This is a genomic window from Parapedobacter koreensis (assembly GCF_900109365.1).
Lineage (GTDB): Bacteria > Bacteroidota > Bacteroidia > Sphingobacteriales > Sphingobacteriaceae > Parapedobacter > Parapedobacter koreensis.
In genome coordinates this window covers 921,178-964,737 of the sequence record NZ_FNZR01000001.1, presented here as the reverse complement: position 1 = coordinate 964,737, position 43,560 = coordinate 921,178, and the positions used below count along the sequence as shown (strand labels likewise).

The window sequence follows — 43,560 nt, the reverse complement described above, 5'->3', positions numbered from 1 at the left end:
GCGGCTTACTTTGTAAAGGCTATCCTGCATATCCAGGCTGTCCAACATGTCCAGCATGATGTATTTTTTCTCTTGCCCCATGGCACCAGCTGCAGTTCCGCAGCACCAGCCGATAAGCAGCCATTTTAGTATGATATTCATTATCATTCAATTAGTTATCACATAGTTTTCGGCAGTTTATCATTAAGCAGTGGAACCACCATAGAGCTAATCTTTTTCAGATATTATAGTGAAACGTAAATAGCAGCTTCGCATAGGTGATCAGTATGCTATGGTATGGATTTCTTGCGCTGAGCTCTTCAATTACCGTATTCAGCGTCTGGCTGTCCAACCAGGGAAACTTTTGCGGCATGCAGGTTTCGTATACGTTATCGCAAAATTCATTTTCGCCGTTATTTATAAAGATAAGGTCACCATACACATACCGGTCACCAATTTTGGTCAATGACATGCGATATACGGCAAAAAACCCAAAGATACTTATCAGGAAAACATACCGCTCATCGCTTTGTTCACGTTCGACTAGTATACGGAAACATCTGTGTAAATCGGATGCATAAAATTGCGACCAATCGCTTGTTTTCCAGTTAGGATATTGCTGATGGAAGCACGCGATAAATGTGGAAGGAAAATCGGGGTTTTGAGCAAGGAAATCTTCAATTTTCTGAAGGATCAACTCTCTTTTGGGTGATTGTTCTGCATAGATGTAATCCCGGTCAAAATATTCCTCTGTTATCTCTTTTAAGGCATCCATAGTGTTATTGACAGCTCGTCGAGGAAATCGGTGGTTGTTGGTGTAATTCCGCTTGTGTGAAAGTTATGTGTCACAGTCGACCCTGGAATTATCGCTTCTAAATGAATTTTAGCTAACTCGGCAATGTCATGCCGAACATACTGTCATAGTAGCACTTCAGCCCGCCTATTGCCAATGCAATGTTATCTGCCGTTTTTCTTTTATCGCTATTTAATCATTGTTGAAAGTGTCCCGAAAAAATTGCTAAAATTATGTGACAAAATAGCCAATAAAATACTTTTACTTTTAAAAGTTATCCAAGCCCAAATATAGCCTGCAAATCCTGTTTGAAAAAAGTAAATTGGGTCAAAATCTATCGAATAGTTCTTATCCAAAGTTAATGCGTGCATAAATCCAAAAAGAATGGAAGTGATTAAAATACTCGGATTCCCTAAAAATGATATTTTTTCCTTCAATGAGCTTAATAAAAGTCCGAATAAAATTCCTCTGAAAAACATTTCTTCATCAATCCCTGGAAGTGAAATTTGAAAAGCCAACGTTTCGAAATCAAATTTTGAATTACCAAGTAGAAACCAAATAAGGGCCGACAACATAATGATTGAAACGGCTCCAATCAAAGCTCTTTTAAAACCTTTTTTATTTTGTTTGAAAGTAAAAAAGTCGTTTTCTTTAAAGAACTTTCTGAAAATAAAGTAAGCTGTAATTGCCCAAATCATACCAAAAATTTTCCCATCCCAATTCCAGCTGCTTTTTATAAAATCAAATATTGGGTTTATTTTTGGTAAAACGAGTGCGATTTGATAAATGATATAACAAATTGTAAAAACAAAGACTCGCTGAAAATTTAATGCCGATTTTTCTTTTAGTAAAAAAATGATAAAAGGAACTAAAATCAGAACTTGTATAATCGGTTCAAGAAGTAATTTAATCATTGGCTTTTTGGCAAATGTGCTGAAAAAAGTTATTCGATAAAATGCAAAGGGATGTTTGTCAAGAAAATGTGGTGTTTGTCAAACTATGGTTATCAGTTATTTACTATGTTTTTAACTTCTTCCATATACTTGCGGGACACAGACACTTCAACATCAATGTTTTTTAATTTCAGCTTGTAACCTTGTGCATTGCCTTTGATGTTTTTCACCTTTTTCAGATTCACGATAAATGAGCGATGACAACGAAGAATATTCTCGGATTTTATTTGTTCTAAAGTTGATTTTAGTGTAGTTCTAATCAGGATTTTTTTTATTTCTGAATTGTCCTCGTAATAAAAAGTACAATAATTATCGGTTGATTCTATAAAATACAAATCATTTTCATTCACCACAAATTCGTTTATGATGATTTTATTTTCGGAAGTTAATTCATCGGTTACTTTTTTTGACGTTATCTTCTCCGATAGTTCAGAAGCGATTTTTTTATTTTGATTACTTAGATAAATAAACCTTGTAAGCATATAAACGGAACAAATCGGAATCGCTATGCTCAAAGTATAAAGGAACATATATACAAAGTTCAGAAAACTCAAATCGACTTTGCTAATCAATAAAGTATTATATAAATAGCCAAGTACGGAACATAGAAAAATAATACACGTTACTTTAAGTGTTTCCTTTCCTAAATTCCATTCTTTTAATATATTTAGTGAAAAAAGGTTCACCAAATAAAATACAGTAAAGACAATAAAAAAGTAAGGAAATAAAATTTTAAAGAGTTTTAAATTGGGAATTGTATTTGTTCCAAAAGGTTGAAAAACCAATAGGAAAAGATAAACTGAAATGCCAGTAAAAATTGAAGAAATGAATATTTCTTTCTTTGATTCAGATTTTGGATAAGATAAATCAAATATCATTCTTCTTCTTTTGTGGTACGGTTTTCATAAAATGGCATATAACTCCTAAATACACGCAACATCCTACTTCGTTCAACTGTTGAAAACGCGATATAAGACATGCCATAATTTTGGGTGTACCCCTTTTGAAGCAGCAGTTCGTTAATGCGGACTACGATATCCGCATATTGCCGTACGAAAATCCGGGTTTCTTCCGGAGTTTCCGCTAAAATTTCCTGTGCAACTTTGCTTCTCATAACATGGTCGATTTAAACCAAGGGGTAATCTTCGTTAAAATCCCTTGGAAGGAAAATTCCTTTAATGCAATTTGGGTTTCTGACACAGATTTGAATGTGGTCTTTTTCGCGGAAACCAGCATTGGGGTACAATTCCTTCCCTTCCCAAAGACGCCTTTTACACTGTCAAACTGAGGGAATCCACCGTTTTCTCGCGCTTTGTGCAAAGCTTCAATTACAGCGCAATCCAATTCTCGGAGCATCAATGTGCCTCTGGAATACATAGGTGTTTATAATGCTTGGTTCGGTTGCCCTTTTCGGTAATGACACCTAACTCAACCAAAAATTTCTTAGCTGACTCCGGGGTTTTAGAAACCTCTTCCTTGTATTTTTCCAAATAGGCGATAAATTTTTCCGTATCCCTATCCTTAAAAACTTGTGGCTTCTTTGTCATGACCTCTGCGATTTGATATATTGTAAATATAAGTAAAGTGGTGCATAATAGCAATAGCCGCGCCTTACTTCCCAGCCAAACGAAGCACCTTCTTTCCAGCATCCGTGGTGTAGTAGGCTTGGCTTTATCGTGTTTGCTTGAAATATGGAAAACGCTGGAACAGTTACCGATGGTCTTTTCAGCAGATTCAAGAATTTATCCGGGAGAGTGGCAGAAAATAGCCTTTTATGCAGTCGATATTGCGGATGCAGATTTGGATATGGTCTTTTTCGCGGAATCCCGCCGTCGGATAAAGTGGATTCCCCTCCCAAAATACACCACGAACAGAATCGAATTCTTTATTGCCGATATCTTCCATTAGTTCGTGCGTCCATTCTATGACAGCACAATCTAGTTCACGCTGTAGTAGGTCAAGCGTGTTTCCTTTGTTTCGGGGCAAATGCGAATCTGCTACCTTTCCGTTTGCTCAGCTGGGTAGCCCATTCCAATGCCCTGCCGGGACTGTTATCCCAAAAATAGATGCCATGGCCAAGCCAATCGTAACTGTTGTTTTTTGATTTTAGGTCGCTCTTGCCATTCAGGACGTCCTGAACAATGGTTTCATCAGTGCCGGTGGAATCCAAGAACTAACCCTGTTCTTGAGGTATACATAGATGTTTATAAGGTTTGGTCAAATTACCCTTTTTGGTAAAAATGCCAGCCCTGACCAGAAAATCTTTGGATTTTTCCTTGTCTTTGAAAAGCTCTTTTGTATAAGCTTTCATTTCTTTTATTAACCGATCCACTTCCTTATCTGTCATGGCTAATGCGATTTGGTATGTTACAATTATAAGCAAAGTGGTGCATAATAGCAATAACGATTCCTATCACTTCCCTTGCTTGTTCCCCGCATCCCGATTGGCTTTGGCTACGGCAATAAATCCGGCCTTGTCACCAAAGGTTCGTTTGCCGCTAGCACGTTCTTTCCGGCTTCCGTTGTGTACCTCCTCGCATTTATATCTATGCAGGCGGCAAAAACCCAAATCAAAATTCATTGCATGAGGCCAGGTTGTGCTGGTTAAGGTAAAAGATTGCTGGCTAATTTCCAAATGATTATGAAAATCGCAACAAAGGTCTTGCTTATGAGATTTATCCGGTTTTTAAATATCAACCCATTGCCAAATTTTTTTCGCAATTAAATGCGTTCTCTCATGTAACTGTTGAAAGCCTCCTTAACAACATCCCTATTCCTTCTTCAACCAATAACAGAAGCTCCGAATACCGGTACAATTCCATCAGGGTGCTTTTTGATTAATTTATCGTATACGTTCAATTGTTTAGAGGTAATACCTGCACTCATTTCTGCAAGACCATTTCCATCCACTTCTTTTAAGAATAATTCATGTATAGGCAACGTCCCCCACATTGTTGTCCGGTACTCATCGGTGTAGAATAAGGGGGCTGGAGATCCGTTCCGTTTCATTTCTTTTAAGGCTTTTGGGATACCCGTACACTTGCCTTCCGTTAATTTCAGTTCCTTTAAAATATTGTCGATCTGCCGTTTTCGGTACCTGCGGATGTTGGTCCGGCCTACTTGCATATTTTCGATCTTAATGGCGTCTGGGCCTCTGGGCCGGGGTGATTAATCATTCAACCTCCCAATACCCGCCGGTCCTGGGCGCTCCCCGGAACTCAATCTTTTTTTCCTTTCTCAAGATTTCCAACCATCTTTGTACGGATCTCGTGGGTGCGTTCATCTTGTCTACAAAGAATGGCACTCTATTGCCGGGGTGTTCGGATATCAGACGTAATAAATCATTTACTACGCCACTTACTACGCCACTTACTACGCCACTTACTACGTCCGCCATGTCTCCTACAAATTCTGGATGAATCCTCAATATCACTTGGAAGTAACTCCGGTCTTCATCCGTCTCAAATTCTGCTTCCGGAGAGCTATTGTTTCCCTAATTTGATATGATAACAATATTTCCAATTCATGAAAAATGGTCTTGATTAATTCGGCTTGTGTTGTTCTATAAGATAGTTCGCTATTTGTATTGCCTTGTCCACATACAGTATTCTGTTTGGTTAAAACTGTTAAAGTCATCAATATTTTTGGTGTTGAATGAATGAGTGACAGATGCGAGGAATAATGAAATTAGGATGATGTTGAAGTTTATTTGCTTTTATCCTAACATCGTTATATCTTTGTTGTGTAATTAAGCAAAACGAGATGGCACAACAATCAACAATAGAGGAACTTGAAAAACTGAAAGCGGAGCTTCTTTCAAAGGTTCATAATATCGATCAGACCATCCAGCTCTTAAAAGTCATGTCAAATGATACAAACGACAAACTAATAAACAGGTCAAATGTAGTGCAGCTACAAGACGATTCAATTAATAGCAAGGACAAAGAATTGATCAGCCGCTATAAAGATTATGATAAAAACGCTACGGTAAAAATGAAAGTTGTGACAGTTTTAAAAACTGAGAACAGATTTCTGCATTTACGTCAAATTGCTAAAATCCTTCATTTATTGGAGCCAGATACATCCGAAAAGGATTTTGTGACCAAACTATATACAGCGGTTTCTAAGTTAAAGTCGTCTGGAGCTATTGTAAAATACGCTATTGGAGCTTCGAATGTGAACACATTTTGGGGGAGTAAAAATTGGCTAGATGATAAAGGAGAGCCAAAATCTGAGCATAAATACGATGAGGACGCAGTTACTAAGTTTAACCCAGAAGTGATAGAGATATAAAAAAAACCAGATACCGCAGGTATCTGGTAATGAACTTTTCCAGAAGGAAATAGTGAGGCAATCGTATACCTCACGAACCTCACAATGCCGCCATCTCATTAATGGTTTCTCATTAGACGTAAGGGTGTTGTGAGGATTTCCTATTACAAATGTAGGGATTTAATCAGGATATGCAAGCGGACACATCGATTATTTCACTAGCAGCTGACCAAAGTCGAACGTTTGCTTACTCCTCTACAAATACAAACCGTACAATACATGCTTATCGGTTTAGGTGAATTACTCTAAGCAATACATAAGCCACAAAATCACCCTGTCGCTTGCTTTGTTTGGCTATGGCGTTCTTTATTTCGGTTATCTCAAGGCGTGTGTCCGTTGTGGGCACAGGTTAGTGTTACATTTGGTAGGTGATTCAGCCAGCTTATTCTATCAATTTATTCCGTTCCATCCGATCCCTCGCTTCCACGAGGATGTTATGAATCTTCTCTTCCAGTTGTTTTTTCGGCGGTAATTCCGTCCAGTACTCTGCTACCATGATACCGTCTTTGTGCATCTCCAATAGTTCCGCCTGTTCTCGGCTACTTTCGGCGCAAAGAATCAAGCCCACTGGCGCGAACTCCCCCTCTTTCCGTTCATAACGATCAAGCCATTTTAAATACAATTCCATTTGGCCTTTATGCTTTGCTTCAAATTTGCCGAGCTTCAATTCTATAGCGACAATCGCTTTAGATTGCGGTGGTAAAAAAGCAAGTCCAAATAGAAATCCTCCCCATCGATTATCATCCGCTTTTGTCGTTCAACAAATGCAAAGCCTTTCCCCAATTCCAGTATAAAGGCTTCTAATTCGCGCAGGATGGCATTTTCCAAATCCTTTTCCAGATAGGTGTTTTGTAAACCCAAAAAATCCAAGAAATAGGGGTCTTTGAAGTTGTTGTGGATGGCCGGATGCTTACTTGTGTTTTGGAGATTCGCTATCGAGGTGCGCTCAAACTCCTTAGCAGCAATCCGTTTGCGCAAATCTCGTACACCTAATGTTTGGGACGCGGCAACTTGCGCATAAAAGAGTTTGGCATCAGGGTTCTTGAGTGGCAATAACGCGATAAAATGTGACCAACTTAATTGTCGTGACAGCGTAACGACAATTTGCCCGCCGTATTTTGCTCTTTTGTTATTTAAGGTGCTATTGTTGATGTGTTTGCCAATTCGCCAAAACAGCAATGTAAACGTACTGTTAGCTGTGAGAACAAGGTTGCTGTTTACTTTCTTCAATCAGCTTGGTTACATCAGCAAAAAGCTGCCTTTCAAATTTGGCCGATGGTTCATGACGAAGAGGTGTAACGCGTAAATACTATTGGCTAATTACTCCTCGCTTTCACCTGTGCTTGCAGCCTTGCAGCGTGTGACTTACTCTTGTCCAATTGCTCTTCCAAGTTTTTGTAATGGTAGGTTCGTGATCACAAGTCATACAGGTTAACAACCTCCAAACCCTTAATTTTCTTAAAATCCCCGACGTTGCGAGTTATTAAGGAGCGACCACGCGATAGGGCCGTGGATGCAATAATGGCATCGGGCAATTTAATCGACCTTGATTTCCTAAGCGCAATACAGGTATCGATAATATCCTTATCGATTTCAATCACGCTGGCCAATGCCATAAACTCTTCGGTTGTTTTCGGGACGCTTTTGTATCCGAGAAATTCGATATAGGTTACGAAAGACACCGTGAAATCGTTATCGATGATCTCGGCCAAAAACTGGCTACCCTTTGGAGGTAGTCGATTCATCTGGGCATCAATCAGCACATTGGTATCAATCAGATATCCCGCTGCCATTCCTCACGGCTTTTGTTCACGTAGGCATGCAGTTTCTTTCCTTCTTTTTCGCTGATGGATCCGAAAAAGTCGGACGGTTTCTTTTTGACATCCACGAGCTTTTCTTGACTGATCTCATAGGGCGTATTCAGCCGTTTGGCGAGGTATTCGAAAAGTGTAACTTCTTCCTTATTCTTGGGATGTATGGTGATAACAGCCATAATGTTTTCTCCTGTTGCTAATACGCAAATTTACAAAATATTCCTCACCTATTTGCCGCGTTTGTTTTTAAGCTGTTTGAGTAGTTACATCTTCTCAACAATTCCCTAAGAAACCCGATTTCTTTAGCCTCTCGGCTATTTGTTGTTTTTTTGTATTTTTCGAGCAAAGAATAATATTTTTCACGCCATTTGACTAGTTCTGTTTCTAACGCGGCACAGCTTGGCCATCATCTGCCATTTTCCAGCACCTTGTTATATTTTTCTAACAAGGTGTAATATTTTTCCTTCCAATAATTAATCCTTTTCTTTTTCGAGTTCCAAATAACCAGGTTTATTAGGGCTGCCAAGATTTAATCCGTTTTTTACGATCCACGTCTTAAACTCGGGAATCTCTTTTCAATTCCAAATATCCAATGGCAAGTTAATAATCCTCCTTAGCATTTGTAACATCCCATTCACTTTCTGGACGTAGTTCAATGCCATCGCATAGATATTCCATTAATTTTTCATAAGTACCATCAACCGCTAGGCCGATTAAATATACTTCTTCTATTGTAGGTTTAGATTTTATATTATTACATAGATTCCCTACACGATCTTTTGTAATGCCGGTCATCCTGCCCAACTTTGATTTGCTGACGGGTTTCTTAGCTAAATAATACCCCAAGGGTGTTAAAGTTTCCTGTTTCAAAGCCATCTGCCGATAATCGCAGCCGTAAAAATAGCTCTTGAAAAAAATAATTATCAATTCTCTTGCATTTAGTGTACTTATTAATATATTTGTTGTAATTTATACAACAAAATGAAATTCTATTTTAGATAAAAGTTTTGAAGAGCCTCAAATACCGAAACTAGCACTTTTGTATTAGCGCGAGGCGATAGATCAAAACCCATGTCTAAATGATATTGCGTATTTTTGCGCAGTCATTAGGCGTGGGTTCTATCGAATGGCGTGCAACGGTATGTGCTAGTACCGGGTATTTGACAGAGATAGGCCCCGCCTAATGTATTTTTCTCCTGTGAGGCTCGTTATCAATTAAGCGATAATGAGCGAGACACAAAAGACACAAAAAATCCCTGTCAACTTGCCAAACAGCAAGCGGCAGGGTTTTTTTTGTTTTTTCTCGCTTCCCATTCGGCCATTTTCAGCCAAAAGCCTTTACAGGAATCTCATTAAGTCACCTGTGTAACATAGCTTCATTCACATAGGAGTACTCACAATAATCTAAAACTATTAATCAATGAACAGTGAAGCAAATTTTACGTATAGGGGAATACTATGCCCTTACACACCGGTTGTCCGCTTATTGGCGCAACCAACAATCGGAAATATTCCGAAAACAAAAACGAAAAATATCCAGCCGGAGGCAACCCCGCCGCAAACTACGGGGCGGCAGGCCGTCACCGGCTACCCATAAAGAGAAACTATGTGTGCAGACCCATGCGAAGGCACCGGCCCTCCCCGGGCCGGGCCTCGCAATTGGGGTATTGGCGCTTTTGCTATTGGCGATAAATATCAGTGTATGCGCCAAGCATGAAGCGCACAAAGACACCATCACCCCCCTGCAAATCGGCGACACCATCCCCGAATCCCTGTGGCACCTGCCCTTGCAGGTAGTCAATCATCCCGAAGGGAAGGACACGATAACGCTTAGCGATTACAGGGATCAAAAGCTGCTGATACTGGAGTTCTGGGGGTTATCATGCAGCGGTTGTATCCAGTCCATCAACAAACTGGATACCATCAAGGATGCCTTCGATGACGGGCAACTGGCCCTCCTGCCCATCCATGTACTGCCCTATCCGTTTGACGAAGCCAAGATGCTGGATTACGTGGGCAGGGCGGCCGAACGTAACCGCTGGTCCGTGCCGAGCGTGGTGAAGGATACCACACTCTATGGATTGTTCTCCCGATACCTGCCCGACTGGGGCGATGTGTGGATAATGGACGGCCGCCTGCTGGCCGTGCCCACGCACGGTTACATCAGCCGTGAAACCATCGCGGCGGTGCTTGGGGGCCGCTTCGTCAATTTCCGGAACCGGAGGAATGCGCCGGCCATAGACCCCTACCGTCCGCTCCTTGCCAACGGCAACGGGGAAGGGAAGGTATTGTACCGTTCGGGGCATGGTACCGTGACGGGCTACATCCCGCACCACTATCCCATGTATCTTACGCTTGAATACCGGGCTGATTCCACATACCTCTATACATGGAACCGTACCCTGCCCGACCTGCTGTACGAAGCCTACAGCCCCGCCATCATGCAGCACCTCACTGCGCAAACCGGTATCATCTGGGCAACCACTGCCATGGAAGGCCGTCTCAACTACGAAGAGGACACAACGGTAGCGACCTTCGAGCGCGTGGCCACCCGCGAAGCGTGGAATACCGCCAACCTGTACGGCTACCAGCTGCGGGTACCGGGAAGGCTGACCGAAGAAGAGGCCCGCGGGATGATGCGGCGGGATATGGAGGCTTTTGCAGAAGCCCATCCGGGTATACGCCTTTCCGTGGAAGCCGCCGCACCGCATACCTACGCGGTATTGCGTAAACTGGGGGGCGGCCAAATGACCGGACAGGTATTGGAAACCACGGCAGACACAACGTATACCGACCATGATGCGGAAATGTACCGTTTTATCGGGTATCCCAAGGAAACGCTTATCCACAACATCAGCGGTGCTTTGCGGCAGAATCCCGGCATCAACCTTACCATTACACAGGTAGTCGATAGTACCGGCATTCCGGATAATTCCAGATGCCGTTTTGAATTCCCCAAATCATTCCGCGACGGAACCGCTGATTTGGCAGCCATCCGGAACACCTTGGAACGCCATGGCCTCTACCTGACTATCGAACGTGCAAATGTACCGGTGCTGGTCGTACGCAGTACAGACCGACGGGACACCATTCACAGTATTCATTAATCCATTAACCAAATCCCTTAACACCAACAATGAAACACATCCTTTTCCTATGGTGCGGCCTGCTGGCCGCCAACCTGTCCCATGCCCAGGGACGGCTCACCGGCACGGTATCCGACGGCACGGGCAACCCGCTGGCCGGTGCCAGCGTACGCTACCTGTCCACCGGCCGCATGGCGGCTACCGGTGCTGATGGTTCCTTCTTCCTGCCCCTGCCCTTGCGGGCCGATACGCTGCTCATCTCTTTTGTGGGCTACCTCAGCCAGCGCCTGCCCGTGGCGGCCGCCGAATCCGGCCCGCTGCAAATTGCATTGGAGGCCGACCCCAACGCGCTCGACGAAGTGGTGGTAAGCACGGGATATTACCAAATACCCAAAGAGCGGGCCACCGGCTCCTTCGAGCACGTGGACAACGCGCTCTTCAACCGCTCGGTAAGCACCAACATCCTCCAGCGGCTGGAAGGCGTGGTCCCCGGCGTGCAGTTCGTAGAGCCGCAGGCCGGTGATGCCTCGGGCATCCGCGTACGTGGCCTGAGCACCATCGAGGCCGATACCCGCCCGCTCATCGTGGTGGATAACTTTCCCTACGAGGGGGACATCAACACCATCAACCCCAACGACGTGGAGAGCATCACCGTACTGAAGGACGCCGCGGCCGCCTCCATCTGGGGGGCAAGGGCGGGCAACGGTGTCATCGTCATCAATACGAAGCAAGGTGCCTACAACCAGCCCGCGTGGATATCGGTAAACAGCAACGTAACCGTGGGCGAGCGGCCCGACCTGTTCTACAGCCAGAACTACCTGCCCTCGGCGACCGTGATGGAGATACAGCAAGAACTTTTTGAGCGCGGGACGTACAGCGAGGCAAACCAGACCTACATCCCCAGCTACGTGGAGTTGCTCATCAAGCAGCGCGACGGCCTCATCAGCGACGGGGAGTTTGCCCGGCAAGAAGCCTTTATGCAGCAGACGGACCTGCGCCGCGACGTGATGGAATACCTCTACCAGCCCCCGGTAAACCAGCAGTACAGCCTGGGCGTGCGGGGCGGGGGCGACAGCTACCACTATGCGCTGTCCGCCGGGTATGACCGCAACCGCTCGCACGTAACGGGCAATGACAGCGAACGGCTCAATCTCAGCCTGCAGAATACCTTCCGCGTACGGCCCAACCTGGAACTCACCGGCACGGTATGGTATACGCAGCAGCGGGCGGCAAATAACGGCATCACGCACGGCGACCTCGGCCTGTTCGGGACAATGGGAAACCGTTCGTTTATCTACGACGCGCTGGTGGATGCGGAGGGCAACCCCGGTATCACATTCAGCCAATACCGGCAGGCCTACCGCGAACAGGCGGAATCGCTGGGGTTGCTCGACTGGATGTACCGCCCGCTGGACGAGCAACGGATACTGGACAACACCAACGGCAGCAAAGAACTCCGCCTGAACGCCGGTGTCCGCTACAGCTTCCTACAAAGTTTCAATCTGGACGCCTCTTACCAGTATACCAATGGTGATGGATGGGGCAGGCAATACCACACGCCGGAGAGCTACTACGTACGCAACCTGGTCAACCGCTTCACGCAGGCCGACGGAAGTACGCCCATCCCGCATGGGGGTATCCTGGAACTGGGTGCACCGCCTGCCCACCAAACGCATTCCGGCCGTGCAATGCTCAACTTCGACCGGGATTTCGGCGCGGACCACCGGGTGGCGGTACTCCTTGGGGGTGAAGTACGCCAGCGGATACTGGAAACGCTCCCGGCCGCCCGCTACTATGCGTATGACCCGGCGCTGGGCACGGGCCGCGCGGACCTGGACTACCGTACTTCCTATCCGGTAAGGCCGCAGTTTACCGCGCGCATACCGCCCACGACCACCGTCGGTGTACTGGCACCCAGCCAGCTTACCGACCGCTTCCTGTCTTACTTCGGCAATGCGTCTTACACCGTTAAAAATCGCTATATACTGAGCGGAAGCGCCCGCTGGGACGGCAGCAACCTGCTGGGGGTGAAAACCAACCAGCGTGGTACAGCCCTCTGGTCCGTGGGTGGCAGCTGGGACATCACTAAAGAGCCCTTCTACCGCATGAAGTGGCTCCCCTACTTGCGCCTGCGCACGACATACGGCAGCGCAGGCAACATTGACAAAAGCCAGAGCCACTACCCGACCATCTACATCGGTACGGACCCGGCAACGGGCCTCCCCCAGTCATCCTTAGACCATCCGGGCAACCCGTCCCTGCGCTGGGAACAGGTCAATACCTTCAACGCGGGGGTAGACTGGCGGTTATCCGGCAATCGCATCAACGGCAGCGTGGAGTATTACAACAAGCATGCTAGGCACCTGCTCGGCGATAACCTGATGGATCCGACCACCGGCGTGGGCGGCAACTACAAGATGAACTATGCGGGCCTGCGCACGCAGGGATGGGACGTGACGGTGGAGAGCAGGAACCTGACGGGGGAATTTGGCTGGAGTACAATGCTATTGTTGAGCACGACCAACAACCGGATAACGTCTTACAACGCACCTTTGCCGCCATCCGCAAGTTATTATTTATCGTCACAGATACGGGAGGCAGGTGAATCTGCCGATATCGTATATAGTTTTCCCTGGCATGGATTGAGCCCGGAAAACGGGATGCCAATCATTTTTGTGGATGGGCAACCTTCCACCGACCCGGCGCAGTACGCATCATACTACCTGAATTTCCCGCCGGAAGAACTAATCCGTGCAGGCAATTCTGTGCCAACGGCGTTCGGCTCCATAAGAAATGTGTTTTCATGGAAAAATATTGAAATCGGTGCATTGTTTTCGTGGAAAGCAGGTTATGTATTCCGGCGGTCTTCAATCGGGCCGGGGCAGGAGTATTTAGCTTCCCCTTTCTACCATACGGATTACTTTGACCGCTGGCAGAATCCCGGGGATGAATCGCGGACGGATGTGCCCGCATGGGCGGAAACCGCTGCACCAAACCAGCGCTGGGGCGTATACCGGGATTCCGAAGCCCTGATCACTAACGGAGCCCATATCCGGCTGCAGGACATCAGTGCCAGCTATAGCCTTCCGAAGACGCTGCTGCCACGCATGCCCGTGAGCACATTGCGTCTATATGCCTATGCCCGCAACCTCGGCATCCTCTGGAAAGCCAACGACAATGGCATCGACCCGGATTACGTCAATGCGGACTATGTAGCGCCTAAGACATTTGCCTTGGGGCTGCAAATCGAGTTTTAAACCACAAAAAACGAATATAAGATGAAACGACTGATAAACGTATGTGTGCTGGTTTCGCTGATGGCTTGCGGTGAAACCTTTCTGGACAGGAAACCGGCATTGAACCAACGCGTGCCGGGCACGGTATCGGATTACCTGGGTTTGATGGACGCCAAAGATATGATGAATGCCAACAGCAGCCATATCCTTGGCTTTATCGGCAGTGATGAATATTACATGGCTGATGCTGAGTACGACGTATTTCCCGTGGGTGGGGACCATGACTACCAGCGGAACGCGTATACGTGGGAGCGCATGGTATACCAGGGTACTGAATTGCCGCAGGCGATTGACTGGGACCGCGGCTATTCGCGTATCCTCTGGGCCAACCTCGTGCTGGAGGGGCTTGACGGGATAACGCCCACGCAGACGGAAATGCCGGATTGGAGGCTGGCAAGGGGGATGGCCCTTTTCTTCCGGGCGCTGAACCATTTTACGCTTGCCCAGCTCTATGCACCGGTATACGGGGAAAATGCAGATGCCTTGCCCGGCATTCCGCTGCGTCGGGAAACGGATGTGAAAGAGCAGCTGTCTCGTGCCACACTGGCCGACACGTATGCTTTTATCCTTGATGACCTGGCCGCCGCCGGGGAATTGCTCCCCGACCTGCCGCTGGTACCGTACAAATACCGGCCAAGCAGGTGGGCCGTCCATGCCCTGCGGATCCGGATATACATGCAGCTGGGGGACTACAGTGAGGCCAATGCAGCCGCTGAACGGTGCCTGGCGATAAAAAGCGACCTTATTGATTTCAACACGCTCGACCTTACACAGACAAATCCGTTCCCCATTTACAGCGAAGACAATCCGGAGGTCATCCTCAATACCACACTGGACAACGGTGTAACGCTTACCAGGCTGTATTACCACCCGGACACGGTGCTGCTGGATTCGTACGAGGAGGGCGATTTGCGAAGGCAGGCGTATTTCGATGGTACGGGCGATATGTTTTCGGGCAGCTATGATGGCAGCGCGTTGTATTTTACCGGGCTCGCCACCGATGAGGTCTACCTGAACAAAGCGGAATGCGAAGCCCGGCTGGGAAACGCGGCAACAGCCGTGGACTTGCTGAATGAATTAAGAAAGCGTCGTTTCCAAACGGGAAAATACACACCGTACGGCACGGACAACCCGGCACAGGCATTGCATTTGGTACTGGAAGAGCGCCGGAAGGAACTGGTCATGCGCGGGATACGGTGGGGAGACCTGAAACGGCTGAATAAGGAGGAAGAACACGCGACGACATTGCGCCGCAGGCTGGGGGACAGGGAGTACACCTTGCCGCCGAATGATGCAAGGTATGTCTGGCCAATCCCCCCAGCGGCTGTCCAGCAGGGTGGCTACGGGCAAAACGAACGGTAAAACAAAGGCCGGTGCAGTGGATTTGCACCGGCCTTTGTTTTACCGTGGACGAACCCGGCCCCGCTTAGCTTTGATGGGCATACTGGATGCCGCCCGTCGGTGCGCTGGCACCGTTGCTCAAAGCGTCCGCCACCGTCTGGTTTTCAAAATCCGATGGGTCGGCATCTGCCGGAATGCGCAGCCGTACGGCACAGATGGTGCTTCCTCCGGGGCACGGCGTGCCGATATCCCCGTCATAGGCTGTCTGGATAACTTGCTGGCCTTGATCAGATGGATTCGTTGCTTGGCTGACATCCACCATGAACCACAAATCCTGTGTCTGCATCGCTACCTCTTCCTTCACCACCGGTTCGTCCTCAACCTTGGTGACTTCGCGCTGCGTAGTACCTGGTACATGCAGCACGGCGGCTATCAATAAGCCTGTGATTGTAGAAAAAATGTTCATCTTACGATGTATTTATAGTTGTTTGGTAAGTTTTAAGGATGGCTTACCGCATCCGTTTTTTAGCCTGTTTCGAAGGCATAATGAATCCATTTATCACCATATAGGTAATGCCTTATAAATCATTATGTTATTTTATTTTTTTCTTGTTTATTTGGCTGGTCGTTCTTACCTTTGTTTTACATTGACACTCCGTTAATAACTCCTTTTGTAATCTCCGTTTTATACCCTTAACTGGTTTGGAAGCGCGATTTGTACCATCGCGATTTTAAACTTTTTTGTAATTAACTGTAAAACAAAGAGATAAATTCCGATGCAGCGGAGCGCTAAAGACCATAATACCGATCTTTTCCGGGAACTCCGAATTCCGGGGCAGGCCATGGAGGCCTGGGGCGCTATCTATACGCTGTATTGGGATACACTGGTGCGGTACATCTCAACTAAGTTTAACACGATAGATCCGCATGCCGCGGAAGACATTGCCGAAGGTGTGCTCCTCAAACTGTGGGAGAAACGCCAGCGTGTCGCGGCGATGGATATCCCGAAATACTGGCTGTTCAAGGCGGCGAAAAATGATGCGCTGGATTTTCTCAAAACGCGGAAGCGGAAAAAGCTGCAACCGATGGAAGACCATTACCTGGAGATACCGGACGAAAGCTACGCGGATGCAGACATGGACCCGGAGGAACGGTGGGAGCGGATAAGGCAGGCCATGGCCCGCCTGCCGCCCGAGACCCGCAAGGTACTGGCGATGAGATACGGTGCCGGAATAGGCAACGGTAAAATTGCGACGGAACTGGGCAAATCACCCCAGACGGTGGGAAACCAGCTGTTGAGGGGTATCCGGAAATTACAAAAATGGCTGAATGTAAAGAAATCTACGTCAAAGACAAATGGTGAGTCAAAAAAATCCGAACGATGATAGCTAACGCAGCATACGTAAAGAGGTTGCTCAAACAGTGGGCCGAAGGCACGCTGTCCGAAGAGGGACAGACGGAATTGCATGTGGCCAGGCACTTTTACAGCGAGGAGGAATGGCTCCGGATGGAAGTGGACGCCTGCTGTGAACTGGAGGATGGACGGCCGGACAGGAGGCCCGTGGATTGGCACCCCGCATTTGAACGGGCCAAAAGGAGGGAACGGAAGAAACAGTCGAAGGCGACAACAGTTAGCAGGCTTGCCACCGCGTTGGGAGCCGCGGCCTTGCTGCTGCTCGTGGTATGGTGGGGTGGGCTGATGTCCCCAGAGCGGCCCCGCCCGATGGACCTGGGCAATAACTGCCCGGTATGGGCGAGCGACGGGGAAATACCGGGTTCGGAATTTGCCTGCACCGTATGGTGGGGCGATTCGACCAGCATCACCGTGGATCGCACCAGCCGCGGCCGCCTCGGCGTGATCCGCAACGTCGAGATCTGGCGGTATGCCGATGGTGCGCTGGCACTATTGCCCGTGGGCTACCCAAGGGAAGCAGACACCACGGAAATACCGGCTATCCGTGTGGCCACGCACCCCTACCAGCAATGCGTAGTGCGGCTACCCGGTGGCTCCGAAGTGCGGCTGAATGCCGGTTCTGTACTGGAATACCCGCTGTCGAACCTTGCCAGGGACACGACGTTCCTGCGCCTGAGCGGGCAGGCGCTGGTGCAGCTGGAGGAAAAGCGAGCAGAAAGGGGGGAGGTGAAACTGATCATCACGACCCCCAATGCCGAGCTGCAAATGGCTGGCGGGGCCTATACCGTACTGGCGGAACGTAACGAAACCCGGGCGGTACTGCTGGAAGGGAAAGCGGTTTTGTTCAGTCGTGGGGGGGTGGAACGGCAGGAGCTGCTATTTCCGGGAGATGTCGTGACGATGGAACAATGCTGTATAGCACCAGACAGCACCATCACCACAAAAGTGGATGTATCCTGCATAGCTGAAAAGGAAGCGCTGGCCTGGACCCGCATGAAAAGAACCTACCGGAACACGCCGGTACGGGAATTTGTAGCCGATATGAGCCGCTGGTACGGATTTAAGGTTGAAAACATGAATTGTGTGCCCGAGGGGCCACGCATCACGGCCACGGTATGTTACCGGGCTCCGGTCGCGGAGGTCTATGCCCAGCTGTATGCTGCGGATGTTTTCATGGTGGAGAAAGATGGGATGGTGAGCTTCTGCGGGCCTCCGGTGGATCCGCTGCAGCCCTCGCTGCCCGTACCGATGCCGGATGAGCATGGGTTGCTGGCCTTGAGGACGGGGGAAAACCATATTTCGTTTTAGGATATTTTTGGTGCTGATTAAGCTGCCCTGAAAACCCTCCGAAGTCACTTTTTAAACCCTCCGAAGCGAGTCCAGAAGCCGACTTCGGAGACTTTCCGGACGCTCCGAAGTCCATTTTCGAAGTGACCAAGGGTCGTTTTTGGGCTTTTTTCAACAAAAAAACCGCCCCGGAACCTATCGGGGCGGCTGGGTAAGCCGGTTTTGTGGAACCGGGTCTACCGGGTTTTCTCAAAAGTTAAACCGTCAATCACGGCCTTGACATGCTTGCCGGGGTAAAACAGCAGGCGCTTGCGGAAGATGTTCGCTGCGGTCACCTCCTCCTCGGTCTCGCTGCCTGCGCTGTTGCTGCCCAGGCGGAATGCGCCGAGGTTGCCCAGGCGGACGATATACCCGTGCGCGATATTGCGCGGGATTTCGCGCACCAGGCTCTGCAGGACGGCGTAGACGTCCGACTCGGTGAGCGATGAGGAATACGAGATGTCCGCCGCCAGGTTTTCGAGCGTAATCTCGCCGGCATGGATAGGCCGTGCATAAAACTTCTTCGGTGCTTCCGGATCCCCCGGTTTGCCGATTTCCAGAATGTTGTACTTAATTGCCATTGTTTAAAAAATTAAAACGTTAAAAAAATAAATAACAAGACAAAGTTCCATAGGATAGCAAGAAGTACTGTCGGAATTGGCGGGTTTGGCGGAATTGACGGAATTGGCGGGTTTGTCGGGTTAATGGATAAAAAAACCGCGGTGGCCAATCGCCGCCGCGGCTATCCCTGAAAATCTATCGCTGCCCCGGCAAACCCTTTGCCGGCTGCTTGGGTCAGGATCGGTGCATGAAACGGGAAATTTCCACTACTGGAATGCCCAGATACTCCGAGGCCTGATAAACCGTCACATGCTGGTGTTTATCCAGCCCAAACACATCCCTGATCTTGTTGAGGAGCCGCTGGCAGGTGCGTTCGCTCTGGCCAGTGATCCGCTGCAAGTCGGCGGGATAGACAGCTAATCTTGGTAATGATATTTCCATATCTGCCAAATAGCATACGCAAATTTACAAAATGCGTAAAGTTTAAGAAAATATTTGCCTGGCTTTCTGTCTTTTAACAGCTATTTTTATGAATTTCATAATTTGCTTCGCATCACGATTTTTATATTTTCAACGCGGGTAGAACGAGGATTATGAAAATGGCAAACGAAAATCCTTATGTTTGCCTACATTCATCGCCCAGCGGGTATGTTGAGAGAGTTAATTGCCATCACAGTTGCCATCGCCTTCCTGTTTCTTGGTGTGGTACATGCGCAGGAAATCCAACGCATCGGATCGCCATTGGTGCAGCAGTATACCAAATCGGAATACAAAGCGGGAAACCAGAACTGGGCTGTCGCCACGGGAAAAAACGGGATCATGTACGTGGCCAATGCCGATGGGCTGCTGGTCTTTGACGGGCAATACTGGACCGTACATCACCTGCCCAACAAAAGCACGATAAGGAGCGTGGCCGTAGATAGCGCGGGCAGGATATATACGGGAGGATTGGCCGAATTTGGATTCTGGGAAGACTCCGGATATGGGCAGATGCAGTATCATTCGGTAAGTGGGCTTTTGGGCAGTGAAAATCAGCTGAGGGATGAAATATGGAAAATTGTCATTGATGGCGATCGGGTGTTCTTCCAGTCGTTTTCTACCTTGTATCGCTACGAAAATAACGACCTCCGTGCCATCAAGGGGAGGGGCGAGCCGTTTCTTTTCTTACATCACGTGCGCGGGCGCACTTTTATCGAACTCATTCCGTCGGGCCTCCACGAGCTCCAGGGTGATACGTTGGTCCCGGTAAGGGGCAAAGACGTATTGGGCGGGGCAAATATCCTGACCATGCTGCCTTTCGGGGAGGATGAGGTGCTTATCGGCACGGCCAAATCGGGATTGTTCCGGATGGATAGCGCATCCACCATCCGCAAATGGCATAATGCAGCGGATGGCCTGTTGCAGACCGCGCAACTGAATAACGGCCTGCGCGTGCTGGGGCATTATTATGCATTTGGCACCATACTCCAGGGGGTGGTGATTGTCAATGAAGCGGGACACATCGTACAGCATCTCCACAAGGGAAACGGCCTGCAAAACAACACGGTGCTGGGGATTCACACCGACCAGCAGCAAAATATCTGGGTAGGTCTTGATAATGGCATCGATCGGATTGAAATCAATGCGCCAATCTACTATTACGCGGATAAGAGCGGAAGTATTGGTACGGTATATACCGCCCGGATATTTGACGGCAACATCTACCTGGGTACCAACCAAGGCTTGTTTTACAGCCGGTGGCCCGCCGGGGAAAGCTACGCGCCGTTTGCCTTTACCTTGGTGGGGGGGTCGCAGGGCCAGGTATGGGATCTGACCGAGGTGGACGGTGAGCTGCTCTGCGGCCACAACGATGGCACCTACAAAGTACTGGGCAACAAACTGGTGCCGCTGTCATCCGTGACCGGCGGCTGGAGCCTACGGCAATTGCCGAATCGGAGCGACCGGATGTTGCAGGGCACGTACACCGGGCTGGCGGTATTCAGCAAGGCCGCATCGGGCTGGCAGTTTTCACACCGCATCAGCGGATACAGTGACCCTTCACAGTTTATCGAACCGGTATCGGCGACCAAAGTATGGGCGAGTGGCTACCAGGGACTGCGGTTGCTTACCCTCGATGATGAGCTCACGCGCGTGCAGCAGGTTCAGGTATATGATTCGGCAAGCGGCCTTCCTCGTAGTACTTTCACCAATGTGTTTGGGTTGGCCGGTAGCCCGGTGTTTGCCACCGATAGCGGATTTTACCGGTATGATGACATCACCGATAGATTTTATGCCTATGACCAGCTGAATGAACAGTTGGGTTCATTCGCTTCTTCAAATAAAGTCATTCATGCTGATTCCAATCGGTATTGGTTTATCAACCACGCCCATATCGCATTGGTGCATTTCGGCCAGAAAGGGCTGGTTCAGGTAGACTCTATGCAATTCGCCACCCTCAATGGCCGCATGATGAATTTCTATGAGAATATCAATCGTGTCAAAGACCAGGTGTACCTGATTAGCCTTGACGATGGTTTTGCAATCTACCAGGCCGTTGATTCGGTGGCAGCCAAACCCCACTTGCCGCTGCCGCTTATTCGCACAGTAAGCAACATTACCGACAGCCTTTCAAGCCGCCGGTATACCGCTGGCGCTGCACCCGAAATCCCCTATCGGCACAATAATATCCGGATAAGCTACGCGCTGCCCTGGTATAGCGCGATCCCGCTGCGGTACCAATTTTACCTGGAAGGTTATTCGCGTACTTGGTCTGAATGGAACGAAGCCGCCCAAAAAGAATTTACCAACCTACGGCAGGGCAACTATGTGTTCAAGGTGAGGGCCATGGCTCCGGATGGCACCCGATCGGGGATTGCCGAATTCAGGTTTACCATTTTGCCTCCCTGGTACTTATCCTGGATAGCGTTGGTGGTGTATGCCGTGTTATTTGTACTGCTCCTGGTGGCCGGGCGAGACTGGTATCGCCGCAAAATCCAGAAACACCGCGAGCTGATACAGGCTAATATGGACAGAAAGCAACGGGAAGCACTGGCCAAAGAAACGGAGGAAAATGAACAGCGGCTCATGAAACTCAAAAATGAACAGCTGGAGCGCGAACTGGCCGGCAAGAACCGCGAATTGGCCAATACGGCGATGAGCATCGTCTACAAAAACGAACTGCTCAATAATGTGCATGATGAGCTGCTGCAACTCCGGGATGGAGAAGGACGCAAATTGTCCAACGACCAGTTGCGCAAAATCAATAAAATCATTGAAGACGCACGCAGCGATGAACGGGATTGGAATGTCTTCGAGGAGAGTTTCAATGAAGCACACGAGAATTTTTTCAAGAAACTCAAAACGGATCATCCGGAATTGGTACCCAATGATTTGAAATTATGTGCCTATCTGCGGATGAACATGAGCAGTAAAGAGATCGCATCGTTACTCAACATCACTACACGCGGCGTGGAAATCCGGCGGTACCGGCTGCGGAAAAAACTCAATATACCTCACGAGAAAAACCTTACGGAGTTTTTGCTGGAACTTTAAATGCCGAATAGCCTACCTTCTTCTACTACATCATTACCTCTCATATCCTATAGTGTAAATTTTACACACTTTAATTTCGAGTGAGCAAGTCAATAAAGTTGTTAATTAGCTGATTGTTAATTTTTTGTTGTGATTTTGTTGCCTGCATGAGAAATTATTTTTTCGGTGATGTAGGGATGTGTAAGTTGTTTTTTTGCTGCGCTGCGTCCTACATCAGACTTTTGCAAAACAATGCCGCTCGCTTAGCTGTATTGTAAAAACCAATTGAGCCCAAAATGCGGCTCAGAAACACACTATATTAAAAACATTAAGTAACCAATTTAATTGAGTAACAACATGAGGAATTTATTTACATGCTGCTTATTGTTGCTGTATCTATTGCCCGCTATCGCGCACGGGCAACAGAGCAGGGTAAGTGGGAAAGTGACGGATGTACTGACGTCAGGGGGAATACCTGGTGTAACCGTCCTGGTAAAAGGAACATCGACAGCTACCCAAACCGATGGGATAGGCAATTACACCATCGAGGCTGCCGCTACGGACACCCTTGTCTTTCGATCGCTGGGTTTTGCCACACAGGAAGTGGCTATAGCCGCCCGCACGGTGGTGGATGTGGTACTGGAAGATGAAGGAACCGAGTTGGATGAGGTAGTGGTCATCGGGTATGGTACCGCACAAAAACGGGATTTGACCGGGTCGATTGCGCAGGTCAAGGGAACTGAAATCGTGGATAGACCAGGAACCAATCCTGTGTCAAATTTGCAAGGTAAAGTATCGGGTCTGCAAGTCACTAATTCGGGTCGGCCTGGACAGGAGCCAGATATCCGGATACGGGGTACAAATTCCATCAACGGTGCAAAACCGCTTTATGTGGTAGATGGATTGCTCAATGACAACATTAACTTTTTGAACCCGGCAGATATTGAAAGCATTGAAGTGCTCAAAGATCCTTCTTCGCTGGCTATCTTTGGTGTCCGGGGCGCAAATGGTGTGATCGCCGTTACGACAAAACGGGCTAGATCCGGACAATTAAATTTTGAATTTAGTTCGCGTGTAGGTTTCAAGGATGTGTCGCACCGGATGCAATTGACAGATGCCGCAGCGTTCAAAACATTGTATGACGAACAATTGGCAAACCAAGGTGCAAATCCTTTCAATTATTCCAATTGGCAGGCCAATACCGATTGGCAAGATGAAATCTTTCAACGGGGGATAATCAATTATAATAATTTGAGTGTTAGTGGTGCTACGGAACGAAATAGTTTCCGGATGGGACTCGGGACGATGCACGAAGAGGGCGTAATCAATCATGAGCGTCACAATCAAATTACCCTCAATATCAGTGATGAGTTGAAAATAACCGACAATTTCCGCACGGGTATTGTTTTTAATGGTTACCGGTCGGAGCTGCCGCAAGAACGCGAGGTATTTGGAGCCATCTTGGCGGCTCCCATTGCTCCTGTATTCAATGACGAGTATGGATTGTATCATACGATGCCTAATTTCCAACGGGCTCAGGTAGGCAATCCCCTGCTGGATATTGAAGAACGTAAGAATACGTACATTGGACGGAATTACCGCGGAGTGGGCAATATTTATGCGGAGGTTGATTTCTTGAAACATTTTACGTTCCGGGGTAATTTTTCAGCCGACTATGGATTCAACCAATTCCGGAGCTATGACGGATTGGTTTCCGTATATAATCCCGAACTACCCGGCGACAACAAGGAGGAGCGTGTGGGCAACCTCCTTACTGCTGTAAACCAAAGCCAAAACATCTATTATAAGTATCAGACAGATTGGTTGTTGACCTATAAAAACAGCTTTGATTTGCATAACATCACTGCTACTGCTGGTTTTACGACCTATAAACAAGGTATGGAAGAGGTGAGCGCCCGGAGAACGCAAGGCGAAGGGTTGCCGATACCGAATGATCCGGACTACTGGTATGTCGGCATCGGTGATGCAAACACGCAAACGAATGGTAGCGATGCTTCTGAATATCGCACACTTTCCTATTTGGGACGGGTACTTTATAATTATGATGGCAGGTATTTAGTCAACGCCTCGTACCGGTTGGATGGAAGTTCTGCTTTTGCGTTGGGCAATCCATGGCAATCTTTTTATGCGGTAGGTGGTGCTTGGGTGATGTCTGAAGAAAGCTTTATGGAAAACCAGTCGTTTATTGATTTCTTAAAAATCAGGGGTTCGTGGGGAAGTTTGGGTAACCAGAATGTCGGAGGCAATCTATATCCGATGTACCCCCAACTGGCTACGGGCAATTCGGCTGTATTCGGTGATCGGCTAATCCCCTCGTATAATCCTTCATACATCCCTGATCCCAATCTGCACTGGGAAGTCGTAAAGTCATGGGAGACTGGATTTGAACTGACAGCCCTTGATAGCCGACTGCGTGTTGAAGCGGTCTATTACAGCAAGAATACCGATGGCGTATTGGTCAGTGTACCGGGTATTTTTGGTAGCCTACCTGGATTGAGCAATTTGGGGAATATCAAAAATAAGGGTTTGGAGCTTTCAACAAGCTGGAACCAACAATTGGGCGACGACTGGACAGTAAATGTTGGAGGCAATATCACGACAGTTGACAACAAGGTCATCTCGCTTTCAACCGATGGCTATGACATCATCAATGGCCCATCACGTACGGTTGCTGGTCAGCCGATAGGTTATTTCTGGGGATTGATTCATGATGGTATCTTCCAAACACAGGAAGAAATTCGCTTGGCACCGACCAATGGCTTGGGAGCTGGCGATTTTATGCCAGGTGACATCCGTTTCAAGGACGTGAATGGAGATGGCGTCATTGATGCCAACGACAGGACGCTTATTGGGAATCCAACTCCTGACTTTTACTATGGCATCTCTTTGGGTACTACTTTCAAGAATTTTGATTTGGGCCTTGAATTTCAAGGGGTGTACGGCAATGAAATATTCAGGACCTGGAATCAAAACCAGTATGCGACATTCAATTTTCTGGAGGATAGGCTCGGACGCTGGAACGGTGTAGGGACAAGCAATTGGGAACCCATTGCACATGAAGGGCGTGCTAACAATCGCCAATATTCGTCTTATTTCATTGAAGATGGAAGCTTCTTCAGGCTACGGGACGTGACTTTAGGCTATCGGTTCAACCAAGACTTGCTGACCCGCATAAAATTGAAAGGACTGCGGGTATACCTCAATGCACAAAACGTATTCACATTATCGAACAATACCGGATTTACACCGGAGATAGGTGGAAGCACAACGTCATTCGGGGTAGACGCGGGAACGTATCCGGTGCCAGCGGTATATACGTTTGGCATCAATCTTAATTTTTAATAGACATTTCATGATGATCATTATGAAAACAAAATTGAATACTAGGCCATCGATGGTTCTATGGGCATCGTTGGTATTAACGCTACTTATTTCCAGTTGTTCGGAAAGCTGGTTGGATATCAAACCGAAAGGCAGGTTTACCGAAGATGATCTCCCTGCCGGTTCGTTGGAAGGGCAAATCTTTGCAGCCTATTCGGGTTTGCAGAGCGAAGCCACAAGTGGGCTCCCTTATGTGGCTGTCCATAATATTCGTTCTGATGATGCCAATTTAGGGAGTAATGCCGGTGACTTTGCTTCCAATGGACCTATTTATGATAATTTTAACTATGCGCTTTCCCATTGGTTGATGGATAGCTATTGGACCGGTCATTATGCACTCATCAATTTGACGAACAATGTAATTACCGCGGCAGATTCCATTGCTAATCCTGACGCAGCGACGTTGGCAAATCTTGGAGAAGCCAAGTTCATGCGCGCATGGGCTTATTTCAACTTGGTACGTGCATTTGGAGAGGTTCCTATCATCGACTTTAGAATTACGGATCAAGCTTCGGCAATCCGCCCCAAATCGACCATTGCTGAAGTTTATCAGCTGATAGACGCCGACTTGACAGAGGCTGTAAGTGTGCTGCCGCTATCTTGGGACGATCCGCTACCCGGAAGGATTACGCAGGGTACAGCCCTTGCGCTGCAAACCAAGACATTCATGGCAAGAAACATGTTTAGCCAGGCGCTGGCATCTGCACAAGCAGTGATGGCTACGGGCTTGTATGATCTGAGTGTTCCTTACAACATGATATTCAGGGAAGAGAGTGAAAATAGCAGGGAATCCATCTTTGAAATACAGGCTTTGTATAATCAAAACCAAACGACGTATGGTATCACATATGCTAGCCGGCAAGGTGTCAGAGGTTCGGGCGATTGGGATTTGGGCTGGGGTTGGAATGTTCCTAATGAGCGATTGCTCGGCGCATTTGAAGAAGGGGATCCGCGAAAAGACGCAACCGTCTTATATTCAGGTCAGGTAAATGCGCCCTATAACGAGTTTGTGCCAGCTGGGTTGGATCAAGATTATTGGAATAAAAAGGTTTACACCAATCCGGCATTACGCAGGCAATATGGCAATCGCCAAGGTGCATGGTTTAATTTCCGCGTCATCCGTTATGCGGATATCGTATTGCTCGCTGCCGAAGCCGCAAATGAAATTGGCGGGGATGCAAATGTTGATTTAGCGCTTGGATACCTGGAGCAAGTACGAGCGCGGGCGCGGGGCGGAAACACTTCTATCCTTCCGGAAGTAACTACTCGCGATCAGGAAGCGCTCCGCCAGGCCATCCGGCACGAACGCCAAGTGGAACTGGGCATGGAAAATGAACGGTTCTTCGATCTGGTGCGTTGGGGCATTGACGTAGAAACCATGCATGACGCTGGCAAGACCAGCTATCAAATCCGCAATCGGTTCTTACCGATTCCACAACCGGAAATCGACCGTTCGGGCGGGGTGTTGATTCAAAATCCAGATTATTAATCGTTAGCCATTTATCAAACTGATGAAAACAACATTATCACAAACCTTGGCTGCCCTGGGATTGGCAGTCTTGATAGCGGCGAGTTCCTGCCAAAAAATGGATCGCCCGCCGATGAACATCATACCGGATGACACGGCCCGTATCAATGGCCCGCTGCAATTTTATGCGCCTTTCGAGGATTCGCCGGATGACAGCGCGCAATACCAAAAAGGATCGGCTACGGCTATCACTTTTGTGGACGGTGTCACGGGCAAGGCTTATAAAGGAGCGTCCAATGGTCAAATCCAATACCCATCGGCGGTAAGGATGGCTAATATGACGAGCTTCACCGTATCCTTCTGGATGAATACGGAGAAACATGATGGTGGTGCGCAAGCGATATTCATGCTGCCCAATACGGAGGATTTTTGGGGTAACTTGTTTGCAACGATTGAGGGCAACAACAATCCTGACGACAATTCAATGCTCCTTAAGTTCAACTTTGCGGGCAATTGGGTAGAATTCAACGGCAATAATGGCTTGGAGCGGCTGCCCGATATGTATGGCAGATGGCGGCACCTGGCATTTACATATGATGAAAGCACCTCGAAGTTTGCTGCTTACCTGGACGGCGAGCCGCTGGCTTTGCCTGCTGCGGTGACCGATCGGGTAAAAGACGGTGCGCCGCTTGGACCGTTGGCATTCAGCAATGTTTCGCGCTTTGTCATCGGAGGCTATCAGCAGCATATCGGCATCCGTACACCTGCAGACGCTTGGATGCTGCATTACACGGGTATGCTCGATCAATTCAGGGTGCATACGCGGGCGCTGAGCGCTACGGAAATTGCGGAACTATACACCACAAGGCAATAAAAAGCAGTAGCCGTGATGTTGAAAAGAGGTTGGTGGATAATCGGGATAATTAGCGTTGGAATTTGCTTCTCCTGCAAGAAAAATAACGAGCAGGAGGAGCAATTCCCTTTTCGCCTGGAAGGGGTATCTGTAAATGGTACTGCCGACGGCTTTGCTTATGCGGATGTAGGGCCGCTTCCGGTCATCCGGCTGAATTTCAGTACGGCGGTGGATCGGGCCAGCGTGAGCCAAGGCATCAGGCTTGTGCATGGCGAAGGGGCACAGGCGGCTATGGAGGTCGACTATGAAGATGGGGATAAAACGGTAAGCATCACTCCACAGGAACGGCTCTCGTCTTTCAGTCAATACGAGTTGCAACTCAGCCAGGCGCTTTCCGCTGCGGAGGGCGGAACCTTGCAAAATCCATTGGCGGTAAAATTGGCAACGGCTATTGATAGCGTTGACAAATTTGATCGCGTCAGCGATGAGGCGCTGCTGACGCTGGTGCAGCGGCAGACATTTGCGTATTTCTGGGATTTCGGCCACCCTGTGAGCGGCATGGCCCGGGAGCGCAATACATCCGGCGATGTGGTGACTACCGGTGGTACCGGATTCGGCGTCATGGCTGTGATAGTGGGTATCGAGCGGGGCTTCATTACACGGCAGGAGGGGTATGACCGTGTGCATAAAATCGTGGACTTCCTCCATACCGCTGATCAGTACCACGGCGCTTTTCCCCATTGGCTCGATGGCAATACCGGACGTACACAACCTTTCAGTGCTAAAGATGACGGCGCCGACCTGCTGGAAACTGCGTTATTGATGCAGGGACTCCTGACAGCGCGGGCGTATTTTGATGCCGCGGGCGAACAGGCCTTGCGTGAAGCCATCACAACCCTTTATGAAGCCGTGGATTGGGATTTTTTCCGGAATGGTGAACAGCGGCTTTATTGGCATTGGAGTCCCAATTTTGCGTGGGAGATGAACTTGCCCATCACCGGGTGGAATGAAGGACTCATCGCATACGTGCTGGCGGCTGCCTCGCCCACGTATTCCATCGCTAAAACGGTCTACGATGAGGGTTGGGCACGGCATGGAGCCATCCGTAATGGAAACAGCTACCAGGGAATACCGCTGCCGCTCGGGCCGGACGGAGGTGGGCCGCTTTTCTTTGCGCACTATTCGTTCCTTGGCATCAATCCGTTTGGTCTGACGGATGCCTATGCAAACTACGAAACCCAAATGAAAGCCCATACCGCAATAAATAGGGCGTATTGCATCGCCAATCCGGGTGGGTTTTATGGGTATAGCGAAGATTGCTGGGGATTGACCGCAAGCGATGACATCAACGGCTACATGGCACATTCGCCCACCAGCGACAATGGCGTGATTACGCCCACGGCAGCACTGGCATCCTTTCCCTACACACCGGAGGAATCCTTGAAAGCACTGCATTTCTTCTACTACAAATTGGGCGATAAGCTTTGGGGCGAATACGGCTTTAAGGATGCCTTTTCGCTTGAAGATGCTTGGTTTGCAGATTCCTACCTGGCCATCGATCAAGGGCCGATTATCGTCATGATTGAAAATTACCGCACGGGATTGCTTTGGGAACTGTTCATGAGTGTACCTGAAATTAAAACCGGTTTGAACAAACTGGATTTTAGCAGCCCGACATTATAAAATAAGATACGAGAACAATCGCATTATGAAGGTCATCACCCATATCATACTCATATTAGCCGTAACGTATTTGACCAGCTGCTCCGGGTCGTCTCAACGGCAGCATACTAATGGGAGTGGCGCGTCGCTGTCAGACGACTCTCTGCTCACCCTTGTACAGCGCCAGACCTTCCAATATTTCTGGGAGGGTGCCGAACCGGTATCAGGGCTAGCCCGCGAACGCATCCACATCGACGGCGAATACCCGCAAAACGACCGGGATGTCGTCACCATTGGGGGTAGCGGCTTTGGCCTGATGGCCTTATTGGTGGGCATCGAACGGCAGTTTATCACACGGCAGGAAGGTATCGAACGTTTTGAACGTGTCATGAGCTTCCTCGAGAAAGTCGACCGCTTCCACGGTGCTTGGCCGCACTGGCTTGACGGCCCCACGGGCAAGACAAAGCCATTCAGCAAAAACGATAACGGCGGAGATTTGGTAGAAACCGCTTTCATGGCGCAGGCACTGATCTGCGTAAGGGAATATTTCCAGCAGGGCGATGAATATGAAAAGCAATTGGCTGCACGCGCCGATGCCCTCTGGAAAACTATTGAATGGGATTGGTACCGCCAAGGCGGCCAAAACGTGCTTTACTGGCACTGGAGTCCCACGGCAGGCTGGGCGGCCAACCATCCCATAAGAGGCTATGATGAATGCCTCATTACGTATATATTGGCTGCTTCATCGCCTACCCATGGTGTGCCTGCCGAGGTATACCACGAGGGGTGGGCTCGTAGCGGTGCCATCAAGTCCGTTGCTGAGCGCTATGGACATCCCCTTATCCTCAAGTATAATGTGCCGGATAGCAATGGCGTGGGGCCGCTATTCTGGTCGCATTATTCCTACCTGGGGCTCAATCCGCAGGGCTTGAAAGACCAATATGCGGACTACTGGGCACTCAATAGCAACCAGGCGCTTATCCACCGCGCTTACGCCATCGAAAACCCAAAGGGCTTCAAAGGCTATGGCGCTCACGCCTGGGGACTCACGGCGAGCTATTCCGTAAAGGGGTACTCGGCGCATAACCCGGACAACGACCTGGGCGTCATCTCGCCCACGGCCGCATTGTCTTCCTTTCCTTATACGCCTGAGTACAGCATGGAGGTAATGCGCTACCTGTATGAACAACTGGGCGATAAGGTATGGGGCAAGTATGGGTTTTATGACGCCTACAGCGAAACGGAGGGCTGGTTCCCGCAGCGATACCTGGCTATCGACCAAGGGCCGATACCGGTGATGATTGAAAACCAGCGGAGTGGATTGCTCTGGAAATTGTTCATGGGTGCACCGGAAATCAAGGAAGGACTGAAAAAGTTGGGGTTTGAAAGCCCGAATATATAGTGTGAGGTGAGACATCGTTGGAAATACGTTTGGTTGGTCATTGCGGCATGGTGGTTATGCGGCGGGTACGGCCGTGCACAGGTGCCGCGTACGTACTGCAACCCCATCAACATCGATTACGGCTATACACCTATTCCCAACTTTTCGGAGTGGGGGCGGCATCGGGCCACGGCCGATCCGGTGATCGTCAACTACCAAGGCGACTACTACCTGTTTAGCACCAATCAGTGGGGCTATTGGTGGAGCAGCGATTTGTCGAAATGGAATTTTGTGGCCAAGAAATTCCTGCGTCCATGGAATGGCGATGTATACGACGAACTCTGTGCTCCGGCTGTGGGCATCGTGGGGGATACGATGCTGGTATTCGGCTCTACGTATACCGACAAGTTTACGCTGTGGATGAGCACCAATCCCAAGGCCAACGAATGGCAGCCGTTGGTGGATTCGTTTTCCATCGGCGGGTGGGATCCTGATTTTTTCACCGACGATGATGGACGCTTTTATATGTATAATGGCAGCAGCAATCGGTATCCGGTGTACGGTATTGAACTCAACCGCCAAACATTCGAGCCCATCGGCGCCCGCAAGGAACTCTACTTCCTGGAGGATTGGCGTTACGGCTGGCAGCGCTTCGGGGAGTACCAGGACAATACTTTTCTCGACCCGTTTATCGAAGGTGCGCATATGACCAAACATGGCGGGAAGTACTACCTGCAATATGCGGCGCCTGGTACCGAATTCAGTGGCTATGCCGATGGGGTGGCCGTGGGCGACAGTCCCCTGGGGCCATTCACGACGCAATCCGACCCCTTGAGCTACAAACCGGGTGGATTCGCACGGGGTGCGGGGCATGGGGCGACATTCCGGGACAATGGGGGCAATTACTGGCACGTGGCTACGGTGGTGTTGGGTGTGAAGAATAATTTCGAGCGGCGGCTGGGCATTTGGCCAGCGGGCTTTGACAATGATGGGGTAATGTATAGCAATACGGCGTTCGGCGACTACCCGCATTACCTGCCCGATGGGCCTGCCGACCATCTGGAAAGCCGCTTCACGGGTTGGATGCTGCTCAACTACAATAAGCCGGTACAGGTATCGTCTACCCTTGGCGCAGCCTATCCGGCAAACCATGCCGTGGACGAAAGCATGAAAACCTACTGGAGCGCCACTACAGGTGATAGCGGCGAATGGATACAGAGCGATTTGGGGGCCGTCAGTACGGTACACGCTGTCCAGATCAATTATGCCGACCAGGATGCGGACAGTGCTTTCCTCGGGAAGATGGAGGGTATCTACCACCGGTATATCCTGTCTTCCTCGGAAGACGGCAAGCGATGGAAGACGCTGGTAGACAAAAGCCAAAACAACACGGATATCCCGCATGAATACGCCGAACTGGACAAACCTGTACAGGCCCGCTACATCCGGCTGGAAAACGTACATATGCCCACGGGAAAATTTGCCATCAGCGGCCTCCGCGTATTCGGTAAGGGACGGGGCAGCAAGCCAGCGCCAGTGAAGGACTTCATCATCATGCGCACGGAAAAGGACAAACGCAGTGCGTGGATCAAGTGGAGTCCCGTGGATGATGCGTATGCATACAACATCTATACCGGGCTGGCACCGGACAAACTGTACAATTGCATCATGGTACATGGTACCAACGACTATTATTACAAGGCTATGGACAGCCAGAGACCCTATTATTTTGCCATCGAGGCGATTAATGAGAATGGGGTATCTGAGCGGAGTGAAGTGAAACGTATCGATTAATTATGAAAACACATACCCAACTGCTGATTTTTGCTTGCGTTACGGCCTTCTGTACGGGCATGACGCCTGTGTTCGCCCAACAAGGTAGTGGCGATATGGATAATTTTATTAAGGAATTGATGGGCAAGATGACGATCGACGAAAAGATCGGCCAGCTCAACTTGGTCACTGCTGGGGAGGCGGTAACGGGGTCTGTAGTCAGTACGGACGTTGAGGCCAAAATCAAGGAAGGAAAAATCGGCGGGATATTCAGCATGACTACCCCGCAGCGTGTCCGAGCTGCACAGGAATTGGCGGTGAACCACTCGCGGCTGAAAATTCCCATTATCTTCGGGATGGACGTCATCCATGGGTATAAAACCATTTTTCCCATCCCGCTGGGGCTGGCCGCTTCCTGGGACATGGGGCTTATCCAGGAAACGGCACGCATCGCCGCTGCGGAAGCGTCAGCGGACGGGCTGAACTGGACATTCTCGCCGATGGTGGACATCTCGCGCGATCCCCGTTGGGGCCGGATATCCGAAGGGAGCGGGGAAGATACGTATCTCGGCTCACGCATTGCCGAAGCGATGGTGCGCGGCTATCAAGGCGATGACCTCGCCGCAGCCCATACGCTGATGGCCTGCGTGAAACATTTTGCCCTGTATGGGGCTGCCGAAGCCGGACGCGACTATAACACCACCGACATGAGCCTGCACCGCATGTACAACGAGTACCTGCCTCCCTACAAAGCGGCGATTGATGCGGGGGCTGGAAGTGTGATGACGTCGTTCAACGACATCAATGGCGTGCCCGCTACGGCCAATAAATGGCTGATGACCGATGTGCTGCGGAAGCAATGGGGATTCGACGGCTTTGTGGTGACCGACTATACGGCTGTAAACGAACTCATCGACCACGGTTTGGGCGATTTGCAGGACGTATCGGCGCTGTCGCTCAAGGCGGGTGTGGAGATGGACATGGTGGGTGAAGGATTCCTCACCACCCTGAAAAAGTCATTGGAGGAAGGCAAGGTGAGTGAGGCGGATATCGACCGTGCTTGCCGCTTGGTATTGGAAGCGAAATATAAATTGGGCTTGTTTGAAGACCCGTTTCGCTATTGCGATGAGGAACGGGCCAAACAGGTCATCCTGAATCCTGCCCACCTGGCCAAAGCCCGGGAAGCGGCCGGCAAGTCGTTTGTATTGCTCAAGAACGATCAACAGCTATTGCCGTTGAAAAAACAGGGCACCGTGGCGCTGATTGGACCATTGGCCAATACGGGTACCAATATGCCCGGCACGTGGAGCGTAAGCGCCGATTTAGCCAACACACCCTCATTGCTGGAAGGTATGCAGGCGGTATTGGGCAACCAAGTAAAGATCATCCACCATTTGGGCTCCAACCTGTTGGATGATACGGCATACCAGGAGCGAGCCACGATGTTCGGGCGGACGATCCCCCGGGATGAGCGCCCTGAAGCGGATATCCTGGCGGAAGCCTTGGAAACTGCGAAGCAGGCCGATGTGATTGTCGCCACGTTGGGCGAAAGCTCCGAGATGAGCGGCGAAAGCTCCAGCCGTACCGATATCGGCATCCCCGCCGTACAACAACGGCTACTGGCTGCGCTGCTGAAAACCGGCAAGCCGGTCGTACTGGTACTGTTTGCCGGGCGGCCGCTCACGCTTACCTGGGAAAATGAACATGTACCGGCTATCCTCAACGTATGGTTCGGCGGTACGGAAACGGGCAAGGCCGTCGCCGATGTGCTCTTCGGGGATGTAAACCCTTCCGGGAAGCTACCAGCCACATTTCCACAGCATGTGGGGCAGGTGCCTTTGTATTATAGCCACAAAAATACCGGACGTCCACTGGCGGAGGGGCAGTGGTTTCAGAAATTCCGTTCCAACTACCTCGATGTGAGCAACGAGCCGCTGTACCCTTTCGGATACGGACTAAGCTATACGACTTTTACTTATGGCGAAGTAACGCTCAATGCGACGGAGCTGCAACGGGGCGGCAAGCTGCAAGTGAGCGTGGGAGTGACTAACACGGGCAATTATGCAGGCGAGGAAGTCGTGCAACTTTATATCCGGGATTTGGTGGGATCGGTGACGCGCCCCGTCAAAGAACTCAAGGGATTTCGGAAATTGCGGCTGGAGCCGGGGCAGTCACAGCAAATCGTCTTCGACTTGACGGAGGAAGACCTTAAATTCTATAATACCGAATTGGAGCATGTGGCCGAGCCGGGCGAGTTTGCCGTATTTGTGGGCACCAATTCCCGCGACGTGCAAGAAAAGCACTTCTCGCTGAGGTAGGGCGGAATGCCGAGGAGATCAGGTGCTTCCATTAGTTTTTGGTTTGTCCAATAAACGATTCCACTCCGGGTGGCGCTTTAAATAAGCTTGCACGTAAGGGCATAGCGGGATCAGTATTTCGCCATTTTGCTCCATGTGGGTAAGCACCTTGCCTACCAGTGCGGCGGCGACTCCCAGGCCTTCCAGGGCCGGGGGTACTTCCGTATGGATGAGGTATACCCGCTTGCCCCCTTGCTTATAGTCAATGAAGGCGACGTGGCCATCTACATCCAGTTGGTATTGGCGCTGGGCTTCATTTTTTAGAATAGGCAATTGCTGCAGTTCCATGGTTGTTAGTTCTCGTAACTAATTTAAAATAAATTCATTGGCCAGCAAAGTTTCATCTGCGCTGATGCTATGCGGCTTGTCGGGATAGATTTCCATTTTGATATTGGCCCCCAGTTCCCGGAGGACGACCACACTTTCGCCTATACGATACAGCGGTACATGCGGATCGTTATCTCCGGCTGTTATGAGGATGGGTGTGTTGGCAAAATTGCCTTGGTAATTGGCGTTGTCCAGTACTTCCCCGATGAGCCCGCCGGTAAACGCTATCACTCCGCCATATCGCTTGGCATGGCGTGCTACGTATTCAAGCATGAGACAAGCCCCTTGCGAAAACCCAACGAAATAGAGTTGGTCAGCAGTAAACCCCTGTTTAGCAGCCTCTGCGACCACGTCATCCAGCAACGCCAATGCTGAATCCAGCGCGGGCTGGTTGTTGGCTACCGGTGCCAGGAAACTGTAGGGATACCACGAGTTGTTGGTGGCTTGGGGTGCCAACAATAATGCGTCACTGATGTGCAGGTGGCGTTGGAGCGAAAGTATGCCTTGTGCGGTGCTGCCCCGTCCATGGAGCAGCACCACAGCTTTTTTGGCGTGTGCAGCCAATTTGCCCGTCTGTATAAGTTGCTTTTCGTGCGTGTACATGATCATTAGTCCAATCGAGGTAAGACATTTTCAATGCGCCTGCGGTACCCTTCGTATTGCGGGGGCAATTTCAGCCCACTGCCAAGTTCAGCTACGGTTTCGTCCGTGGCGAAGCCGGGGTTATCTGTGGCAATCTCAAACAATACACCTCCCGGTTCGCGGAAATAGAGCGAATAGAAATAGTTGCGATCGATCTTTTCCGTGATGTTAAGGCCTTGGGCGATTACTTTTTCCCTGAAATGCATCAACGAGGCTTCATCTTTCACGCGGAAGGCCACGTGGTGTACTGACCCGCCAGCCACTAGCCCTGCAGCCTCGCCAGGTACTTCTACAATATCCACTAAGGATGCGTGTGCTACTGTATCAATAATAAATCGATAACGATTTACTTCCTGTTCGAGGAGGCGATAGCCGAATACATCGGTAAGGATGCGTGCCGTAGCGTCCATTTTGCTGGTGGTGATGGTAATGTGATGGAAGCCACGGGTAGCGTGTTCGGCCTTTACCTCGTCGGTTTCCCAGGGTGTGCGTGTATCTGCTTTTTTCGGGACGGTAAGCTCCAGCTTCAGTCCGTCGGGATCAATGAATGAGAGATACTGCTCGCCAAATTTCTCAGCCACATTGTTATAGATGACGTTGTTGGCATCTAACCGTTGCCGCCAGAATTCAAGGCTGCCTTCGGGCACAGCATAACCAATTTCGGTGACCTGCTGGGTGCCGCGGCGGCCTTGGTGCACGCGGTTGCCCCAAGGGAAAAAAGTAAGGATAGTGCCCGGCGTGCCCACTTCATCTCCGAAGTAGAAGTGATAGGTCTCGGGGTCGTCGAAATTGACGGTTTTCTTGACCATCCGTAAACCCAATACGCGGGTATAAAAGTCGTAGTTGCGTTTGGCATCTCCGGCGATGGCGGTGATGTGGTGTATGCCCAAGATTTTGTAGTCCATGCTATTGTTCCTTTCTTTGTTGATGCAAAAGTAGGCAGGCCACATTCCATGCGCATTAATCTATGACAAGAAATTGCCTGATGAATTTAATACAAATAATGATTATGTTTGATTCAACAAACAATAAACTAAATGATGTTTGCCGTTATCAACGATTATGTAAACCGCTGCGGCAGCTTCACGCCGGAAGACATCGCTATTTTTAATAGCTTGCTAAAGCCAAAATCAGTCAAGCGAAAGCAATTGCTGCTGCGCCAGGGAGAGATCTGTGATTTTGAAGCTTACATCGTGAAAGGGTGTATCCGTAATTACTACATCGACGAAAGTGGCAGTGAAGTGATTTTACAATTTGCCGTGGAAGACTGGTGGGTAAGTGACATCGGAAGCTTTCACGAGCAGAAACCCAGCCAGTTGTATATCGAGGCAATGGAGGATAGTGAATTACTGACGCTCAATCCGGCACGAAAAGAAGAACTCTTGGCAAGGGTGCCGCAATTTGAACGGGTATTCCGGCTGATGGTACAACGCCACCTATCAGCTTTGGAACATCGCCTCATCCACACGATTGCCCAAACGGCTGAAGAACGATACCTGGAATTTATTCGGCAATATCCCAAAATTGCATTGCGCGTGCCACAGCATTATATCGCCTCCTACTTGGGCATGACGCCCGAATTTTTGAGTAAAGTAAGAAAGCGGTTGGCTACACGTAAAGATTAAAAGCGGCATAAAGTTTCCCATTCTTTACACCGCTTTTGTCAAATAAAAATAAACAAATAGGTTTATAATTGGTTAGTGAATTTTAGTTTCCAGTTTTAAGACCTGGAAGTCTATCATCAATTTATGTTTACAATATCGAGTAATTCAAGATTCACTTACTTTTCTTTAATCTTGTCAAAAAGCAACTGAACCAACACCATTTTCCCCTGTCATGGCTACAAACGTATGAATATAAATTATTACTACAAAGGATTTTTTTAAAAATAAGTGAGTAAACACTCACAAGATATTAGCTTTATCCTTTTAGCAGCAGAAATCAACAAAAAACGCGCAGGGATAAAAGCCTGCGGGTTAAAAAGCTCGTTCTTCCAAGTGTTTTTCCATATCAAGCAAATCGATTCCCCGCTCCCACCATTCGGGCGCGGATTTGCCTTTGAGGTAGTGGTCAAAAAATTCGAGCATGCGCACGGCATAATCCTTTTTATTGGGATCCTTTGCGATGCCATGGTTTTCGCCTTTGTACGTAATCATGACGACAGGTTTATTAAGCCTGCGCAGGCCGTTGTAATATTCGATTCCCTGGGTGTAGTCCACGGCGCCGTCCTTGTCATTGTGGAGCAATAGAAGCGGTGTCTGTACTTGTTTGATATGGAAGATGGGGGAATTACGGGTAAAAGCTTCCCAATTGTCCCAATATCCGGGTGTAAGCCTGCCCTGGCTGGCTTCGAATATGGGCTGGTTGGTGCTGCCGCTATTCCAGTAGATCAGGCTATACATACTGATCATATTGGTAAGCGGTGCTCCTGCCGCAGCGGCTTTGAAGATATTGGTCTGCGTGATGAGAAACGATGTCTGGTAACCACCCCATGAATGGCCGTGTATGGCCACATTGTCACCATCTACAATCCCTGTAGCAATGGCCGCCTTGACGGCAGGAACCACGCAAGCCACCGCGGACATGCCCGGATCATTGAGTTTGTATTTGATATCGGGCATTAACACCGCGTAGCCATTACTGGTATATACCGCTCTGTTGAAGCCACCACTCGGATAGGCGGGCATGGCGTAGCCATTGAGGCCTTGGGTAAGCCGCTCATAGATGTAAGTAATGGTGGGATAACTTTTCCCTTCCTCGTATCCAGCGGGCAGGTACAAAGCGGCTTGGAGTGTATCGCCATGATCACTCACGTAGTCAATAAGCCTAACGCCCGGTGACCAGGCGTAATTGTCTTGATCGGGGGTGTTGTCCGTCAACTGCCTGGCGTTGACGAGGTCAGCAGCGGTGCTCACCAACACCTCTTGCGATTTGATGCTGCTTTCTTTCGTAAAGGCAAATACAGGCTTGTCTTCCGCTTTCTGTAAACCTCCGTATCCTTGATCATCCATAAACAATATCCGCAAGCCCGTCTTGCCCGCTTCCAGGAGCGCGATGCCCGTTTGTTTCGTAGCGTCATTGAAAACGGAGAAATATTGTGGTTTTTTCAGATCCAGTGCCTTATCATCCGGATAGATGCGGTAAGCGCCTGCGACTTGCACCTTGGTTTGCTTCCAGTTGTCGGACAGCGATATGGCTTGTTTACCATCGGCCGTTATACGCCAAAGGTCGAAATTGTCGCGGATGAGTACATATTTCGAATCCTCAGACCATCCAAAATGGGGTGTAGCAGGCTTGGTGACGTTGTGATCATCCAATTCGTTTACAAACGAAGCGTCGATTTGCGTGGTCAACGGATAAGTCTGCTGGGTGGTAAGATCAAGTGCATAATAGGCCCCGTCTTGGTAGTAACTCAGCAGCTTGCCATTTGGTGCGAAGGGGATTCCCCGTGCAGCAGACTGGTAGTATTTTTCCAGCAACAGTTTTTTTGTGCCGCTTTTGAGGTCTATCAGGTAAAGATCTACGTAGCTCTGCCCATCCAAGCTGTTGTTCCATTCGTAGGGTGAATAATCGTATCCTATGGCATGCAATTGCTTAGGGCCTACGACCACATTGCGCATGTTGCTGTCAGCCAATTGGACGAAACGTTTTTCGGCTACCTGGTATGCGGCGGCGAAACTGAAATTCTTGTCGCGCTGCTGCTGTACCTGCTGAGCTGATTGCAGGCGTTTGTCTTGCCAGTTCCAGATGATCATGTCCGGTTTTTCAATATCCGCTTTGGCTTTTGGTTTGGCAGCTATCGCTTTTTTGCCGTCTTTACCACCCGTTGTGTCTGCTTTGGCTATTGCCGTTGTGTCCGTCTTTACGCTGTCCTTTTTGTCATCTTTCTTTTCCAGCTTGGCGATGCCAAAGAAAAGGGTGTTCAGATCGTCAGACCAAAAAGTAGCACCATGCTCGCTGATGCCCTGACCCTTTGGAAAGTGCTCATCATCGATGCCGGAGTAAATTACCTTTGCCGTGTTGTCGCCATTTATGTGGCTGATACCGATGACACTATATACGGGTGTTTTATAGGTCTCCTCTTTTTTTGCTTTGAGCAGTGCAAAGGCTGTGCCCTCCTCATTCCACTGGATTCCACTGTAGGACGCCTTGTCGTTGTCGAGGGCTGTGGTAATGCCGGTAGCCATATCGCGCAGGAAAATGCCATTGCCATTCTTTCCATTGGCATCCACTGTATAGGCCAGGTAGCTACCTGTTTTGTTGAAAGCATAAGCGGCCACATTGCCGGTATTAAAGCTTTTTTTGGTTGGCAAATGGTAAAGTAGCAAATCCGTCCCTTTGGGTGCATCATCACCCTTCGGAGCTCCCTCCGGCGCTGCAAAGCTAATGGCTATCCAATCGGGTTGCTCGCCGGAAAAGCTAAAATCCTTGACCTTTTCAAAGGCCACTTTTTGGGTATCCGGAAGCGAGACGACATGTAGCTTATTATATAGCGGTTTCCTTGATTTTTCCGCAGCCTTGGCTTCGGCGTATTTAGGCGACTCGCGGAATGCAACATAGTTCCCATTGTGGCTGAAGACGGCTGTGGTGGTGGCACCGCCTATGGTAAAATCGTATTTTAGCGTATCGGTGGTATGCCGCAACGTGAGTTTTAAATCTCCTTCTGTAGGGCCCACTGTCCATGATAGCCACTGTCCATCCGGGGAAAGCGCCGTATTGTAAGGACGTATAGATTGCCACGAGGCGATATCTTGCCACGCCAGTGGTGGTTTTTCTTGGGCCCGTATTCCGGTGAACGAAGCGGTGCCTATCAAGAGAAAAAGAGAAAGCAGTGTTTTGTTCATTGTGCTATGCTAATTTGGTTGTCTGTAATGTGTTGGCTAAAATATCGCTTTTTGTTAGTTATTTTTCAAGAAAAGCAATTATTCGGCATAGTTTATTTGTGCCTGCTTATTGAATGCCGAGCATTTTATATAAGTTTGCCCTTGAAATGAAGATTTGGCAGAAAAATACGGACGTGGATCGTTTCGTGGAGGCATTCACGGTAGGCAATGATCGTGAGCTCGATTTGCAATTAGCAACCGCCGACGTCTTGGGGTCATTGGCACATACCCGCATGTTGCACAGTATTGGATTATTGGATAGCCGAGATCTGACATCGGTGCAGGAGGGGCTGAAGCAACTGTATAGGGAAGTCATGGCCGGGGAGTTTACCATTGATGAACATGTGGAAGATGTGCATTCGCAGGTAGAACTGTTGCTCACCCAACGCATCGGCGAGGCTGGCAAAAAGATCCATAGCGGCCGTTCGCGGAATGATCAAGTATTGGTCGATCTGAAGCTGTTCTTCCGTACGGAAATAGCACATCTGGTCAAAAACACCGAAGTATTGTTTGACCGGCTCATTACGTTGAGTGACACCTATCGGTCTGTGTTGCTGCCGGGTTATACACACCTGCAGATTGCCATGCCTTCGTCATTCGGTTTGTGGTTTGGTGCTTATGCAGAGAGCTTGGTAGACGATATGGAAGTGATGCTGGCCGCTTGGAAAGTGTGCAATAAAAATCCCTTGGGATCGGCCGCTGGCTATGGATCGTCGTTTCCGCTGAACCGGCGGATGACCACGGAGCTGCTGGGATTCGAAGACCTCAACTATAACGTCGTATATGCGCAGATGGGCCGGGGTAAAACCGAACGCATACTGGCGCAGGCAATGAGCGCCGTAGCGGCTACCTTGGCTAAGTTGGCGATGGATATCTGCTTATATATCAACCAGAATTTCGGGTTTATAGCCTTCCCCGATCAGCTGACCACGGGATCCAGCATCATGCCCCATAAGAAAAATCCCGATGTGTTTGAGTTGGTAAGGGGCCGATGTAATAAGATACAAGCATTACCCAACGAAATTGCCTTGATGACAACGAACCTGCCGTCCGGCTATCACCGTGATCTGCAATTGCTCAAAGAAAATCTTTTTCCCGCTTTCAAATCGCTGAATGAATGCTTGGAGATTACCGCATTTATGCTGGATCATATCCAAATCAAAGAAAATATACTGGCCGATCCCAAGTATGATTACCTATTCAGTGTGGAGGTGGTAAACAACGAGGTGCTCAATGGTGTTCCTTTTCGCGAAGCTTACCGCCATGTTGGCTTGGCCATCGAAGCTGGTACATTCAAGCCCCAGAAAATGGTAAACCACACGCACGAAGGCAGTATCGGCAATCTTTGCAATGCCGAAATCCGACAGGCCTTTGATGCCGTGATTGCTACGTTCGGGTTTGGCCGGGTAGAGGAAGCCCTGCGCAAATTGGTGGAGTGATCATATCCGGCGTTGCGGGTTCAATCCATACTTTTCAAGTACCTGCAATAACTTGTCTACATCGATTGGCTTTGCGATGTAGTCATCGGCTCCTGCTTCCAAGCATTTTTCCCTATCGCCGCGCATTGCCTGTGCGGTGACGGCTATCACGGGCAAATGCGCATATTGGCGATCGCCTTTAATGGCGCTCAGCGTTTGGTACCCGTCCATATCGGGCATCATCATATCCAACAGTACGATACCTATTTGCGGATGGTGTTTTAGTACGGCTAATCCTTCTATTGCGCTGGTGGCCGATAAGCAAGGATAACCTTTCGTTTTCAATGTGAGTGCCAACGCAAAGATGTTCCGGGTGTCGTCATCAATGATGAGGATCTTCTTTTCCATGTCAACCACCTACTTAAGTATTGTTATCGTACAGCCAAACGCGCAACAAAGAAATGAGTTGGTCTATATCCACAGGTTTTGAAATATAGTCAGATGCTCCTGCCGTGATGCACTTTTCGCGGTCGCCAAGCATCGCTTTGGCTGTTACCGCGATGACAGGCAAATCTTTGAATTGTGGGTGCTGCCGTATTTTTGTGGTACTTTCATAACCATCCATATGCGGCATCATCATATCCATCAGTACAATATTCGTCTCTGGATGATTTTCCAGTTCTTTCAACGCTTCTAACCCATCGGTGGCCGTTACCACGACCATCCCCAGTTTTTCCAATGTTTTGGTTAGTGAGAAGATATTGCGCACATCGTCATCGGCTATTAATACCGTTTTTCCATGCAAGATGTCTTTTACGGAAAGCTGTAACCTGCCGGTCTTTGCAATGTTTTCCTTTTGTGACTCCACCAAGTGCAAAAAGATGGCCACCTCGTCGATGATCCGCTGATAAGAATAGGCCGTTTTGACGACGATGGAATCTGCGTATTGTTTAATGCGGAATTCTTCAGCCGACGATAGGTTTTTGCCG

At 49.1% G+C, this 43,560-nt stretch carries 38 protein-coding genes and 1 pseudogene (1 of these 39 only partly in view); 17 read left to right on the top strand and 22 right to left on the bottom strand.

Features of this window, described 5'->3' with window-relative positions:
- Positions 1-217: 217 nt before the first annotated feature.
- From BMW65_RS04005 to BMW65_RS03980, 5 genes are all read right to left on the bottom strand, one after another.
- Complete coding sequence (locus BMW65_RS04005) at positions 218-754, bottom strand: hypothetical protein (RefSeq protein WP_090602906.1); 537 nt, start codon at positions 752-754, stop codon at positions 218-220.
- A 206-nt stretch (positions 755-960) separates the two neighbouring features.
- A complete protein-coding gene (locus tag BMW65_RS04000; protein WP_090602904.1) occupies positions 961-1,686 on the bottom strand; it encodes a CPBP family intramembrane glutamic endopeptidase in 726 nt (241 codons plus the stop codon).
- A 92-nt stretch (positions 1,687-1,778) separates the two neighbouring features.
- Positions 1,779-2,603, bottom strand: a complete 825-nt coding sequence (locus BMW65_RS03995) for a LytR/AlgR family response regulator transcription factor (protein WP_090602902.1) — start codon at positions 2,601-2,603, stop codon at positions 1,779-1,781.
- On the bottom strand, positions 2,600-2,839 hold the full coding sequence (locus BMW65_RS03990) for a hypothetical protein (RefSeq protein ID WP_090602901.1): 240 nt from the start codon (positions 2,837-2,839) through the stop codon (positions 2,600-2,602). The genes BMW65_RS03995 and BMW65_RS03990 overlap by 4 nt, the downstream gene beginning before the upstream one ends.
- A 241-nt stretch (positions 2,840-3,080) precedes the next feature.
- The gene (locus tag BMW65_RS03980) at positions 3,081-3,272 is read right to left on the bottom strand and encodes a hypothetical protein (RefSeq protein WP_090602898.1); all 192 of its coding nucleotides are present in this window, start codon (positions 3,270-3,272) and stop codon (positions 3,081-3,083) included.
- Positions 3,273-3,309: 37 nt separating this feature from the next.
- Between BMW65_RS03980 and BMW65_RS24055 the strand changes: the two genes are divergently transcribed.
- Positions 3,310-3,633, top strand: a complete 324-nt coding sequence (locus BMW65_RS24055; protein ID WP_177180986.1) for a hypothetical protein — start codon at positions 3,310-3,312, stop codon at positions 3,631-3,633.
- A gap of 265 nt (positions 3,634-3,898) precedes the next feature.
- On the opposite strand, the gene BMW65_RS24050 is transcribed toward BMW65_RS24055, so the two are convergent.
- From BMW65_RS24050 to BMW65_RS03965, 4 genes are all read right to left on the bottom strand, one after another.
- Positions 3,899-4,072 (bottom strand): hypothetical protein, encoded by a 174-nt coding sequence (locus BMW65_RS24050; protein ID WP_177180985.1) that lies wholly within the window; start codon positions 4,070-4,072, stop codon positions 3,899-3,901.
- Positions 4,073-4,138: 66 nt separating this feature from the next.
- Positions 4,139-4,306 carry a hypothetical protein gene (locus BMW65_RS24045; protein ID WP_177180984.1) on the bottom strand — a complete coding sequence of 56 codons (168 nt, stop codon included), beginning with the start codon at positions 4,304-4,306 and terminating at the stop codon, positions 4,139-4,141.
- 200 nt (positions 4,307-4,506) lie between these two features.
- Positions 4,507-4,851, bottom strand: coding sequence for a hypothetical protein (locus BMW65_RS03970; RefSeq protein ID WP_090602896.1), 345 nt, complete (start codon positions 4,849-4,851; stop codon positions 4,507-4,509).
- A 46-nt stretch (positions 4,852-4,897) separates the two neighbouring features.
- Positions 4,898-5,122, bottom strand: coding sequence for a hypothetical protein (locus tag BMW65_RS03965; protein ID WP_090602894.1), 225 nt, complete (start codon positions 5,120-5,122; stop codon positions 4,898-4,900).
- A 365-nt stretch (positions 5,123-5,487) separates the two neighbouring features.
- Here BMW65_RS03965 and BMW65_RS03960 point away from each other — a divergent pair, with 365 nt between their 5' ends.
- The gene (locus tag BMW65_RS03960; RefSeq protein ID WP_090602892.1) at positions 5,488-6,018 is read left to right on the top strand and encodes a hypothetical protein; all 531 of its coding nucleotides are present in this window, start codon (positions 5,488-5,490) and stop codon (positions 6,016-6,018) included.
- Between the two features lie 421 nt (positions 6,019-6,439).
- Here BMW65_RS03960 and BMW65_RS24525 read toward each other — a convergent pair.
- The 4 genes and pseudogenes from BMW65_RS24525 to BMW65_RS03940 form a co-directional block, all read right to left on the bottom strand.
- Positions 6,440-7,110: pseudogene (locus BMW65_RS24525) on the bottom strand (PDDEXK nuclease domain-containing protein).
- A gap of 362 nt (positions 7,111-7,472) precedes the next feature.
- Positions 7,473-7,850: a type II toxin-antitoxin system VapC family toxin gene (locus tag BMW65_RS03950; protein WP_090602891.1), complete on the bottom strand. Its 378-nt coding sequence runs from the start codon at positions 7,848-7,850 to the stop codon at positions 7,473-7,475.
- Positions 7,832-8,050 (bottom strand): hypothetical protein, encoded by a 219-nt coding sequence (locus tag BMW65_RS03945; RefSeq protein ID WP_090602889.1) that lies wholly within the window; start codon positions 8,048-8,050, stop codon positions 7,832-7,834. The genes BMW65_RS03950 and BMW65_RS03945 overlap by 19 nt, the downstream gene beginning before the upstream one ends.
- Before the next feature lie 421 nt (positions 8,051-8,471).
- A complete protein-coding gene (locus tag BMW65_RS03940) occupies positions 8,472-8,747 on the bottom strand; it encodes a hypothetical protein (RefSeq protein WP_090602888.1) in 276 nt (91 codons plus the stop codon).
- 551 nt (positions 8,748-9,298) lie between these two features.
- Here BMW65_RS03940 and BMW65_RS03935 point away from each other — a divergent pair.
- The 3 genes from BMW65_RS03935 to BMW65_RS03925 are packed head-to-tail and all read left to right on the top strand — an operon-like array spanning position 9,299 to position 15,615.
- A complete protein-coding gene (locus tag BMW65_RS03935; protein WP_143053785.1) occupies positions 9,299-10,978 on the top strand; it encodes a peroxiredoxin family protein in 1,680 nt (559 codons plus the stop codon).
- Positions 10,979-11,007: 29 nt separating this feature from the next.
- Positions 11,008-14,214 carry a SusC/RagA family TonB-linked outer membrane protein gene (locus BMW65_RS03930; RefSeq protein WP_090602885.1) on the top strand — a complete coding sequence of 1,069 codons (3,207 nt, stop codon included), beginning with the start codon at positions 11,008-11,010 and terminating at the stop codon, positions 14,212-14,214.
- A 21-nt stretch (positions 14,215-14,235) separates the two neighbouring features.
- Positions 14,236-15,615 (top strand): RagB/SusD family nutrient uptake outer membrane protein, encoded by a 1,380-nt coding sequence (locus BMW65_RS03925; RefSeq protein WP_090602884.1) that lies wholly within the window; start codon positions 14,236-14,238, stop codon positions 15,613-15,615.
- A gap of 64 nt (positions 15,616-15,679) precedes the next feature.
- On the opposite strand, the gene BMW65_RS03920 is transcribed toward BMW65_RS03925, so the two are convergent.
- Positions 15,680-16,060, bottom strand: coding sequence for a hypothetical protein (locus BMW65_RS03920; protein WP_090602883.1), 381 nt, complete (start codon positions 16,058-16,060; stop codon positions 15,680-15,682).
- Between the two features lie 310 nt (positions 16,061-16,370).
- On the opposite strand from BMW65_RS03920, the gene BMW65_RS03915 reads away from it, so the two are divergent.
- Positions 16,371-16,979 carry an RNA polymerase sigma factor gene (locus BMW65_RS03915; protein WP_090602881.1) on the top strand — a complete coding sequence of 203 codons (609 nt, stop codon included), beginning with the start codon at positions 16,371-16,373 and terminating at the stop codon, positions 16,977-16,979.
- Positions 16,976-18,316, top strand: a complete 1,341-nt coding sequence (locus BMW65_RS03910; protein WP_090602879.1) for a FecR family protein — start codon at positions 16,976-16,978, stop codon at positions 18,314-18,316. The genes BMW65_RS03915 and BMW65_RS03910 overlap by 4 nt, the downstream gene beginning before the upstream one ends.
- Before the next feature lie 215 nt (positions 18,317-18,531).
- Here the strand turns inward: BMW65_RS03910 and BMW65_RS03905 are convergent, their stop codons facing one another.
- Both BMW65_RS03905 and BMW65_RS03900 read right to left on the bottom strand, forming a co-directional pair.
- Positions 18,532-18,915, bottom strand: a complete 384-nt coding sequence (locus BMW65_RS03905; protein ID WP_090602877.1) for an HU family DNA-binding protein — start codon at positions 18,913-18,915, stop codon at positions 18,532-18,534.
- Between the two features lie 214 nt (positions 18,916-19,129).
- A complete protein-coding gene (locus BMW65_RS03900) occupies positions 19,130-19,336 on the bottom strand; it encodes a hypothetical protein (RefSeq protein WP_090602876.1) in 207 nt (68 codons plus the stop codon).
- Between the two features lie 177 nt (positions 19,337-19,513).
- Here BMW65_RS03900 and BMW65_RS03895 point away from each other — a divergent pair, with 177 nt between their 5' ends.
- The 8 genes from BMW65_RS03895 (at position 19,514) to bglX (ending at position 35,262) form a co-directional block, all read left to right on the top strand.
- The gene (locus BMW65_RS03895) at positions 19,514-22,426 is read left to right on the top strand and encodes a triple tyrosine motif-containing protein (protein WP_245747488.1); all 2,913 of its coding nucleotides are present in this window, start codon (positions 19,514-19,516) and stop codon (positions 22,424-22,426) included.
- A gap of 336 nt (positions 22,427-22,762) precedes the next feature.
- A complete protein-coding gene (locus BMW65_RS03890; protein WP_090602872.1) occupies positions 22,763-25,768 on the top strand; it encodes a SusC/RagA family TonB-linked outer membrane protein in 3,006 nt (1,001 codons plus the stop codon).
- A gap of 22 nt (positions 25,769-25,790) precedes the next feature.
- A complete protein-coding gene (locus BMW65_RS03885; protein WP_245747487.1) occupies positions 25,791-27,296 on the top strand; it encodes a RagB/SusD family nutrient uptake outer membrane protein in 1,506 nt (501 codons plus the stop codon).
- Positions 27,297-27,318: 22 nt separating this feature from the next.
- Complete coding sequence (locus BMW65_RS03880) at positions 27,319-28,149, top strand: LamG domain-containing protein (protein WP_090602871.1); 831 nt, start codon at positions 27,319-27,321, stop codon at positions 28,147-28,149.
- Between the two features lie 15 nt (positions 28,150-28,164).
- Positions 28,165-29,811, top strand: coding sequence for a glucoamylase family protein (locus tag BMW65_RS03875; RefSeq protein WP_090602869.1), 1,647 nt, complete (start codon positions 28,165-28,167; stop codon positions 29,809-29,811).
- Between the two features lie 25 nt (positions 29,812-29,836).
- A complete protein-coding gene (locus tag BMW65_RS03870) occupies positions 29,837-31,192 on the top strand; it encodes a glucoamylase family protein (protein WP_090602867.1) in 1,356 nt (451 codons plus the stop codon).
- Positions 31,193-31,198: 6 nt separating this feature from the next.
- Positions 31,199-32,965 carry a family 43 glycosylhydrolase gene (locus BMW65_RS03865; protein ID WP_245747486.1) on the top strand — a complete coding sequence of 589 codons (1,767 nt, stop codon included), beginning with the start codon at positions 31,199-31,201 and terminating at the stop codon, positions 32,963-32,965.
- 59 nt (positions 32,966-33,024) lie between these two features.
- Positions 33,025-35,262 (top strand): beta-glucosidase BglX, encoded by a 2,238-nt coding sequence (gene bglX / locus BMW65_RS03860; protein WP_090603014.1) that lies wholly within the window; start codon positions 33,025-33,027, stop codon positions 35,260-35,262.
- Positions 35,263-35,280: 18 nt separating this feature from the next.
- Here the strand turns inward: bglX and BMW65_RS03855 are convergent, their stop codons facing one another.
- The 3 genes from BMW65_RS03855 to BMW65_RS03845 are packed head-to-tail and all read right to left on the bottom strand — an operon-like array spanning position 35,281 to position 37,175.
- Positions 35,281-35,589: a GNAT family N-acetyltransferase gene (locus tag BMW65_RS03855; protein ID WP_090602864.1), complete on the bottom strand. Its 309-nt coding sequence runs from the start codon at positions 35,587-35,589 to the stop codon at positions 35,281-35,283.
- Positions 35,590-35,607: 18 nt separating this feature from the next.
- The gene (locus BMW65_RS03850; RefSeq protein ID WP_090603012.1) at positions 35,608-36,231 is read right to left on the bottom strand and encodes an alpha/beta hydrolase; all 624 of its coding nucleotides are present in this window, start codon (positions 36,229-36,231) and stop codon (positions 35,608-35,610) included.
- 5 nt (positions 36,232-36,236) lie between these two features.
- Positions 36,237-37,175, bottom strand: a complete 939-nt coding sequence (locus BMW65_RS03845) for a ring-cleaving dioxygenase (protein ID WP_090603010.1) — start codon at positions 37,173-37,175, stop codon at positions 36,237-36,239.
- Positions 37,176-37,307: 132 nt separating this feature from the next.
- Here BMW65_RS03845 and BMW65_RS03840 point away from each other — a divergent pair, with 132 nt between their 5' ends.
- On the top strand, positions 37,308-37,895 hold the full coding sequence (locus BMW65_RS03840) for a Crp/Fnr family transcriptional regulator (RefSeq protein WP_245747485.1): 588 nt from the start codon (positions 37,308-37,310) through the stop codon (positions 37,893-37,895).
- A gap of 351 nt (positions 37,896-38,246) precedes the next feature.
- On the opposite strand, the gene BMW65_RS03835 is transcribed toward BMW65_RS03840, so the two are convergent.
- The gene (locus tag BMW65_RS03835) at positions 38,247-41,114 is read right to left on the bottom strand and encodes a S9 family peptidase (protein WP_090602860.1); all 2,868 of its coding nucleotides are present in this window, start codon (positions 41,112-41,114) and stop codon (positions 38,247-38,249) included.
- A 146-nt stretch (positions 41,115-41,260) separates the two neighbouring features.
- Here BMW65_RS03835 and argH point away from each other — a divergent pair, with 146 nt between their 5' ends.
- Positions 41,261-42,592: an argininosuccinate lyase gene (argH, locus tag BMW65_RS03830; RefSeq protein WP_090603009.1), complete on the top strand. Its 1,332-nt coding sequence runs from the start codon at positions 41,261-41,263 to the stop codon at positions 42,590-42,592.
- Here argH and BMW65_RS03825 read toward each other — a convergent pair whose 3' ends face one another.
- Entirely contained in the window at positions 42,593-42,979 is a 387-nt protein-coding gene (locus tag BMW65_RS03825) for a response regulator (RefSeq protein ID WP_090602859.1), read from the bottom strand.
- Positions 42,980-42,992: 13 nt separating this feature from the next.
- Positions 42,993-43,560: the end of a response regulator gene (locus BMW65_RS03820; protein ID WP_090602857.1), read on the bottom strand. 2,993 nt of this gene lie beyond the right edge of the window; only the last 568 of its 3,561 coding nucleotides appear in the window; its start codon lies beyond the right edge, outside the window; the stop codon is at positions 42,993-42,995.

What these genes read in the sequence shown, in the direction of transcription:
- BMW65_RS04005 (WP_090602906.1), bottom strand. Translation starts at nt 754, where the DNA reads ATGGATGCCTTAAAAGAGATAACAGAGGAATATTTTGACCGGGATTAC.
- BMW65_RS04000 (WP_090602904.1), bottom strand. Translation starts at nt 1,686, where the DNA reads ATGATTAAATTACTTCTTGAACCGATTATACAAGTTCTGATTTTAGTT.
- BMW65_RS03995 (WP_090602902.1), bottom strand. Translation starts at nt 2,603, where the DNA reads ATGATATTTGATTTATCTTATCCAAAATCTGAATCAAAGAAAGAAATA.
- BMW65_RS03990 (WP_090602901.1), bottom strand. Translation starts at nt 2,839, where the DNA reads ATGAGAAGCAAAGTTGCACAGGAAATTTTAGCGGAAACTCCGGAAGAA.
- BMW65_RS03980 (WP_090602898.1), bottom strand. Translation starts at nt 3,272, where the DNA reads ATGACAAAGAAGCCACAAGTTTTTAAGGATAGGGATACGGAAAAATTT.
- BMW65_RS24050 (WP_177180985.1), bottom strand. Translation starts at nt 4,072, where the DNA reads ATGACAGATAAGGAAGTGGATCGGTTAATAAAAGAAATGAAAGCTTAT.
- BMW65_RS24045 (WP_177180984.1), bottom strand. Translation starts at nt 4,306, where the DNA reads ATGAATTTTGATTTGGGTTTTTGCCGCCTGCATAGATATAAATGCGAG.
- BMW65_RS03970 (WP_090602896.1), bottom strand. Translation starts at nt 4,851, where the DNA reads ATGCAAGTAGGCCGGACCAACATCCGCAGGTACCGAAAACGGCAGATC.
- BMW65_RS03965 (WP_090602894.1), bottom strand. Translation starts at nt 5,122, where the DNA reads ATGGCGGACGTAGTAAGTGGCGTAGTAAGTGGCGTAGTAAGTGGCGTA.
- BMW65_RS03960 (WP_090602892.1), top strand. Translation starts at nt 5,488, where the DNA reads ATGGCACAACAATCAACAATAGAGGAACTTGAAAAACTGAAAGCGGAG.
- BMW65_RS03950 (WP_090602891.1), bottom strand. Translation starts at nt 7,850, where the DNA reads ATGGCAGCGGGATATCTGATTGATACCAATGTGCTGATTGATGCCCAG.
- BMW65_RS03945 (WP_090602889.1), bottom strand. Translation starts at nt 8,050, where the DNA reads ATGGCTGTTATCACCATACATCCCAAGAATAAGGAAGAAGTTACACTT.
- BMW65_RS03940 (WP_090602888.1), bottom strand. Translation starts at nt 8,747, where the DNA reads ATGGCTTTGAAACAGGAAACTTTAACACCCTTGGGGTATTATTTAGCT.
- BMW65_RS03930 (WP_090602885.1), top strand. Translation starts at nt 11,008, where the DNA reads ATGAAACACATCCTTTTCCTATGGTGCGGCCTGCTGGCCGCCAACCTG.
- BMW65_RS03925 (WP_090602884.1), top strand. Translation starts at nt 14,236, where the DNA reads ATGAAACGACTGATAAACGTATGTGTGCTGGTTTCGCTGATGGCTTGC.
- BMW65_RS03920 (WP_090602883.1), bottom strand. Translation starts at nt 16,060, where the DNA reads ATGAACATTTTTTCTACAATCACAGGCTTATTGATAGCCGCCGTGCTG.
- BMW65_RS03915 (WP_090602881.1), top strand. Translation starts at nt 16,371, where the DNA reads ATGCAGCGGAGCGCTAAAGACCATAATACCGATCTTTTCCGGGAACTC.
- BMW65_RS03910 (WP_090602879.1), top strand. Translation starts at nt 16,976, where the DNA reads ATGATAGCTAACGCAGCATACGTAAAGAGGTTGCTCAAACAGTGGGCC.
- BMW65_RS03905 (WP_090602877.1), bottom strand. Translation starts at nt 18,915, where the DNA reads ATGGCAATTAAGTACAACATTCTGGAAATCGGCAAACCGGGGGATCCG.
- BMW65_RS03900 (WP_090602876.1), bottom strand. Translation starts at nt 19,336, where the DNA reads ATGGAAATATCATTACCAAGATTAGCTGTCTATCCCGCCGACTTGCAG.
- BMW65_RS03895 (WP_245747488.1), top strand. Translation starts at nt 19,514, where the DNA reads ATGTTTGCCTACATTCATCGCCCAGCGGGTATGTTGAGAGAGTTAATT.
- BMW65_RS03890 (WP_090602872.1), top strand. Translation starts at nt 22,763, where the DNA reads ATGAGGAATTTATTTACATGCTGCTTATTGTTGCTGTATCTATTGCCC.
- BMW65_RS03885 (WP_245747487.1), top strand. Translation starts at nt 25,791, where the DNA reads ATGAAAACAAAATTGAATACTAGGCCATCGATGGTTCTATGGGCATCG.
- BMW65_RS03880 (WP_090602871.1), top strand. Translation starts at nt 27,319, where the DNA reads ATGAAAACAACATTATCACAAACCTTGGCTGCCCTGGGATTGGCAGTC.
- BMW65_RS03875 (WP_090602869.1), top strand. Translation starts at nt 28,165, where the DNA reads ATGTTGAAAAGAGGTTGGTGGATAATCGGGATAATTAGCGTTGGAATT.
- BMW65_RS03870 (WP_090602867.1), top strand. Translation starts at nt 29,837, where the DNA reads ATGAAGGTCATCACCCATATCATACTCATATTAGCCGTAACGTATTTG.
- bglX (WP_090603014.1), top strand. Translation starts at nt 33,025, where the DNA reads ATGACGCCTGTGTTCGCCCAACAAGGTAGTGGCGATATGGATAATTTT.
- BMW65_RS03855 (WP_090602864.1), bottom strand. Translation starts at nt 35,589, where the DNA reads ATGGAACTGCAGCAATTGCCTATTCTAAAAAATGAAGCCCAGCGCCAA.
- BMW65_RS03850 (WP_090603012.1), bottom strand. Translation starts at nt 36,231, where the DNA reads ATGTACACGCACGAAAAGCAACTTATACAGACGGGCAAATTGGCTGCA.
- BMW65_RS03845 (WP_090603010.1), bottom strand. Translation starts at nt 37,175, where the DNA reads ATGGACTACAAAATCTTGGGCATACACCACATCACCGCCATCGCCGGA.
- BMW65_RS03840 (WP_245747485.1), top strand. Translation starts at nt 37,308, where the DNA reads ATGATGTTTGCCGTTATCAACGATTATGTAAACCGCTGCGGCAGCTTC.
- BMW65_RS03835 (WP_090602860.1), bottom strand. Translation starts at nt 41,114, where the DNA reads ATGAACAAAACACTGCTTTCTCTTTTTCTCTTGATAGGCACCGCTTCG.
- argH (WP_090603009.1), top strand. Translation starts at nt 41,261, where the DNA reads ATGAAGATTTGGCAGAAAAATACGGACGTGGATCGTTTCGTGGAGGCA.
- BMW65_RS03825 (WP_090602859.1), bottom strand. Translation starts at nt 42,979, where the DNA reads ATGGAAAAGAAGATCCTCATCATTGATGACGACACCCGGAACATCTTT.